The following is a 57,671-nucleotide window of genomic DNA, read 5'->3' as shown; positions in this document are numbered from 1 at the left end:
CTTCTTCGTCTCCGGTGGGTTCCAGGCCGTGTTCGGTGTGGCCTCGCTTGCCGCCGGCATTGCATTCACCTTCTTCGAACTGCTGGTGATCTTCCTGCAGGCCTACGTTTTCGCGCTGCTCACGTCGGTGTACATCGATCTGGCGCTGCACGCGGATTCGCACTGAGCACCACAAAGCTTCACGACCAGCTACACCAAGAACTGAGCCTCGCCGAACACGGTGGAGGTCAACAGAAAGGGAACGAAACACCATGAGCCTCGCGTACCTGGCACAGGAAGCGGTCGAGACCACCACCACGGCGAAGGGCTTCGGAGCCATCGGCTACGGCCTCGCCGCGATCGGCCCCGGCATCGGCGTGGGCATCGTTGTCGGTAAGGCGATCGAGGGCATGGTCCGCCAGCCCGAGATGGCCGGACAGGTTCGTACCACGATGTTCCTCGGTATCGCCTTCACCGAAGCCCTCGCGCTGATCGGCCTCGTCGCCGGCTTCATTTTCTAAGACCGTCACATGGCAGCCAACATCGCATTGCTCGCGGCAGAGGAAGAGAGCCACAACCCTCTCCTCCCCGCGACGTATGACATCGTTTGGTCGATCGTCTGCCTGGTCATCGTTGGTTTCGTCTTCTGGAAGTACGTCCTTCCGATGTTCCAGAAGGTCCTTGCCGAGCGAACCGAGCAGATCGACGGCGGCATCAAGCGGGCCGAAGAGGCCCAGGCCGAAGCGAAGGCGGCGCTCGAGCAGTACCGCGCTCAGCTCGCCGAAGCTCGCACCGAGGCTGCGCAGATCCGTGAGGACGCGCGCACCCAGGGGCAGCAGATCATCGCCGAAATGAAGGCACAGGCTCAGGAAGAAAGCGACCGCATCGTGGCCGCCGGCAACAACCAGCTGGTTGCGCAGCGTCAGCAGATCGTCACCGAACTGCGCGCCGATCTCGGCCGCACCGCGGTCGACCTCGCGGAGAAGCTCATCGGTGAGTCCCTCGCCGACGACGTGAAGCGGGCCGGCACCGTCGATCGATTCCTGAACGAGCTCGACTCCATCGGCGCAAATTCCGCAGCAGGGAAGTGAGCACCATGTACGCAGCGAGCCGTGAGGCCTTGACGCAGACCCGTGCTGCGTTGTCTTCGGCCTTGGGATCCGTCTCTGCCGGAGCAGCCACAGCGGCCGCGGCCCAGATCGGGGCCGAGCTGTTCTCGGTCGTCGAGATCCTGGACGAGCAGCGCACTCTCCGGAGTGCCCTGTCGGACACCTCGACGACCGGGAGCGTTCGCGAAGGTCTGGCCGAGCGGGTGTTCGGCAGCAAGGTCTCGGCCGAGACCCTCGCCGTCGTGAAGTCGGCGGCGGGCCAGGACTGGTCCGTCACCTCCGACCTGCTCAACTCGCTGGTGCTCCTCGGTCGGGAATCGCTGCTGAAGGCAGCGGCCGATCAGGGACAGCTCGACGCCGTCGAGGACGAGCTCTTCCGCCTCGGCCGCATCGTTGCCGGTGACCCGAAGCTCGAGCAGTCACTGTCCGACCGTTCCGTACCGGCGAAGGGCAAGCGTGACCTGCTCTCCAAGCTGCTGTACGGCAAGGTCACCGCTGTCTCCGAGGCATTGGCGACCCAGGCAGTGGGCCGGTTGAAGAACTCCGCACCCGCGGACGCCTTCGACGAACTGTCGAATCTGGCAGCAGCACAGCGGAAGGCGGTTGTCGCCAAGGTGCGCAGCGCTGCACCGCTGTCCAGTGAGCAGTCGGATCGGCTGACCGCCACCCTCACCCGTACCTACGGGAAGCCGGTGACGGTTCACGTGGAGGTCGATCCTGAACTCCTCAGCGGCTTGGTCGTCCGGGTGGGCGACGAGGTGATCGACGGCAGCGGAGCGGGACGTCTCGCAGCGTTGCGGAAGTCCCTCAAGTAGTCCGCAACCGAACCCCATACCCCAGATCTTTTCGAAGACCAGACACCGAGAGCAGGAAAAACATGGCGGAGCTGACGATCTCCTCCGACGAGATCCGTAGCGCGATCGAGAACTACACCGCGAGCTACTCCCCGGAGGCCTCCCGCGAAGAGGTCGGCGTCGTGACCGACACCAGCGACGGCATCGCGCACGTCAGTGGCCTGCCTTCGGCGATGGCCAACGAACTGCTGGAGTTCCCCGGCGGAATTCTGGGCGTCGCGCTCAACCTGGATGCCACCGAGATCGGTGCCGTCATCCTGGGCGATTACGAGAACATCCAGGAAGGCCAGGAAGTCAAGCGGACCGGCGACGTGCTGTCGGTGCCCGTCGGCGACGCCTTCCTCGGCCGCGTCATCAACCCGCTCGGCCAGCCGATCGACGGCCTGGGCGAGATCGCGAGCGACGAGACCCGCGCCCTCGAGCTGCAGGCTGCCTCGGTCCTCGAGCGTCAGCCCGTCGAGGAGCCGCTGCAGACCGGCATCAAGGCCATCGACGCGATGACCCCGATCGGCCGCGGACAGCGTCAGCTCGTCATCGGCGACCGTAAGACGGGCAAGACCGCCGTCTGCATCGACGCGATCCTGAACCAGAAGGCCAACTGGGAGACCGGCGACGAGAAGCAGCAGGTTCGCTGCATCTACGTCGCGATCGGCCAGAAGGGTTCCACCATCGCGGGCGTCAAGGCTGCCCTCGAGGAGCAGGGCGCGATGGAGTACACCACCATCGTCGCCGCCCCGGCCTCCGACTCCGCCGGTTTCAAGTGGCTCGCCCCCTACACCGGCTCCGCCATCGGTCAGCACTGGATGTACCAGGGCAAGCACGTCCTGGTCGTGTTCGACGACCTGACCAAGCAGGCCGAGGCGTACCGCGCCATCTCGCTGCTGCTGCGCCGCCCGCCGGGACGTGAGGCATACCCCGGTGACGTCTTCTACCTGCACTCCCGCCTGCTGGAGCGTTCGGCCAAGCTGTCCGACGCGCTGGGTGGAGGCTCGCTGACCGCGCTGCCGATTATCGAGACCAAGGCCAACGACGTCTCGGCGTACATCCCGACCAACGTCATCTCCATCACCGACGGTCAGGTGTTCCTCGAGTCGGACCTGTTCAACAAGGGTGTCCGTCCCGCCATCAACGTCGGCATCTCGGTGTCCCGTGTCGGTGGCGCCGCGCAGACCAAGGGCATGAAGAAGGTGTCCGGCTCGCTGCGTCTGGAGCTGGCCCAGTTCCGCGAGCTCGAGGCGTTCTCCGCCTTCGCCTCCGATCTGGACGCCGCCTCGAAGGCACAGCTCGAGCGTGGTGCCCGCCTGGTGGAGCTGCTCAAGCAGGATCAGTACAGCCCGATCCCCGTCGAGGACCAGATCGTGTCGATCTACCTTGCCGGTGAAGGTGTCTTCGACAGCGTGCCCGTCGGCGACGTCCGCCGCTTCGAGGCCGAGCTGCTCGACGAGCTGCACCGCACCGCCTCCGGCGTGTACGAGAGCATCAAGGGCGGCAAGGCCCTCGACGCCGACAACGCCAAGGCGCTGGTCGAGGCCACCGACAAGTTCAAGGAGACCTTCCTCGCGTCCGACGGAAGCCGGGTCGTGAACGAGGCCGAGGCTGAAGCCCTGGACGCCGGCGAGGTCGGCCACGAGCAGATCAACGTCAAGCGCACCACCGTCAGCAAGTGAGCGGCCTGCCCATGATGCTGCGAAACATGAAGGGAGAGTGATCGATCGATGGCAAGCATTCTCGAACTGAGGTCTCGCATCAAGTCGGTCAACTCGACCAAGAAGATCACCAAGGCGCAGGAACTGATCGCGACCTCGCGGATCACGAAGGCACAGTCGCGCGTCGCTGCGGCGAAGCCGTACGCCGAGGAGATCACGAAGGTTCTCTCGGAGCTGGCGAGCGCGTCCGCTTCCCTGGACCACCCGTTACTCAACGAGCGCACCGATCCCAAGCGTGCCGCGGTCCTGGTCGTCACCAGCGACCGCGGTATGTGCGGCGGATACAACTCCAACGTCCTCAAGGAGGCCGAGGAGCTGTTCCAGCTGCTGCGCAGCGAGGGCAAGGACCCGGTCATCTACGTGCTCGGATCCAAGGGTCTGGGCTACTACACGTTCCGGGACCGCGATCTGGGGGGTGCGTGGACCGGGTTCTCCCAGGATCCGGGCTACTCCGATGCTGCCAAGGCGAGCCGGCACCTGGTCGACCTGTTCATGGCCGGATCAGGCTCCGAGGTCCCCGCGCCGAACGGCGAGGGCACCATCGAAGGCGTCGACGAGCTGCACATCGTCTACACCCGTTTCGTGTCGATGCTGACCCAGTCGCCCGAGGTGCGCCGGATGGCTCCCCTCGAGGTGATGGTCTCCGAGGAGCACGTCGAGCTCGGCGAAGACATGCTGTCGAACGGTCACGGGTCCAGCAACTCGGAACCGGTCGCCGGATACAACTTCGAGCCGGAACCCGACAAGCTGCTCGGGGCCCTGCTGCCGAAGTACATCAGCACCCGCATCTACTCCTCGCTGCTGGATGCTGCGGCGTCGGAGTCGGCTGCCCGTCGTACCGCCATGAAGGCCGCGACGGACAACGCAAACGAACTGGTGAACACGTTGAGCCGTCAGGCAAACCAGGCTCGCCAGGCCCAGATCACCCAGGAAATCAGCGAGATCGTCGGCGGCGCGAATGCGCTCGCCTCGAGCGCAGGAAGTGACTAAGCAATGACCGCAGCAGTAACCGAAAACAACGGGGCAGGCTCGGATTCGTCCGTCGCCGGCCGCGTCGTGCGGGTCATCGGTCCCGTCGTGGACGTTGAATTCCCGCGTGGCGCCATTCCTGAACTGTTCAACGCCCTGCACGCCGAGATCACGCTCCCCTCGGTCGCCAAGACGCTGACCCTCGAGGTCGCACAGCACCTCGGCGACAACCTGGTGCGCACCGTCTCGATGCAGCCCACCGACGGTCTGATCCGCGGCACCTCGGTGTCGGACACGGGCAAGCCGATCTCGGTTCCGGTCGGCGACGTCGTCAAGGGCCACGTCTTCAACGCGCTGGGCGACTGCCTCGACGCTCCCGGTACGGGTCGCGACGGCGAGCAGTGGGGCATCCACCGCAAGCCACCGGCCTTCGACCAGCTCGAGGGCAAGACGGAGATCCTCGAGACCGGCATCAAGGTCATCGACCTCCTCACCCCGTACGTCAAGGGTGGAAAGATCGGTCTGTTCGGTGGTGCCGGTGTCGGCAAGACCGTTCTGATCCAGGAAATGATCACCCGTATCGCCCGCGAGTTCTCCGGAACCTCGGTGTTCGCAGGCGTCGGTGAGCGCACCCGTGAGGGCACCGACCTTCACCTCGAGATGGAAGAGATGGGCGTCCTCCAGGACACCGCCCTTGTCTTCGGCCAGATGGACGAGCCGCCGGGAACGCGTATGCGCGTCGCCCTGTCCGCGCTGACCATGGCGGAATACTTCCGCGATGTCCAGGGCCAGGACGTGCTGCTGTTCATCGACAACATCTTCCGTTTCACCCAGGCCGGTTCCGAGGTGTCGACCCTGCTCGGTCGTATGCCTTCGGCCGTGGGTTACCAGCCGACCCTGGCTGACGAGATGGGTGAGCTGCAGGAGCGCATCACCTCGACGCGAGGCCGCTCCATCACCTCGCTGCAGGCGATCTACGTGCCCGCCGACGACTACACCGACCCGGCGCCGGCCACGACGTTCGCGCACCTCGACGCCACCACCGAGCTGTCGCGTCCGATCTCGCAGATGGGTATCTACCCCGCTGTGGACCCGCTGACCTCCACCTCCCGCATCCTGGAGCCCGGCATCGTCGGTGCCGAGCACTTCCGGGTCGCCAACGAGGTCAAGCGCATCCTGCAGAAGTACAAGGAACTGCAAGACATCATCGCCATCCTCGGTATGGACGAGCTGCAGGAAGAGGACAAGGTGCTCGTCGGCCGTGCCCGCCGCCTGCAGAAGTTCCTCGGCCAGAACTTCATCGTCGCCGAGAAGTTCACCGGTGAGCCCGGCTCCGTGGTGCCGCTCCGTGACACCATCGAGGCGTTCGACCGCATCTGCAAGGGCGAGTTCGATCACCTGCCCGAGCAGGCGTTCAACAGCTGTGGTGGACTCGACGACGTCGAGGCTGCAGCCAAGAAGATCGCCGGGAAGTAGTCGACGATGGCTGAGATGACCGTGGAACTCGTCGCCGTGGAGCGACGGTTGTGGTCTGGTTCGGCGACTCTCGTCAGCGCACAGACGACCGAGGGCGAGATCGGTGTCATGCCTGGGCATGAGCCGGTTCTCGGACAGTTGGTCGAGGGCGGAGTGGTTGCGATCACGACGGCCGACGGTGAGCGTATCGTCGCTGCTGTGCACGGCGGATTCCTGTCCGTGACCGCGAAGACAGTCACGATCCTCGCCGAGTCAGCAGACTTGGCCGAGGACATCGATGTGGAAGCGGCCAAGGCCGTGCTCGCAGAGAGTGGAGACGACCTCGAGGCGATTGCTGTCGCCAAGGGGCGGGTCCGCGCTGTAGAGCGCGCCTAGGCTGCACGAGAAAGACCGCGACGGAGCCGACGAACAGTGACAATCGGAATGACTGTGTTGATCATTCTGGTTGTGCTGCTCGCGGCCTTCGTCGCGGTTTTTCTGTATCGGCTTGCAGTACTGCGCCGCGGGGGCACCGCGGCGATCCTCCGGGTGACGCCTGCCCCGGGAGACACCGGGTGGCGCCATGGCGTCATCCGCTACGGCGAGGGTTCCCTCGTCTTCTTCAAACTGTCGAGTCTGCGACCCGGCCCCGATTCGCGCATCGAGCGACAGGGCATCGAGGTCGCAGGTCGTCGCAGCCCTGAGGGCTCCGAATTCGACATCATGTCCGAGGAGATCATCATCCTGTCGGTCAGGGACCGCGGGAGTTCGTACGAGATCGCACTGGACGGGGGAGCGCTGACCGCGTTCCTGTCCTGGGTCGAATCACGACCGTCGGGCCGATCGGTCCGCGGTCGCCGACTCTGATCAGGACTTTCCGGCTCCCGGCTTCCAGAGCACGTCGCCCTCGGGGTTCGCGAGCCTGCTGACGATGAACAGCAGATCCGACAGGCGGTTGAGGTATTTTGCCGGCAGCGCGTTGGTGGTCTCCGGATTTGCATCGACTGCCGCCCACGCCGACCGCTCGGCGCGACGAGTCACCGTTCGTGCCACGTGCAGCAGGGCGCCCAGCGCCGTTCCGCCCGGGAGAATGAACGAGTTCAGCGGTTCCAGGCGTTCGTTCAGTTCGTCGCACCAGCCTTCGAGCCGATCGATGTACTCGCCGGTGATACGCAGCGGCGGGTACTTCGGTTCCGCCTCCACCGGGGTGGAGAGGTCGGCGCCGGCATCGAACAGATCGTTTTGGATCTGCCGCAGCATCGACCGGATCTCCGCCGGCGGGTCGCCCAGCGCCACCGCAACGCCGATCGAGGCGTTCGCCTCGTCGCAGTCGGCGTACGCGATCAGCCGCGGATCGTTCTTCGACACACGGGAGAAATCGCTGAGTCCGGTGGTCCCGTCGTCGCCGGTCCGGGTATAGATCTTGGTGAGGTGTACGGCCATAGCGTTACGGTACCGGCCTCCGGGGTCGGCATCCCTGGCTCTAGGCTGTGATCTGTGAGCGAACGCTTCCTTGTCACCGGCGGTAACCGCCTCGTAGGTGAAGTGTCTGTCGGGGGCGCGAAGAACAGCGTTCTCAAGCTGATGGCGGCAGCGCTGTTGGCTGAGGGCACCACAACTGTCACCAATTGCCCGGACATCCTGGATGTTCCCTTGATGGCCGACGTCCTGCGCGGCCTCGGCTGCGACGTGGACCTCGACGATTCCGTCGTCCGGATCACGACACCCGCCGAACCCAAACATCACGCCGATTTCGCGGCGGTGCGCCAGTTCCGCGCGTCGGTATGCGTGCTGGGACCGTTGGTCGCGCGCTGCAGGCGCGCCGTGGTCGCGCTCCCCGGTGGCGACGCCATCGGTTCGAGGCCGCTCGACATGCACCAGTCGGGGCTGCGGTTGCTGGGTGCGCACAGCACGATCGAACACGGCTGCGTCGTCGCGCAAGCCGACGACCTGCACGGGGCGAACATCCGGCTCGCGTTCCCGTCGGTGGGCGCGACGGAGAACATCCTGATGGCCGCCGTGCTCGCCAAGGGCGAGACGGTGATCGACAACGCGGCTCGGGAACCCGAGATCGTCGACCTGTGCAACATGCTGAATCAGATGGGCGCCAAGGTCCGGGGCGCCGGCACGTCCACGCTGACCATCCAGGGCGTCCCCAAGCTCGAGCCCACGACACACCGTGTCATCGGCGACCGGATCGTCGCGGCGACGTGGGGGATTGCCGCGTCGATGACCCGCGGTGACGTGCGCGTGCGCGGGGTCAACCCGAAGCATCTCGGCCTGGTGCTCGACAAACTGCGGGTGGCGGGCGCCGAGGTCACGGCCGAGGCCGACGGATTCCGGGTGGTCCAGGAAGCGCGGCCGACGGCCGTCAACTTTGCGACGCTGCCCTATCCGGGATTCCCCACCGACCTGCAGCCGATGGCCATCGGTCTCGCGGCGGTCGCGGAGGGAACGTCGATGATCACGGAGAACGTCTTCGAGGCGCGATTCCGTTTCGTCGAAGAGATGATCCGGTTGGGCGCCGATGCGCGAACGGACGGCCATCACGCGGTCATCCGGGGAATCGCGCAGCTGTCGAGCGCGCCGGTGTGGTCGTCGGACATCCGGGCCGGCGCCGGCCTGGTGCTGGCGGGGCTCGTCGCCGACGGGGTGACCGAAGTGCACGACGTCTTCCACATCGACCGCGGTTACCCCCGCTTCGTCGAGATCCTGCAGGAACTCGGTGGCCGCATCGAACGAGTGGATGCGGAACCCAGTCCTTCACGGTGAGTCCGGCGTCACAGCGACGGGTATGGCGGCGAGACCCCGGATCCGTAGGGGCTCACCCGCTCTGACCAGCGAAATCCGCGACGACGAGCACGGCGACCTGGCGATTTGGCAAGCTGTTTCCCTTCGCGTAACTTATTCCAGGTCAGAGCGACACGGACACCGACCCCGGCCGGAAGGCGGGGGACACGAGGTTGGACGAAGGCGCCTGGTAAATCGGAAGTTCATCACCGTGTATGGTGGTGCTTCGATCCCGGTTTGATCTTGATCAGCATCATGGCTTGCGCCGGTGAAGCTGGTAGGATAAGATGGAACGGTTGCCCCGGAGCGGCCGGCGAGTGAGCCGGAAGTGATGGTGTGCGCGTGTTCTTTGAGAACTCAACAGTGTGTCGATGAATGTCAGTGCCAAATGTTTTTGGTACTCCGCATCACGGATTGCTTTCGGGGCCTTCGGGTTTCGGGGTTTGTGTGGTGTGGGTATTTTTGCTGGCTTCCCTCCTTCTTCCGTCGGTGGGGGGTCAGTGTTTGATAGCTAGTTTGAGTTTTTGATCGCTAGTGATTTGACTCGATGTCTATGACTGATTGAGGTTCGCCTCTTTCTAGAGTCTTCAACGGAGAGTTTGATCCTGGCTCAGGACGAACGCTGGCGGCGTGCTTAACACATGCAAGTCGAGCGGTAAGGCCCTTCGGGGTACACGAGCGGCGAACGGGTGAGTAACACGTGGGTGATCTGCCCTGCACTTCGGGATAAGCCTGGGAAACTGGGTCTAATACCGGATATGACCTTCGGCTGCATGGCCGTTGGTGGAAAGGTTTACTGGTGCAGGATGGGCCCGCGGCCTATCAGCTTGTTGGTGGGGTAATGGCCTACCAAGGCGACGACGGGTAGCCGACCTGAGAGGGTGACCGGCCACACTGGGACTGAGACACGGCCCAGACTCCTACGGGAGGCAGCAGTGGGGAATATTGCACAATGGGCGAAAGCCTGATGCAGCGACGCCGCGTGAGGGATGACGGCCTTCGGGTTGTAAACCTCTTTCAGCAGGGACGAAGCGAAAGTGACGGTACCTGCAGAAGAAGCACCGGCCAACTACGTGCCAGCAGCCGCGGTAATACGTAGGGTGCAAGCGTTGTCCGGAATTACTGGGCGTAAAGAGCTCGTAGGCGGTTTGTCGCGTCGTCTGTGAAAACTCGAGGCTCAACCTCGAGCTTGCAGGCGATACGGGCAGACTTGAGTACTGCAGGGGAGACTGGAATTCCTGGTGTAGCGGTGAAATGCGCAGATATCAGGAGGAACACCGGTGGCGAAGGCGGGTCTCTGGGCAGTAACTGACGCTGAGGAGCGAAAGCGTGGGTAGCGAACAGGATTAGATACCCTGGTAGTCCACGCCGTAAACGGTGGGCGCTAGGTGTGGGTTTCCTTCCACGGGATCCGTGCCGTAGCTAACGCATTAAGCGCCCCGCCTGGGGAGTACGGCCGCAAGGCTAAAACTCAAAGGAATTGACGGGGGCCCGCACAAGCGGCGGAGCATGTGGATTAATTCGATGCAACGCGAAGAACCTTACCTGGGTTTGACATATACCGGAAAGCTGCAGAGATGTGGCCCCCCCTTGTGGTCGGTATACAGGTGGTGCATGGCTGTCGTCAGCTCGTGTCGTGAGATGTTGGGTTAAGTCCCGCAACGAGCGCAACCCTTGTCTTATGTTGCCAGCACGTAATGGTGGGGACTCGTAAGAGACTGCCGGGGTCAACTCGGAGGAAGGTGGGGACGACGTCAAGTCATCATGCCCCTTATGTCCAGGGCTTCACACATGCTACAATGGCCGGTACAGAGGGCTGCGATACCGTGAGGTGGAGCGAATCCCTTAAAGCCGGTCTCAGTTCGGATCGGGGTCTGCAACTCGACCCCGTGAAGTCGGAGTCGCTAGTAATCGCAGATCAGCAACGCTGCGGTGAATACGTTCCCGGGCCTTGTACACACCGCCCGTCACGTCATGAAAGTCGGTAACACCCGAAGCCGGTGGCCTAACCCCTCGTGGGAGGGAGCCGTCGAAGGTGGGATCGGCGATTGGGACGAAGTCGTAACAAGGTAGCCGTACCGGAAGGTGCGGCTGGATCACCTCCTTTCTAAGGAGCATTCTCCAGACGTGCACCACTGAACAGTCAGTGGATGATGTTCTGGCAGAGACTGTTTCGTTCCCACATGTGGAACGGCAGACGCTCATGGGTGGAACACTGACAAACATTCTTTTCACTGCTGCCGGCCCGAGTGCCGGTGGGAGAAGAGTTATATCGATGCACTGTTGGGTCCTGAGAGAACACGTGAGTGTTTGTCTCTTGGGTAAGAACGATCCGGTTCGAATGTCAGGCAGACCGCGCCATTTCGGTGGTGGGCATGGTGCTGGCGGGAGTTCGAGCGGGGTGTGTTGTTTGAGAACTGCACAGTGGACGCGAGCATCTTTGTTGTAAGTAATGAAGAGCGTACGGTGGATGCCTTGGCACCAGGAGCCGATGAAGGACGTAGGAGGCTGCGATAAGCCTCGGGGAGCTGTCAACCGAGCTGAGATCCGAGGATGTCCGAATGGGGAAACCCAGCACGAGTGATGTCGTGTTACCCGCACCTGAATATATAGGGTGTGTGGAGGGAACGTGGGGAAGTGAAACATCTCAGTACCCACAGGAAGAGAAAACAATAGTGATTCCGTGAGTAGTGGCGAGCGAAAGCGGAAGAGGCTAAACCATGGATGTGTGATAGCCGGCAGGTGTTGCATTCGTGGGGTTGTGGGGTTCATCTTGTCGATGCTGCCGTGTTGGCCGACAGTAAGAAATCGTTGTGTTAGTGGAAGTGGTCTGGAACGGCCTGTCGTAGAGGGTGAGAATCCCGTACACGAAAACATGACGACTGTCGTGATGGAAACCCAAGTAGCACCGGGCCCGTGAAATCTGGTGTGAATCTGTCGGGACCACCCGATAAGCCTGAATACTCCCTGGTGACCGATAGCGGACTAGTACCGTGAGGGAAAGGTGAAAAGTACCCCGGGAGGGGAGTGAAATAGTACCTGAAACCGTGCGCTTACAATCCGTCAAAGCCTTCGAGCCACTTGTGGCTGGGGGTGATGGCGTGCCTTTTGAAGAATGAGCCTGCGAGTTAGTGGCATGTCGCGAGGTTAACCCGTGTGGGGTAGCCGTAGCGAAAGCGAGTCCGAATAGGGCGTTCGTAGTGGCATGTTCTAGACCCGAAGCGGAGTGATCTACCCATGGCCAGGTTGAAGCGACGGTAAGACGTCGTGGAGGACCGAACCCACTTAGGTTGAAAACTGAGGGGATGAGCTGTGGGTAGGGGTGAAAGGCCAATCAAACTCCGTGATAGCTGGTTCTCCCCGAAATGCATTTAGGTGCAGCGTCGCGTGTTTCTCACCGGAGGTAGAGCTACTGGATGGTCTAGGGGGCCCACAAGCTTACCGAAATCAGCCAAACTCCGAATGCCGGTGAGTGAGAGCGCGGCAGTGAGACTGCGGGCGATAAGGTTCGTAGTCGAGAGGGAAACAGCCCAGATCGCCAGCTAAGGTCCCTAAGCGTGTACTAAGTGGAAAAGGATGTGGGGTCGCGAAGACAACCAGGAGGTTGGCTTAGAAGCAGCCACCCTTGAAAGAGTGCGTAATAGCTCACTGGTCAAGTGATCCTGCGCCGACAATGTAGCGGGGCTCAAGTACACCACCGAAGCTGCGGCACTCACACAATGCACCCCCTCGATTCTGCGGAGTCGTGGGCAGTGGTGTGGGTGGGTAGGGGAGCGTCGTGTGGCCATGGAAGCGGCGGGGTGACCCAGCCGTGGAGGCCACACGAGTGAGAATGCAGGCATGAGTAGCGAAAGACGAGTGAGAAACTCGTCCGCCGAATGACCAAGGGTTCCTGGGCCAGGTTAATCCGCCCAGGGTGAGTCGGGACCTAAGACGAGGCCGACAGGCGTAGCCGATGGACAACGGGTTGATATTCCCGTACCCGTGTGAACGCGCCCCTGGTGAATCAGTGATACTAACCATCCTGAAGCGTCCTTACGTCCCTTCGGGGGCCCTGGATGTGGATGCATGGGACCTGATCTGGTAGTAGCCAAGCGATGGGGTGACGCAGGAAGGTAGCTGAGCCAGTCAGTGGTAATACTGGTGTAAGCCTGTAGGGCGAACGGTAGGCAAATCCGCCGTTCATACAGCCTGAGAGGTGACGCATAGCCGAATGAGGCGAATTCAGTGATCCTATGCTGCCGAGAAAAGCCTCTAGCGAGCTTTCACACGGCCCGTACCCCAAACCGACACAGGTGGTCAGGTAGAGAATACTAAGGCGATCGAGATAACTATGGTTAAGGAACTCGGCAAAATGCCCCCGTAACTTCGGGAGAAGGGGGGCCTCGTCCGGTGATCACTCTTGCAGTGTGAGCTGGGTGGGGCCGCAGAGACCAGTGAGAAGCGACTGTTTACTAAAAACACAGGTCCGTGCGAAGTCGTAAGACGATGTATACGGACTGACGCCTGCCCGGTGCTGGAAGGTTAAGAGGACCGGTTAGCCACTTGTGGCGAAGCTGAGAATTTAAGCCCCAGTAAACGGCGGTGGTAACTATAACCATCCTAAGGTAGCGAAATTCCTTGTCGGGTAAGTTCCGACCTGCACGAATGGCGTAACGACTTCTCAGCTGTCTCAACCATAGACTCGGCGAAATTGCATTACGAGTAAAGATGCTCGTTACGCGCGGCAGGACGAAAAGACCCCGGGACCTTCACTACAGCTTGGTATTGGTGTTCGGTTCGGTTTGTGTAGGATAGGTGGGAGACTGTGAAGCGCTCACGCCAGTGAGTGTGGAGTCGTTGTTGAAATACCACTCTGATCGTATTGGACCTCTAACCTCGGACCATGATCTGGTTCAGGGACAGTGCCTGGTGGGTAGTTTAACTGGGGCGGTTGCCTCCCAAAATGTAACGGAGGCGCCCAAAGGTTCCCTCAGCCTGGTTGGCAATCAGGTGTCGAGTGCAAGTGCACAAGGGAGCTTGACTGTGAGACTGACAGGTCGAGCAGGGACGAAAGTCGGGACTAGTGATCCGGCACCGGCAAGTGGAAGCGGTGTCGCTCAACGGATAAAAGGTACCCCGGGGATAACAGGCTGATCTTCCCCAAGAGTCCATATCGACGGGATGGTTTGGCACCTCGATGTCGGCTCGTCGCATCCTGGGGCTGGAGTAGGTCCCAAGGGTTGGGCTGTTCGCCCATTAAAGCGGCACGCGAGCTGGGTTTAGAACGTCGTGAGACAGTTCGGTCTCTATCCGCCGCGCGCGTTAGAAACTTGAGGAAGGCTGTCCCTAGTACGAGAGGACCGGGACGGACGAACCTCTGGTGTGCCAGTTGTTCCACCAGGAGCACCGCTGGTTAGCTACGTTCGGAAGGGATAACCGCTGAAAGCATCTAAGCGGGAAGCCTGTTCCAAGATGAGGTTTCTCACCCCCTCGAGGGGGTAAGGCCCCCGGCAGACCACCGGGTTGATAGGCCAGAACTGGAAGCCAGGTAACTGGTGCAGGTGACTGGTACTAATAGGCCGAGGACTTACCACAAAGAAGCTACGCGTCCACTGTGCAGTATCTGAAACAACACACACGATTCACACGTTTTTCGTGGATCGTGTGTGGGCGAAGCCCCCCAAAAAAGGGGGGTTCAGCGTTCACTCTGTTCACACGCGAAGCGTGTGTGACAGTTTCATAGAGTTACGGCGGCCATAGCGGAGGGGAAACGCCCGGTCCCATTCCGAACCCGGAAGCTAAGCCCTCCAGCGCCGATGGTACTGCACCCGACAGGGTGTGGGAGAGTAGGACACCGCCGAACATCCGTTACCGAAAGCCCCCCAACCATGTTGGGGGGCTTTCGGCATTTCCGGGCAATTTTTGCCGACGGCAACCGTTGCCGCACACGCTCTTTCACCCCGGCGCGCCGCCGGCCAGGACCTGTAGTGCCCGTGCCGCCAGGTGAAGATTCAGGCGGGTGTCGACACTGCGGAGATCACGGCCGGTCAGTTCGTGAATACGGGACATCCGGTACCGGAGGGTGCTGCGGTGGATCCTGAGAGCCTGCGCGGTTTCGTCGTACTTGCCGCCGCATTCGAGGTATTGGGCGAGTGTGGCCGTCATCGTGCTGCGGTGCTCCCGGTCGTAGTCGAGCAGGGGACCCAGCCATTCCCGCACGAATGCCTCGACATCTCCGGTGCTGCTGTGCGAGTCGAGAATCCGGTAGACGCCGAGTTCGTCGAACAGTGCCACACCGTGAGGCGAGAGCGACTGCTTCCGGATGTCGAGGGCGCGGATCGCGTGGGTGTACGACTCGGGGAGTGTGCTGGGCGAGGTGGATTCGGATCCGACCCCGATCACGCCGACTGCAGGGCCGAGTGACTTCTTCAACGACGCGAAGACGGTGTTCACGTCTGCCTTCGCGTCCATGACTGCCGTGAGGACACCGGTTCGGTGCTCGTTGCCGTGGACGAGGAGGGCCGACGAGTCGGTGGCCGTCAGGTGGCGCCGGAACGCTTCCGTGACGGACTCGACGGGTGTGTCCGAACCCCAGTGGACGACCAGGACGCGTTGCGGTGTGTGCAGGTCGTAGCCGAGCGCGTCGGCACGCGAGTAGGCGCTGTCGTCGTCGGTGCCGGCGAGTAGATCTGCTCCGAGATCGCGGCTCAGCCGTGCCTCCGTCTCGGCGAGCGATCTGCGGTGTGCCATGTCGACGGCGAGCATCGTCGCGGCGTGCTCGAGGGCGAAGGTGTCGAGATCGGTGGCGCGGTGCTCCGGGTCGGACAGATAGAGGACACCGAGAAGTGTCCGGCCGGGCCGGACCAGCTGCACGATCCGGTTGTCGTCCCGCAGCGGGCGCCCCTCCATCGTGGCGCGGCGCAGGACGTCGACCCGGTTCCCCCCACCGACCTTGCGGTACCGGGGTGCCGGGCCGGACCCGTCGGACGCGGCCAGGACACGAAGATTGCCGAACGCGTCCTCGATACCGACGGCGAGTCCGGTCACCTCGTGGAGGGTCTCGGCGATGGCGGTCTCCTCGGCGCCGGTCGCGGCGAGTCGCCCGAAGATGCGGTGAATCTTCGCTTCCTCTTCGAGTCGCGCGGCCCTCGCGCCGATTGCGGTGATCTCGTCCGCGGCATCGCGCAGTTGGCGTTCCTGGGTGGCGGACCGGGAACGGAGCGACGCGGCGCGCAGGGCAGCCCCCGCATGCTGGATCAACAATTCGAGGAGCGTCGCCTGCACCGGCGTCGGCGGGTAGTCGGCCCGCAGTGTCAGCGACACCGGCCTGGACCACGAATCGTCGAGCAATACCCGGTGTCGCCAGACGTCGTCGTCGGGGACGTCGCCCGTCATGACGGTGACGGGTTCGACCGAGAAGGGGCCGAGTTCGGGGAGGGCTTCGGCGAGCAGGGACAGGATCTCGTCCCGATTCCCGCAGTCGTGCATGTGTGCGGTCACGGCCAGCACCGCCGACAGGTTGGTGGCCCGCGGGGTGTGATCCACCCTCGGGTCTGGGGCTGCATCCAGATCCATGGCATGGAACTACCCCGTTTTGCGCCGTCGAAACCGGGACGCTGTCCGGCCGGGCCGGATTTCAGGGGATTCTTTCGTTCCGCGGTGACCATGTGGCGAGACGGATAAGCCGCCAATCTTGGTAACTGAGGGGTGGCAATTATGACCCAATCCAATAACTGGCACGATCCCGATCTGAACATGATCCGCGATGTCGTCGCGCACACGTCGGACGGGTGCGAGGGCTGTCTCGCACTCGGTACCCGCTGGGAGCACCTGATGTTGTGCCTGACGTGTGGCTACGTCGGATGCAGTGACGGATCACCGATGCGGCACGCGCGTCATCATGCGGAACGCAGCGGTCATCCGATAGTCCAGTCGCTCCATGCGGGTGACAACTGGCGTTGGTGCTTCGTGCACGACGTCCAGATCTGCACGCCGTATCCGGCGACCGGGGCCCGGGTAGTCGCACCGAGTCTGGTGCCCGGGCCTGCGGACGACCTCAGGCACGGTCTCCGTATCGCGAAATCGCAGTGACGATCGCAGACCAGACGGCGTCGGCCCGAACTTCGGGGGGAGCGTCGTCGAACCAGCGTGGCCGCACCGGGCTTCCGCCGGGGCGAGGCGGCGCCGGAAGCGGTCCGGGCACTGCGGCGTAGGCGGTCGTCGCGGGCACCGGGACGCACGAATCGTCAAAGGACGACCGGGACGTTTCCGCGTGCGCGTCGTGCCTGCGGTGCACGATCTCCTGTCCGTCGCGTCCGCGCAGGAGGAAGAACAGCAGTGGGTCGTCGTCGAGGACCCATGCGGCCTGGTACAGCACCGCGGCGGCGTGGCGGCACGGCACGTCCCACTCCTCGCAGGTGCACGTCGCGTCGGCGTCGAACATCGACGGAATCAGTGAGACGTCGACGGCCGCGAGATCCTCGTCGAGTTCGCGGGGGAGCGTTCCACTCGACAACTGGGCGACGTGACCGCTGCGCGACGCGAGGGTCGTGAGCACCTCGCCCCACTGGCGCTCGTCCAGCGGGTCCACCCGGATCCGCACGTGCAGGCTCTCGTCGTCGGTGTGGACGTCCGCAGAGACGAGGCCGGGCGCGAACGTGAGCGGACCGACCAGTCCGCCACGGGCGTAGGCGCGTCCGCGTTTCAGCGTGTCCGAGTCGAGCGCGGCCTGCTCGACGTCGTCGACCCAGCGCTGCGCCCACCAGGTCCTGCCGCGTGTGCGGCGGCCCTTCTGCGCGGGGAAGCGGGGATGCGTGACGGCGTCGGTCACAGGTCACCTCCGAAGTCGTAGTCGGGGCTCAGGGCCACCAGCCGGGCGAGTTCGCCGTCGGTCAGCTCGGTGAAGGCGTCGACGCCGTGCGACAGGACCGAGTCGGCGAGTTGCCGCTTGGACGCGAGCATGGCGGCGATGTGTTCCTCGATGGTTCCCGCGGTGACGAGCCGGTGCACGACGACCGGATGCGTCTGACCGATGCGATACGCGCGATCGGTGGCCTGGTCTTCGACCGCCGGGTTCCACCAGCGATCGAAATGGACGACGTGATCGGCCCGGGTGAGGTTCAACCCGGTGCCGGCGGCCTTGAGGGACAGGATCAGGACGGGAACGTCACCGCTCTGGAAGCGTTCGACCAGTTCCTCCCGGGCCGCGACGGACGTGCCGCCGTGCAGGAATTCGCACGTCACCCCGCGCGTCGTCAGGTGCCGTCGCAGCAGTCGTCCCATCGTGGCGAAATGGGTGAACACGAGCGACCGCCCGCCCTCGGCCAGGTTGGTGTCGATCAGCTCGTCGAGCAGACCGATCTTCTGGGAACGGCCGGTGAGCGCGGCGTGTTCCTGGCCGAGGTACTGGGCGGGGTGATTGCAGATCTGCTTCAGGCCGGTCAGCAGCGACACGATGCTGCCGCGCCGCCCGATGCCCTCGCTCGTCGCGATCCGCTCCATGGCTTCGCGGACGAGCGCCTCGTACAGGCCTGCCTGCTCCGGGGTGAGCGTGACGTCGAGGTCGATCTCCGTCTTCGGTGGAAGCTCGGGGGCGATCCCCGGATCCGACTTCCTGCGCCGGAGAACGAACGGTGAGATCAGCGCCGCCAACTCCGGCGCCCGGTCGGGCCCGCCCTCGTCGGCCGAGCTGTCGTAGCGGCGCCGGAACTGCGCGAACGGGCCGAGGAGACCCGGGGTGACGCCGTCGAGGATCGACCAGAGGTCGCTGAGCCGGTTCTCCACCGGTGTGCCGGTGAGGGCGACGCGGGCCTGTCCCGGAATCGACCGCAGTGCCCGCGTCACTCCAGCGGCCCGGTTCTTCAGGTGCTGCGCCTCGTCCGCGACGACCAGACCCCACGTCGTCGCGGCGAGGACTTCGCAATCGAGCCGCATCGTCGCGTACGTGGTGAGGACGACGGTGTCGCTGCCGTCCGCGACCGTCTCGCCGGGAGGCAGCCGGCGCCCCGGACCGTGGTGAACGAGGACTCCGGTGCCCGGTGCGAAACGTTCGATCTCCCGCCGCCAGTTCCCCAGCAGGGACGCGGGGCAGACCACGAGTGCAGGTCCTGCCGTGTCCGGGTCCTGCTGCCGGTGCAGGTGAAGCGCGATGAGCGTCAACGTCTTTCCCAGGCCCATGTCGTCGGCGAGGCAGGCGCCCAGGCCCCGTGACGTGAGCCCGGCGAGCCAGCGGAAGCCGGTCAGCTGGTAGTCGCGCAACTGCGCACGCAGTGCGGCGGGAACGGGCAGGGCCGCCGGATCCCCGTCCGACAGCTCCCGCGCCACGGCCGCGACCGCCCCGTAGGAGTCGACGCGGACGTCCTCCTCGCCGCGCCGGGCCCGGCCGGTCAGCGAGGCACGCAGGGCCTCGACGGCCGTCATCCTTCCGGTCCGCCGCAGAAGGGTCTTTCGTATCGTCTCCGCGTCCGCGACGACGTACCGATTGCGGAGTTTCACGACCGCCCGCTTCGCGGAGACGAGCTCTTCCATCTCCTCCCGCGTGAGGACATCTGCGCCCACCGCGACGCGCCAGTCGAAGTCGAAGGCGCGGTCGCCGCCGAAAGCGGCTGCGCCCTCGCGGGATCCGGGGTCGCCGAGGACGATGCGGGTCGACGTGTGGGCGACGAGTTCGCGCGGCCAATGGATCTCGACGCCCCGCTCCCGCAGTCGACGCCCGGAATCCCCGGCGAGGGAGGCCACGTCGTCGTCCTCGAGGCGGACACGGTGCGGGACCTCCGCTCGCAGCAGATCTTCGAGAGGCGCCCAGTCCTCGGCCGCGCGGCGGAGGGCCTCCAGAACCTCGATCCGCGGGTCGGCGGCGAACGCGGACTCGGCGAGCGCCGGATGCCGCCACAGGTCCACGGCGTCGCACACCACTCCGGGCCGCGCGACACCGTGAACCTGGAGCGTGGCATCGAACTCGCTGTCCGCGAGATCGACCGCGCCGGGGTCGACGGGGTCGATCCGCAACGATAACGCGATCGCTTCGGGCGCGAGCGCATCCGTCCACGCCTGCAGTTCCGGCGAGGGGTCGGCATCCCAGGCCAGGTAGGGTCCGGCGCCGGCCTGCGAACCGAGGCGCGGGATGGTGTCGACGACCGAGGTGAGGAAGTCGCGTAGGAGCTCCGTGGCAGCGGGGAGGTGAACCCCCTCGCTGGGTGGCTCCCCGAGCGGTATCGCGCGGGCTTCGGGCGGGAGCGCGGCGGCCAGCAGACGCAGGTGCGCTGCGTCCTGGTCGTCGAGGATGCCGAGCCGCCAGGCGTCGCGGCCGTGCCGTGTGATCGAGGGAAGAACCTTGCCCGCTCCGAGGTACTCGAGGGCGGTGTGGGCGCAGGCGGACCAGAACGCGACCGATCGATGGGCCGTACGGCCGGGTGGGAGCGAAAGCAGCATCGGCAGCGCGTCGGCGAGGGAAACATACTGCGTCGGAACGGTGCTCACCTCGCTGCCGGTGAAGATCCCGGTGTGGGAATCGGTGCTCGGTGGCCCCGCCCCGTCCGGCGAGTCGCACCAGAACACAAGGCGGGAGTCACGGGGAGGATCGGCGGGAACGAACGTGGCCGCGCAGGTGGCGAGGGCGGTCTCTGCTGTCACAACTGCACCTTTCGCGCGGTTTATGGTACGCCGTACGTCAACGAGGAGACGGGCGGAATTGTTCCCGGGCGCCGTGGGAAGATCTCGGCATGGGTAGAAGCGCGACACCGGAGGGCGACCCCGCCCGCACCATGGAGTTGCTGTGGGGTGGCGGCAGCACGCCGATCTCGCGTCCCCGCAACGGCAAGCCCGGACTGACACTCGACCGGATCGTGGAGGCCGCCGTCGCCGTCGCGGATGCGGAGGGGCTCGACGCCGTCTCGATGCGCCGGCTGGCGGCCGAACTCGGCGTCGGGGCGATGTCGCTGTACACGCACGTTCCCGGGAAGACGGAGCTGGTGGAGGTGATGCTCGATCGCGCGCTGTCCACACTCGACTCGGGCGACGACACCGGCGCCGGGTGGCGGGAGCGTCTCACGGCCGCCGCGCACGACTATTTCCAACTGCTGTGCGCGCACCCGTGGATGCTCGGAGTCGTCGCGCTGAGCCGGCCGGTCCTCGGGCCCGGCGGGATGACCAAGTACGAACGGGAACTGCGCGCGGTAGAGGGGCTGGGACTGCCGGACCTCGACATGGACTCCGTCGTCACGCTCCTCGACAGTTTCGTGGCCGGCGCGGCGCGGGCGGCGGTGGACGCGGCCGCGCTCGCCGCCCGGGGTGAGGCGGACAGCGAGTGGTGGGAGAGCGTCGCGCCGCACTTCGAGAAGGTCTTCGACGCCGAACGGTTCCCGCTCGCCGCCCGGGTCGGGGCCACGGCGGGGCAGTACCACGACGCCGCGTTCTCTCCCGCCCACGCCTTCGAATTCGGCCTCGCCCGGCTACTCGACGGAGTCGGCGCCCTCATCGTCGGCGGCGGAACCGGCGGGAAGTAGTTCGGCGGGAACGGCCAGCGTGGTCGGCTCGAGACGTCCGCGCAGGGTGACGGTGTCGGTGCATCGCCACCGTGTGCCTTCGTCTTCCGAGGCCGCGTCGATCGCCCGCTCGGACGCGACGACGTGCCCGGGAACGTTCTTGGCGAGCTCGGACAACCGCGCCGCCTCGTTGACCGGATCACCGATCACCGTGTACTCGAAACGTTCGTGGGCGCCGATGTTTCCGGCCACGGCGCGACCGGCCGCCACCCCGATCCCCGCATCGCATTCCGGCACCTCCTCGGCGAGCCGTGCGCGGAGGACCCGGGCAGCGGACAGGGCAGCGCCGGTGTGGTCGTCCAACGCCATCGGCGCCCCGAAGATGGCCAGCGCGGCGTCGCCCTCGAACTTGTTGACGAACCCGCCCCGCCGATCGACCTCGTCGACGACGACGTCGAAGAACCGGTTGAGCAGATCCACGACCTCCCCCGGAGACCGGGTGGCCGCGATCGTGGTGGACCCGATGATGTCGACGAACAGCACCGCCACGTCGCGTTCCTCCCCGCCGAGTTCGGGGTTGTGCCGAAGTGCCTGGGACGCCACGTCCTGCCCGACGTGCCGCCCGAACAGGTCGCGGATCCGCTCACGTTCGCGCAGTCCCTCGGCCATCCGGTTGAAACCGGTCTGCAGCGCGCCGAGTTCGGTGCCGTCGTACACGACGACCTCGGCATCGAGATCACCGTCGGCCACCTTCGCCATGCCCAGCGCCACCGAGCGGATGGGCGCCTCGGTGGCGCGCACACTGATCACCACGAGCAGGAGGCCGAACAGCAGGATCACGCCGCCGAGCGCGAGGATCGACACCGCGAGGCCGGCCGGGCTCGCCGGGCGGAAGAAACTGAAGGTCGCGATGAGCATCAGGCCCAGCACGGGAACACCCGTCCCGAGGATCCACGCCAGCGCCGTGCGGCCGGTGATGCCCAGCGTGCGTCGGGGTTGCGGTCCGTCGGATCCGAGTGCGCGGGCTGCGACGGGACGGAGTGCGAACTCCGTCAGCAGGTAACAGAACGCGCAGACCGTGATGCCGGCCATCGCGATCGTGAACGCGACCTTCGGGATGGTCTGGGGATCGACGAGGCCGTACAGCGTCGTGAAGAAGACCAACCCGATGCCCCACAGCGCGGCCTGGACCCGAGTCAGGCGCCACGGGGCGCGGAACGCCGCCGACCGGTCGCGGTCGGTGGGCACGTCGTCCTCCGTCGCCCATCGCAGATCCGACACCAGTCGCTTGGTGCCCCACGTCACTCCGATCAGCACCGCGCACAGCACGAACACCGGCACCGCGACGAAGTTGGCGATCGCGAACTCGCTCGCCCATACACTCGGTCCGGGCACGACGACGCTGATGAGGAGGCAGGTGATCACCGCGCCGACGAGATTGGTGAACACCAGTGGCGCGGTCAGGAGCAACTGGACACGGATGCGGCGCCGGCGGGGACTCTCGTCCGGCGATCCCAGCAACCACGACCCCAGCGGGGCGACGGATCGGCGAGGGCTGCGCATAGTCATTCGAGACTAGTCGGCACGATCCCTTAGGGTGGGCGGGTGCGCCTAGTGATTGCCAGATGCCGAGTCGACTACGTAGGCCGTTTGACGGCTCATCTGCCCACCGCTCGCCGCCTGTTGCTGATCAAGGCCGACGGTTCTGTGAGCATCCACGCCGACGACCGCGCCTACAAGCCGCTGAACTGGATGAGCCCGCCCTGCTGGCTCGTCGAGGACTCCGTCGAGGACGCCGAAGCGCTGTGGGTGGTGACCAACAAGGCCGGTGAGGAACTGCGGATCACCATCGAGGAGATCGAGCACGACTCCCGCCACGAACTCGGAGTCGATCCCGGGCTCGTCAAGGACGGCGTCGAGGCGCACCTGCAGGAGCTGCTCGCCGAACACGTGGAAACGCTCGGCAACGGCTACACACTCGTTCGCCGTGAATACATGACGGCCATCGGTCCTGTCGACCTGCTGTGCCGGAACGCCGACGGCGCGTCCGTCGCCGTGGAGATCAAGCGCCGCGGCGACATCGACGGTGTCGAGCAACTCACGCGCTACCTCGAACTGCTCAACCGGGACCCGCTGCTCGCGCCGGTGAGCGGGGTCTTCGCCGCCCAGCAGATCAAGCCGCAGGCCAAAACCCTTGCCACCGACCGCGGAATCCGGTGCCTGGTCCTCGACTACGAAGCGCTGCGCGGCACCGAGAGCACCGAGTTCCGGCTCTTCTGAGGCCTAGGCTGAACCCGTGCCCCGTCGTAAACCGCAGCGGAAGAACACGCGCCGCAGTGGGCCCCCGGACGACTCCGAGGGCTCGCTGTTCGGTAGTGCGCTGATGCGTCAGGAATCCGGACCCGCGGGCGACGCGGACGAGAGCTACATCGTCCGCACAGTTCCCGGGGCCCGGGCGACGAAGTCGTACCGGTGCCCGGGCTGCGACCACGACATCCGGCCCGGAGTCGCCCACCTCGTCACCTGGCCCGCCGAATACGGCGGCGCCGAGGACCGGCGGCACTGGCACACCGGGTGCTGGTCGGGACGCAGCACCCGGGGCCTCACCCGCAGGTGGTCCTAGCTTCCGGTCTTCACGGTCCGCTGACCCGCGGGCCGAGTGGACGGGTTCTTCTCGACGGTCGTCAGCACCGCAGTGTCCTCGTCGGAGTTGTCCGATTCGCTCTCGGAGTTCTTCTCGGACTCATTCGGGTTCTTCCGGTCGTCGGCAGCGCCCGGCGCCGACTTCGGGTTCGCGTTCTTGCTGTCGTCGGTGCGCTGCTCCGACTTCGACGACGCCGCTTCGGGCTGCGCGTCCAGGAGTTCGCTCTCCCGATTGACCGATGCCAACATGGCGGGAACGGAATCGAGCTGCCCCCGAATGCCCAAGAGCTGCGCCAGGATCCGGCCGCGGAGCACGCGAAGTTCTTCGGCGAGTTCCTTGGCGTGGGCGATCTTGCGCTCCGACTGATCGGTGGCTGCCTGCAGCCTGCGCTCCGCCTCGTGCGTGGCGTCCGCGAGACGGCGATGCGCCTCGGCCTTGCTGGTTGCCTCGAGCTCGTTCACCGCAGTGATCGTCTTCTGGCGGCGCTCGGACATCGAGAGGTCGAAGTCTTCCTGCACCTGCGAGCGGCGCAGTTCGGCTTCGGCGGCGAGGCGGTCGCGCTCGGACTGCGCGGCCTCGACGATCTTCGCCGCCTCCGTGCGCGCCTTCGCCATGGTCTGCTCGTGCTGGATCTCGAGCGCGCTGCGGCGGTCTTCGAGTTCCGCGACCAGCGACTCGTACTGGCCGCGGAGCTGCGCGCCTTCCTGCTCGGCGACGGAGATCGTCTCGGCGGCGTCGGCCTCGGCCTTCGCGCGCACCTCGGACGCCTCGTCCGACGCGAGCCGCAGCATGCGCGAGATGCGGTCGCTCATTCCCTCCGCGGTGGTCGGCGGAACCGACAGGCGGTCGACGTCCTTGCGGAGATCGTCGATCTCGTCCCGCGCGTCGTCGAGTTGCTTGGCGAGATCCCGCGCCTGCGCCGCCGCGGCGTCGCGGTCGGCGGCAGTGACGCGGAGCTCGGCGTCGAATCGCTCGAAGTAGTTGCGTACCTCGTCCCGGTCGAATCCCTTACGCACGGTGGAGAAGGGAAGGGGGATCGAACCACGGTCCTGCTCGTTTACCATGGCCGCCAATCTACCTGGGCAAAGTAGAACTTGTCTCTGCGCCTGGTGCCCGGCGGCCGGCCACAGCTCTAGTGGGTCGCCGAGGGCTCGACCAGCTCGACGAGAACTCCGCCCGCGTCCTTCGGGTGGACGAAGTTGATGCGCGAGTCGGCGGTTCCGCGGCGGGGTGCGTCGTACAGCAGCCGGACGCCACGCTCGCGCAACTGGGCGGAAATGGCGTCGATGTCGGTGACGCGGTAGGCCAGCTGCTGGAGACCGGGACCGCTGCGATCGATGAACTTGGCGATGGTCGAGCTCTCGTTCAACGGCGCGAGAAGCTGCAGCGCGGTGCTGCCCTCGGGAGCGCCGACGACGCTCAGCATCGCTTCGCGCACGCCCTGCTCCTCGTTCACCTCTTCGTGTGTCGACACCATGCCGAGGTGCTCGGAGTACCACGCGATGGCGGCGTCGAGGTCGGGGACGGCGATCCCGACGTGATCGATGGCGGTCACCAGATCCGAGGACAGCGGCGACGTGGACTGGGTGGGGGAGGACTGTGTCATGGTCCCGACGTTAGCGCTACCGTTTCGGTAGTTCTCGTCGGGATGTGACTTCGGTCGACCGGCACCCGCCCATTCGTCTCACGCGGAGGAAATCGTGACCAGTTCTGTGATCGTCGCCGGAGCCCGGACCCCGATGGGCCGGTTGCTGGGTTCGTTGAAGGACGTGTCGGGTTCCGATCTGGGCGGGGTGGCGATTCGCGGCGCGCTGGAGAAGGCGGGCGTCGCCCCCGAACAGGTCGAATACGTGATCATGGGCCAGGTGCTCACGGCCGGGGCCGGTCAGATCCCGGCGCGGCAGGCCGCCGTGGCCGCCGGTATCGGGATGGACGTGCCCGCGCTGACGATCAACAAGGTGTGTCTGTCGGGGATCGACGCGATCGCGTTGGCGGATCAGCTGATCCGGGCCGGCGAGTTCGACGTCGTCGTCGCCGGGGGCCAGGAGTCGATGTCCCGTGCACCGCACCTGCTGGAGAAGTCGCGGGAGGGGTTCAAGTACGGCGACGTCACGATGCGCGACCACATGGCCTTCGACGGGTTGTACGACATCTTCACCGATCAGGCGATGGGCAGCCTGACGGAGGCGAAGAACGCGGAGGACGGGCAGCGGATCAGCAGGGAGGAACAGGACGCGTTCGCGGCGGCGTCGCATCAGAAGGCGGCGCGCGCCTGGAAGGACGGGGTCTTCGACGACGAGGTGGTGCCGGTTCCGGTGCCGCAGCGCAAGGGTGATCCCGTGCTGGTCGGCTCCGACGAGGGTGTGCGGGGCGACACGACAGTCGAGTCCCTGGCGAGGTTGCGACCGGCGTTCAGCAAGGACGGCACCGTCACCGCCGGGTCGGCGTCACAGATCTCGGACGGCGCGGCCGCCGTCGTGGTGATGAGCAAGGCGAAGGCCCAGGAGCTGGGGCTGTCCTGGATTGCGGAGATCGGGGCGCACGGCGTGGTTGCCGGCCCGGATTCGACGTTGCAGTCGCAGCCGGCGCGGGCCATTGCGAAGGCGTGCGCCAAGGAAGGAATCGACCCGAAGGACCTGGACCTGATCGAGATCAACGAGGCGTTCGCGGCGGTCGGGATCGCGTCGACGCGGGAGCTGGGCCTGGATCCGGAGATCGTGAACGTCAACGGCGGCGCGATCGCGATGGGGCATCCGCTGGGAATGTCGGGTGCCCGGATCGCACTGCATCTGGCTCTCGAGTTGCGTCGTCGTGGCGGCGGTGTCGGCGCGGCGGCATTGTGCGGTGGTGGAGGTCAGGGCGACGCCCTGATCGTTCGCGTCCCCAGGTCTTGACAGACAACGGTCCGTGGTGGTGTATCTCACACCACTACGGACCGTCGTAGATGGTCGGGCACAATGGTCGGCATGGCGAACGTCTTCGATCTCAGCACCACGGCCAAGCGCTTCCGATTTGTCGCAATTCTGGAGGCATTCACCTGGCTCGGCCTCCTCATCGGCATGGCCTTCAAGTACCTGCCCGCCGACGGCAACGAGATCGGCGTGAAGATCTTCGGCCCCATCCACGGCGGCGTCTTCGTCCTCTACCTGCTCGTCTCCCTGTGGACCGCACGCAAGCTGAGCTGGAACCTGGTCACCATCTTCTGGGCGCTCGTCGCCAGCGTCCCGCCGTTCGGCACCGTCGTGTACGAGGTCTGGGCGGCCCGCACCGGCCGTATGGCCGAACTGTCCCGGACCAGCACGGTGAAGAGCGAACCGTCGCTCGTCTGACCGAGTCCGCGGTAGGCACGGGCCGCATTCCGGCGCACGCTCGAATCGTGACAAACTGGTGGGCGTGACTCGACCAGGTTCTCGTCCGTCAGCGCGTTCCTCAGCAGTGGCCGCAGCCATGAGCGGAGCAGTCGATCTCTCCGCCCTCAAGGAGCGTGCGGCCGCTCCACCTCCGCCGGCGCCCGCACCCTCCGGGGACGGCGCCGCACCGGCCGCCCCCGGCGGCACCGGCCTCACACCGGTCATCGACGTCACCGAGGCGACGTTCGAGGCGGAGGTCCTCGCCCGGTCCCAGCAGGTCCCGGTCGTCGTGGACCTGTGGGCCACGTGGTGCGAGCCGTGCAAACAACTCTCGCCCCTGCTCGAGAAACTGGCACACGAGGCCGGTGGCACCTGGGTGCTCGCCAAGGTCGACGTCGACGCCAACCCGCGCATCGCACAGGCATTCGGCGTCCAGTCCGTCCCGACGGTGGTCGCCATCGCCGGCGGCCAACCGCTCGCCGACTTCCAGGGCGCCCAGCCCGAACCGCAGCTGCGCCAGTGGCTCGCCGCCGTCCAGCAGGCAACCGCCGGAAAACTGTCCGGACCGCCCGCCGGTGACGGCAGCGCCGACGAGCCCGAGCCGGAGGACCCGCGTTTCGTCGCGGCCGAGGCGGCCCTCGACGAGGGTGACCTGGCGGCGGCCGAGGCCGAGTTCCAGAAGATTCTCGACGCGGAACCGGCCAATGCGGAGGCTCAGGGCGCGATCCGCCAGGTGCGTTTCCTCGCCCGCGTGCAGTCGGTCGATCCCGGTGCCGTCGCTGCGGCGGACGCCGCCCCGGCCGACATCGACGCCCAGCTGCAGGCGGCGGATGTCGAGCTCTACTCGCAGGCTCCCGACGCGGCGTTCGCCCGCCTCATCGGGGTCGTCGCCCGCAGCGCCGGCGACGACCGGACGCGGGTTCGGACGCGTCTGCTGGAACTGTTCGAACTGTTCGACCCGGCCGAGCCGGTCGTCATGACCGCGCGCCGGAAACTCGCCGCGGCACTGTACTGACGAGGAACCGGGGTGAGCGCTGTCGGCGCTCACCCCGGTCACCCTTCGACGGCGATCAGCTGCGAACGCGTTCCACCCGCCCGACCAGAAGGACGTAGGACGCGATCCCGACCGCGGTCACCACGGTCATGTAGACGAATCCCGGTGCGAAACTGTCGTCGGTGACGAGCAACCCGATGACGATGGGTGTGGCGATCGACGACAGGTTGCCGATGAAGTTGAACATTCCGCCGGTCAGCCCGAGCAGCCGTTCCGGTGCGAGGGCCGACACCAGCGACCACGTGATCGACGCGAGTCCGTTGCCGAAGAAGGCGATGGACAGGAACACGATCACCATCGCGGTCGAGTCGGTGAAGTTGGCCCCGATCATCGCGACGGTCAGCAACAGTCCGACGATGATCGGACCCTTCCGGGCGACTCCGAGCGAGACCCCCTTCTTGAGCAGGAAGTCGGAGAACACCCCGGAGAACAGCACACCGACGAGCGCCGCGACGAACGGCAGCGAGGCGAGGAATCCGGACTTGATGTAATCCATGCCCCGGTACTCGACGAGGTAGGTGGGGAACCAGGTGAGGAAGAACCACAGCGTCGACGTGAGGCAGAACTGCCCCAGGTAGATCCCCCACAGTTTGCGCCTGCCGAGGACCGTCGCGACGTCGTTGCGGGTCACGGCCGGACGTTCCGGTTGCTGCTCGTCGGCGAGGTCGACGAGTCCGCCGCCGTCGCGGATCAGGTCGATCTCGGCGTCGTTCGCGCGGGAGTCCCGTGGTTCGCGGTAGAACGCGTACCAGATGGCGCCCCACACGGCTCCGACCGTTCCGGTGACGATGAACACCCAGTGCCAGGACAGCACGGACTGCAGCCAGGACAGGAACGGGGTGAGCAGGGCCAGTCCGATGAACTGTCCGGAAGTGTAGAAGCCGATCACCGTCGCCCGTTCGCGCTCGGGGTACCAGGCCGTCGCGACGCGGTTGTTGATCGGATACGCGGGCGCCTCGAACACGCCGACCAGCAGTCGCAACGCGATGAGCGCCACGAACCCGCCGATGACGCCCATGAACGCGGTCGCCACCGACCACAGGATGAGGCACGCGGGGTAGAGCAGTCTCGGGGGTATCCGGTCGACCAGCCACCCGCCGGGGATCTGCAGCGCCGCATACGTCCAGCCGAAGGCCGACAGCAGCAGACCCTGCTGAGCCTTCGAGAGGTCCATCTCGTCGGCGATGGCGGGCATCGCGATCGACAGGTTCGCTCGGTCCATGTAGTTGATGACGACGGTCACGAACAGCATGACTGCGATGAGGACGCGCGCCTTCGACGCCTGCGCCGCGACCGCGGTGGAGCGGCCGATCTTCTGGGTCTGCACCATGTTCCTCACCACTCCGCGAAGGAGCCGTCGCTGTGCCGCCACACCGGGTTGCGCCAGCGGTGGCCTTCGGCTGCCCGTTCGACCACGTACTCCTCGTTCACCTCGATGCCCAGCCCGGGGCCGGTGGGGATGCGGACCTGACCGTCGGCGTAGGTGAACACGGACGGGTCGACGAGGTAGTCGAGCAGGTCATTCGACGTGTTGTAGTGGATGCCGAGGCTCTGTTCCTGGATCGTCGCGTTGTAGCAGCCCGCGTCGATCTGCAGGCACGTGGCCAGGGCGATCGGCCCGAGCGGGCAGTGCAGGGCGAGTGCCACGTCGTACGCCTCGGCCATGTGCGCGATCTTCCGGGCCTCGGTGATACCGCCGCAGTGCGACGGATCCGGCTGGATGATGTCGACGGCCCCGGACGCCAGAACGGTCTTGAAATCCCAGCGGGAGAACAATCTCTCACCCAGCGCGATCGGGATCGGCGACTGCCTCAGCACGTCGACGAAACCGTCGACGTGCTCCGAGAGCACGGGTTCCTCGACGAACATCAGCCGGAACGGTTCGAGTTCCTTCAGCAGCACCTTGGCCATCGGCTTGTGCACTCGGCCGTGGAAGTCGACCCCGATGCCGATGTCCGGGCCCACGGCGTCGCGCACCGCGGCGACGTTGGCGAGACACCGGTCCACTTTGTCCCACGAGTCCAGGTACTGCAGTTCCTCCGTGCCGTTCATCTTCACCGCGGTGAACCCGCGGTCGACGACCTCGCGCGCCGCCTTCGCGGTGTCCGCGGGGCGGTCACCGCCGATCCAGGAGTAGACCTTGATCCGGTCCCGGACCCGGCCGCCGAGAAGTTCGTACGCCGGCACACCGAGGGCCTTGCCCTTGATGTCCCACAGGGCCTGGTCGATGCCCGCCAGCGCGCTCATGTGAATTCCGCCGCCGCGGTAGAAGCCGGCCCGGTACATGACCGTCCACAGATCCTCGATCTGGGTCGGATCCTGCCCCACCAGGTAGTCGGACAGTTCCTCCACCGCGGCGGCGACGGACGCCGCCCGGCCCTCGAGCACCGGCTCACCCCAGCCGACCACGCCGTCGTCCGTTTCGATCCGCAGGAACAGCCACCGCGGGGGCACGGCGTAGGTGGTGAGTGACTTGATCTTCATGGGGTCCTCCTGGGCGGGCCGTGGTGGTGGCCCGGTCGTCGTGGGGTCGGTTCAGGCGGCGTCGGCCGACCAGATGTTCATCAAGGTGTGGGCGCGGTCGCGGACGGTGCCGGCACCGTCCCCGGGGCGGTACAGGCAGGTGCCCAGGCCCGCGCCGCCCGCGCCGGCGCCGGCCCATTCGGCGAGGTTGGTTCGGTCCACGCCGCCGACGGGAAGCAGTTCGACGTCCGTGGGCAGCACCGCCCGCCACGCCTTCATCCCCGCCGTCCCGACGGAATCGGAAGGGAACAGCTTCACGCTGCGGGCGCCCGCGCCGACGGCGAGGAAGGCCTCGGTGGGCGTCGCCGCCCCCGGATACGGGCGCAGCTTCCGGGCGACGGCAGCGCCGATGACGTCGACATCGGTGTTCGGCGAGACGATGATCCGCGAACCTGCGGCCTCGGCCCGGATCACGTCGTCCACGCTCAGCACGGTCCCGGCGCCGACGACGCAGACGTCGCCGACGGCCGTCGCCAACCGTTCGATCGAGTCGAACGGCCGCGGGGAGTTCAGGGGGACCTCGATGGCCGCGAAGCCGGCGTCGACGAGGACGGAACCGACTGCGACGACCTCCTCGGGCGTGATGCCCCGCAGGATGGCGATCAATCCGGTGGTCGTCGTCGTGGCAGAAGTACTCACAGGGTCTCCTTCTCGGGATTCGTGGATGGTTCCGTGTCGAGCAGCCCCGCATCGATCGCCACGCGCCACAAACCCTGCGCGGCGGCCTCCTCGGCGACGACGTCGGCGGCCACACCGTGGACGCGCAGTCCCGCCGCGTAGCGTCGGCAGAGATCGGCGTTCCCGCACAGCAGGATTCGATGCCCGGTGGCGTAGTGGGGCAGGAGGTGCCGGACCTCGTCGGCGATGATCACGCCGGAGACGTAGTCGGGAAGCGATGCCGGATCGAGGAGACCGTCGAGCACGAGCGCGCGTGCCCCGAACAACTCCGCCGGCAGTCCGCGCGACGGGGCCGCCGTCCCCGTGTCGAGGCCGCGATCGAATGCGGCGTCGTCGCGCATTCCGGTGGTTGCGGTGCGGCCGAGGATGCCGTGCTGCATCACCAGGCCGTACAACTCGCCGGACATCGACGTGGCGAACGAGACGATCTTGCGGTCCTCGACCCGCGCCCACTTGGTGTGCGTTCCGGGGAGCACGATGGTCAGCGGACCGTCGGCCGGCGGGAGCAGACCCAGGGCCCCGATGATCTGCGTCTCCTCGCCCCTCATCACGTCGCCGGGCACCGAACCGTCGGCGGCGGAGGCGACGCGCAGGCCGGGCACGAGGTGCAGGACTCCGCGTGCGTGGGGCACCGTCGTCAGGTCGCCGGCGCCGATCGCGAGATCGGTCGGGGTCGTCAGGTAGCCGGCCTCACGCCAGCCCTGGGCGCTGCCCACCATGCCGCACGCGATCGCGGGGAGATCGGGGGCGGCCTCGATCCAGTCGCCGCAGGCCTCGTCGAACGCGGCCTCGTAGGCGCGGGTGCGCGACTGCGGGTCGTCGCCGGTGGTGCCGAGCAGCCCGAAGTCGGGCCTGCGAACGTCCAGAATGCGGCCGCCGTCGCCGAGGAGCCAGGCACGCTGCGAAGACGTGCCCCAGTCGAGGGCGATCAGGCGCGCTGATGATGTGTCGGGGGTGTTCTGGATCACGCACACCACTATCGGACGCGCATCCCATAATGACGAACCCGGTCCCTATATATGGGACAGTGGGGGTGTGACCGATCCGACGAACGCCATTCCCCCCGGCACGCAGACGCTGGCCCGCGGGCTCGCAGTCATCCGTGCCGTGTCCGACGGCGCGCAGGACCTCCGCGCGGTCGTCGACCACACCGGGCTCGGGCGCAGCACCGCGCACCGGCTCGTGCAGCTGCTGGTCTCCGAGGGTTATCTGCGCAGCGGAAGCCGTGGCTACACCCTTGGCCCGACGTTGATCGAACTCGGTTTCAAGGCCCTCCACGGCAACCCGCTGCCCGTGGTCGCGCGCCCGATCCTCGAGGAATTGTCGGCGCACGTGCACGACACCGTGCACCTTGCGGTCGAGGACGGCGGCTCGGTGCTGTACCTGGACAAGCTGCCCGGATCGCGCGGTGCCGAGATGCGCTCGCGCATCGGTCACCGCATGCCGCTGACCCGCGCGGGGGTCGGGAAGGCGCTGCTGCTCGACTCGGCCGAGCGCTGGGATGCGCTGTACAAGAGCGACGCCGCGCAGGGTTCGCGACCACCGGCCCGCGGACACGGCGGGCAGGCCGACTTCCGCGCGCGCATGGAGGACTACGCCCGGATCGGGGCGGCCATGGACCTCGAGGACAACGAACCCGGAATCCGCTGCGTGGCGGCTCCCGTGCGGGACGCGTCGTGCGCGATCGTCGGTGCGATCAGCGTGTCGGCGACGAGCCCGTACATGCCCGACGAGCGGATGCGCGGCCTCGTGCCGGTCGTGTGCCGGGCCGCCGGACGGATCTCCGCGGCGCTCGGCTACCGGGAGATCTGAGCCGGCAGGGGGTCACGCAGGGGACGGTCAGCGGTAGCGGCCCTCGCAGGCCTGCTCGCCTCCGAGCACGCCGGTGCGGAACGCGTCGACCCGGGAGAACCCGCTCGGCACGGTCTCCCCGTTCACGTCACTGGCGGCGAGTCCGTCGGTGAGCAGCCCCGAGACCGCCTCGTCGAGGTCGCCGGGCGACAACCACACGCTGCCCTCCGCCAGGGTGGCCGGACTGGCCGGGCTCAGCGCGCTGGTGATGACACCGGACAGACAGGCGGCCCGCAGTGCGGTCTGCGGTGAGTGCAGTTCGTCGCCCCGGTCCCGCTGCAGCGCCAGGGTGTACCGCGACGCGAGGAGGACGTACGCGTTGTAGTCGCCGGTGAGCTTGGTCTGGAAGAGCTCGCGGCGGCCCAGGCGCCCCGGTGTGCCGCGTTCGGCGAGGGCGTCGACACTGACCCCGATCGTGTTGGTCGCCGGGCAGTACGACACCGGTTCCGTCGCGGCCGCGTCCGCGCAGTCGAGGTCGGCGCCGTCGAGTTGCAGCGCGGGCGGATCGCTGAGATCGAAGATCTGCTGGAACGACGTGAAGAACGCCTCGACGGACTCCTCGGTGACGGGAAGTTCACCGTCGTCGGTGTCGTCGGCGAACCGCTGCGGCAGGTCCGCGCGACGCGAGTCGATCTCCTTCTCGTCGATGCGCGTGCACGCTGCGGGGCCGTCCGTGAACCCGATCTGGGTGGCGGTGACCCGTTCGAACGCCGAGCCGTGGACGTTGTCCGGATCGTTCGGGTCGGTGTCACCGATCGCCACCGCCGACGCCAGCACCTTGTTCAGCCCGTCCGACGTGTTCAGCGTGAAATGGGGCGCCTTGTCCTCCGCGATGTGCCGCATGAACGCCCCCGCGAAACAGTCGGCCTGCTGTTCCCGCACGATGCCGCCGCCCACGTTTTCGTCGGCGATTCCCGCCTTCGTCTGGACGGCGTGCCCGTATTCGTGTGCCAGCACGAAGACGGCGGCGACGATGCCGAACTTCTCCACGACCTCCGGCAGTAGCAGCGCCCGGTCCCAGCCGATGGTGTGGTCGGTGCTGCAGTAGCCGGCGTTGAGGAGTTCCTCGGTGCTGTCCCCGCAGAACCGGGGGCCGTCGGAATCCCGCGGATCCCAGGAGATCAACTCCTCGACCGGCTCGAACTTGCGCTGGAACAGCGCCGGGAACTCGGTGCGCCAGTAGCCCTCGATGTCGCTCACCGCGTTGGCGGCCATCGTGTCGATCTCACCGCCGTCGGTGCCGGTGACGGGGAGGTCGGCGTCGGGCGCGCCCTTGCGGGCACCGCTCGGACCCGACGTGGCGTCGAGGCCCGCCACCTTGAACGGATCGTCGTAGATGGACGCGGCCTCACCGTCCACCGAACGCGTGCACCCCGACAGCACGACCACAGTCGCGGCCAGAACGCCCATGCTCGCAGCCCACAACCGACGTCGGATCAGCAAGGCCGTGCCTTCATCAACGCTCCAGACTCATCCAGATCGCGCCGTTCGCGGGCAGTGCCACCTCTGCCGAGGCGGGACGGCCGTGCCACGGCTGCGAAGTTGCCGTCACCGCACCGAGATTTCCCCAACCCGATCCCGCGTAGACCTCGGCGTCGGTGTTGAGAATTTCACGCCATTCGCCCCGTTCTGGCAAGCCCACACGATAATTCGCGTGCGGGGAACCCGAGAAATTGAACAGGCACGCCAGGATCGACCCGTCGGTTCCGTAGCGCAGGAAGCTCAGGACGTTGTTCGCGGTGTCATTGGCGTCGATCCAGGAGAACCCGCCCGGTGACGTGTCGAGAGTCCACAACGCCGGGTGCTCGCGGTACGTCGCGTTGAGATCGTGGACGAGCCGGAGCAGACCGCGGTGGAAGCCGCCGGTGTACGGGTCGTCGAGCTGATACCAGTCGAGCCCGCGTTCCTCGGACCACTCCGCGGTCTGCCCGAACTCCTGACCCATGAACAGCAGTTGCTTGCCGGGGTGCGACCACATGTACGCCAGCAGGGCCCGCACTCCGGCGGCCTTCGCCCAGTCGTCGCCGGGCATCCGCGTCCACAGCGTGCCCTTGCCGTGCACCACCTCGTCGTGGCTGATGGGGAGCAGGTAGTTCTCGCTCCACGCGTACATCAGGGAAAACGTGATCTCGTGATGGTGATAGCTGCGGTGGACGGGGTCGTGCGCCAGGAATCCGAGGGTGTCGTGCATCCACCCCATGTTCCATTTCATGTTGAAACCGAGACCGCCGACGTTGGTCGCGCGGGTGACACCCGGCCACGCCGTCGACTCCTCGGCGATGGTGACGACCCCCCGGTGCTGCTTGTGGACCGTGGCATTGGTCTCCTGCAGAAACGCCACCGCCTCCAGGTTCTCCCTGCCGCCGTGGATGTTCGGTGTCCAGCCACCCTCCGGCCGCGAATAGTCGAGGTACAGCATCGAGGCGACCGCGTCGACGCGCAGACCGTCCACGTGGAACTCGTCGAGCCAGTACAGCGCGTTGGCGACGAGGAAGTTGCGCACCTCGCGACGCCCGAAATCGAACACGTACGTGCCCCAGTCGAGTTGCTCGCCGCGCTGGGGATCGCTGTGCTCGTAGAGCGGTGTGCCGTCGAACCGGGCCAGCGCCCACTCGTCCTTGGGGAAGTGGGCGGGAACCCAGTCGACGATGACCCCGATGCCTGCGGCGTGCAAATGGTCGACGAACCACCGGAAGTCGTCGGGGGAGCCGAACCGTGACGTGGGCGCGTAGTACGACGTCACCTGGTATCCCCAGGACCCGCCGAACGGGTGCTCGGCGACCGGCAGCAGTTCGACGTGCGTGAACCCCGTCTCCGTGACGTGGGCGGCGAGTTGCTCGGCCATCTCGCGGTAGTTCAGCCCGGGACGCCACGAACCGAGGTGAACCTCGTACACGCTCATCGGGGACTGCGCGGGCTCGGTGGCCGCCCGCTGCGCCAGCCAGTCGGCGTCGTTCCATTCGAACGTGCTGACCGACACCCGGGACGCGGTCGCGGGAGGGACCTCCGTCGCGAAGGCCATGGGGTCGGCCTTGTCGCGCACACTGCCGTCACGGCCGTGGACCCGGAACTTGTACAGGTCGCCGACCTCGATACCGGGGACGAACAACTCCCACACCCCGGTCGACCCGAGCACCCGCATCGGGAAGTTCCGCCCGCTCCATCCGTCGAAATCGCCGATCACGCTCACCCCGCGGGCATTGGGCGCCCACACGGCGAACGAGGTGCCGGTGACGGTGCCATCGGGGGTGTCGTAGCGGCGGCGGTGCGCGCCGAGGATCTCCCACAGCCGCTCGTGCCTGCCCTCACCGAACAGGTGCAGGTCGAGTTCGCCGAGCGTGGGCAGGAACCGGTAGCCGTCGGCGGAGACGTCGTTGTGACCACCCGGCCACGTCGTGGACAGCCGGTAGTCCATCAGGTCCCGGTACGGCACCAGCGCCCCCCACACGCCGTGCGCGAGGTGCTCCAGCGAGAAACTCGTCCCACCGATGACGGCGTCGACGGCCTCGGCGTAGGGGCGCAGTGCGCGGATCACCGTGCCCTCGGGATGCGGGTGCGCGCCCAGGATCGAGTGCGGGTCGTGGTGCTCGCCCCGGGCCAGCAGGTCGAGGTCGGCGGCGTCGGGTGCGATGGCGACAGGCGGTTCGACGGTCACTAGGTACCTCCGCGGTAGGCCAGTTTCGTTCTGGCCGGATAGGGAATCGACGGTAATGCCAGGATATGGGCCACGGCCCGCCACGGTTCGAGGCGCACGAAGTTGGTCTGTCCCCAGTGGTACTGCTCCCCGGTGACCTCGTCGAGCACGGTCAGGTGGTCGTGCCAGTCGCGGCCCAGCGCGGGCATGTCCAGCCACACGTTGCCCTGCTCGGCGCCGTAGGGGTTGAGGTTGATCACCGTCAGCACGGCGTCGCCGGTGGTGGCGTCGAACTTGGAGTACGCGATCAGGGCATCGTTGTCGACGTGGTGGAAATGGATGTTGCGCAACTGCTGCAGCGCCGGATGCTGCCTGCGGATCCGGTTGAGCGCGGTGATCCACGGTTCCAGGGACTCGCCGCGCGCGGCCGCGCCCTCGAAGTCGCGCGGACGCAGCTGGTACTTCTCCGAGTCGAGGTACTCCTCACTGCCCGGGCGCACCGGAACATGTTCGTACAGTTCGTATCCCGAGTACACCCCCCACGTCGGCGACAGGGTCGCCGCCAGTGCGGCGCGCAACGCGAACATTCCCGGACCGCCGGTCTGCAGGCTCTCGTGCAGGATGTCCGGGGTGTTGACGAAGAGGTTCGGGCGCGCCTCGTCGGCCTTGGCGGCGATCTCCTTGCCGAACTCCGTCAGCTCCCACTTGGCCGTCCGCCACGTGAAATACGTGTAGGACTGCGTGAACCCGCGGCGGGCGAGGCCGTACAACCGCGCCGGACGGGTGAAAGCCTCGGACAGGAACAGGACGTCCGGGTCCGACTTCTTGACCTCGGCGATCAGCCACTCCCAGAAGTCCGCCGGTTTGGTGTGCGGGTTGTCGACCCGGAAGATCCTGACGCCCGCGGCAACCCAGTGCCGCACCACGCGCAGCACCTCCGCGTAGATGCCGTCGCGGTCGTCGTCGAAGTTGACCGGGTAGATGTCCTGATACTTCTTCGGCGGGTTCTCGGCGTAGGCGATGGTGCCGTCGGGGAGGACGGTGAACCATTCGGGGTGCTTGTTCGCCCACGGATGGTCCGGCGCGGCCTGCAGGGCCAGGTCGATCGCCACCTCCAGGTTCAGCTTCCGGGCGGCGGCGATGAACGCCTTGAAATCGCGCATCGTCCCGAGTTCGGGATGGATCGCGTCGTGGCCGCCCTCGTCCGAGCCGATCGCCCACGGCGAACCGACGTCCTCGGGGCCCGGGGTCAGCGTGTTGTTGGGACCCTTCCGGTTGATCTTTCCCACCGGATGGATGGGCGGCAGGTACACCACGTCGAAACCCATCGACGCGATGCGGGGAAGCGCCGCCGCGGACGTCGCGAACGTTCCGTGCCGGGGCTTGCCGTTCTCGTCCCGGCCGCCGGTGGATCGCGGGAAGAACTCGTACCACGACCCGAACAGGGCACGCGTGCGGTCGACGAGCACGGTGTGCGCCTCGCTCTTCGTGACCAGTTCGCGCAGCGGGTGCGCGCGCAACAGTTCGGTCACGTCCGAGCCGAACGCCGGAGCCACGCGCTCGGAGAGGTGACGGTCGGACCGCAGCGACGCGGCGACCCCGGTCAGCCGCGAGCGGTCCGCGCGAGGGACGCCCTTCGCGGCGCGGTCGAACAACCGCGCACCGATCTCGAGGTCGTTGGCCAGTTCGGCGGGACCCTGCCCGACCGCCAACTTCGCCTCGACCGCATGCTTCCACGTGGTGACCGGATCGCTCCAGGCCTCGATGCGGAACGTCCATAGGCCCTCGCCGGTCGGGGTGAAGGAGCCGTCCACGGTGTCGGGCACCGGACCGCTGGTCATGGGAATCCGGAACGTCGCCGAGCCACCCGAAGCGGCACTGCGCGGCCCCCGCACCGCGAGCGTGGCGGCCACGGCGTCGTGACCTTCGCGCCACACGGTTGCCCGGACGGGAAACACCTCACCCACAACGGCCTTGGCGGGAAAGCGGCCGCACCCGACGTTCGGTTCCACGTCGTCGATTCCGAGTCGACCTGTCACACTGGGCTCCGTTCCATAGCCGGAAGTTGCCGGCGGCTCGTGGGCTGGGCCGCCCGTTCAACCGTAATGGAGTCGACCGGTTCCTGTCCGTATTGGAGATCTGGCGTCCACCCGGCCCGACACGGCGCAACGACGCCCGCAGTGCGTTATCGTTCGCGAGGTGAAAGCCTTGCGTCGGTTCACTGTCCGAGCCCACCTTCCGGAGCGGCTCGCTGCCCTCGGTCCGCTGTCCACCAATCTTCGCTGGTCGTGGCATCCGGCCACGCAGGAACTGTTCGGATTGCTGGACGAGGACCTGTGGCGGCAGGTGCAGTTCGACCCGGTCCGGATGCTCGGTGAGGTCGACCCCGCCCGCCTGGACGAACTGGCCGAGGACGTCGCGTTCCTGGCCCGGCTCGACGCCGCTGCCGCCGACCTCGACGACTACCTGTCCCGGCCCCGCTGGTATCAGAACCAGCAGGCCAAGGGCGTGTCGCTGGACGGCGGGATCGCATATTTCTCAATGGAGTTCGGGGTCAGCGAAGTGCTGCCCAACTATTCCGGCGGCCTCGGAATTCTCGCAGGCGACCACCTGAAGGCGGCATCCGATCTGGGACTGCCGCTGATCGGTGTCGGGCTGCTGTACCGCTCGGGGTACTTCCGGCAGTCGCTGACCGCGGACGGCTGGCAGGCCGAGCACTACCCGCCGCACGATCCGCAGGGGCTGCCGCTGCGCCTGCTCACCGAGTCCGGGCCTCAGTCGTCGGACGGGGCGCCCGTCCTCGTGCACGTCGCGGTACCCGGCGGCCGGGTGCTGCGCGCCCGCGTGTGGATCGCCCAGGTGGGGCGTGTCCCGCTGCTGCTGCTCGACTCCGACATCGCGGAGAACGACGCCGAGATGCGGGGCGTCACCGACCGCCTGTACGGCGGCGACCAGGACCACCGCATCAAACAGGAGATCCTCGCCGGCATCGGGGGCGTCCGCGCGGTGCGCGCCTACACCCACGCCTACGGCCTGCCCGACCCCGCCGTCTTCCACATGAACGAGGGGCATGCCGGTTTCCTCGGCATCGAGCGGATCCGCGAACTGGTCACCACCGGCGGACTCGACTTCGACGAGGCGCTGGCCGCGGTCCGCGCCGGCACCGTCTTCACGACCCACACCCCCGTTCCCGCGGGAATCGATCGGTTCCCCGCCGACCTCGTGCGGCACTACTTCGGTGGCGACAACGGCGCAAACGAATCCTCGCTGCTGCCGGGTTTGACGATCGACCGGATCCTCGGACTCGGCCGCGAATCGGATCCGTCCGTGTTCAACATGGCCCACATGGGCCTGCGTCTCGGTCAGCGAGCGAACGGGGTGTCCAAGCTGCACGGCATCGTCAGCCGGGAGATGTTCCAGCCGCTGTGGCAGGGCTTCGACGCCGGTGAGGTGCCGATCGGCTCGGTGACCAACGGTGTTCACGCACCCACCTGGGCGGCACCCGAGTGGATCGACCTCGCCACCCGCATCCTCGGCCCCGAACTGGTGGAGGAGGCCCGCGGCTGGGAGCGTCTGCAGGATCTGTCCGCCGACGAGCTGTGGGCGACCCGCAACGCGCTGCGCGGGAAACTCGTCGAGGAGGTGCGCCGACGGGTCCGGGCGTCCTGGATCGAACGCGGCGCGACGTCCGCCGAGCTCGGCTGGACGAACGAGGTGTTCGACCCGAACGTGCTCACCGTCGGCTTCGCCCGCCGCGTGCCCACCTACAAGCGGCTGACGCTGATGCTGCGCGACCCCGAGCGGCTGCGGGCCCTCCTCCTCGACGAGGAGCGTCCGGTGCAGCTCGTGGTCGCCGGGAAGAGTCACCCCGCGGACGACGGCGGGAAAGCGCTCATCCAGCAGGTCGTGCGGTTCGCCGACGCCGCCGACGTCCGGCACCGCATCACGTTCCTCCCCGACTACGACATGTCGATGGCGCGGTACCTGTACTGGGGTTGCGACGTGTGGCTCAACAACCCGCTGCGCCCGCTCGAGGCGTGCGGCACCTCGGGGATGAAGTCGGCCCTCAACGGCGGATTGAACCTGTCGATCCGCGACGGCTGGTGGGACGAGATGTTCGACGGCGAGAACGGCTGGGCCATCCCGACCGCGGACGGCGTCGTCGACGAGACCCGCCGGGACGATCTCGAGGCCAGCGCACTGTACGAACTGCTCGAGCGCGCCGTCCTGCCGAGGTTCTACGACCGCGCGGACGGACTGCCGGTGCGCTGGGTGGAGATGGTGCGTCACACGCTGCAGAACCTCGGCCCCAAGGTGCTGGCGTCACGGATGGTGCGCGACTACGCCGTCCAGTACTACGCGCCCGCCGCCGCGTCGGCCCGGACGGTGGCGGCGGAGAACTTCGGCGGCGCCCGCGAACTCGCCGCGTTCCGTCGCCGCGTCGAGGCCGCGTGGCCCGCGGTGACGGTCCTTCAGGTCGACGGCGCGGGGCTGCCCGACACCCCCGAGATCGGAGCGAACCTGGTCCTCCGCGCCCGCATCCGGCTCGGTGAACTGTCCGTCGACGACGTCACCGTGCAGGCCGTGATCGGCAAGGCCGGACCGGACGAGGAACTCACCGACATCGTGACCGTCCCCATGACCCATTCGGCGTCGGACGAGTCCGGGGAGTTGTTCGTCGCCGACCTGGCGCTGCCGCTGTCCGGATCGGTCGGGTACACGGTGCGGGTGCTTCCGCACCACGATCTGCTCGTCGATCCGTCGGAGCTGGGCCTGGTGACGGTGCCGAACCCCTGACCGGCTCGGCACGGTTCACGGGCCGACGTCCCGGCGCCGGAAGCCGGCGACGGCGGCGAGGAACAGGGCCGCCGCGAGAAGCAGCAGAACGACGAGGGGAGTGGCCGAGAAGCTTTCGGCAGGCAGCGCCGGCGTGTAGTGGAAGGGGGAGAGAATCCCGAACCAGTCCGGGAGGACCTCCCCGAACATGCCGGCGACGAGAACGTAGCCCACGAACGCCCACAGTGCCGGCAGCGCGCGAGGGACCAACCCGTATAGGGCCGCGCACGATCCGACGATCACGAGCACTGCCGGCACCGTGTTCAGGGCCGCGCCGGTCAACCGGCCCAGCGCGCCCGCATCGGACAGTGTGAACGCCGCGGTGATCCCCATGCCGACCCCGGCCGTCACCGCGATCGCGACTGCCGCGGCCGCGATCACGACCAGCTGGCCACCGAGCCACCGCGCCCGCGGGACGGGGGTGGCCAAGGCTTCCTCGGCGCGACCCGAAGATTCCTCCGAGCGGATCGACGCGACGGCGCCGACGGCGTACATCGCGGCCATCACCACCAGGAACACCAGGTACAGGGCGAACGCGCCGTCGGCGGCCGCGGCCGCGCCACCCGGCAGCAGTTGTGCGAGATCAGGATCCTGTTCGATGAAGTCGCTGATCTGCCTGCCGAGGGAACCGATGGGCAGCGACAGCGCGAACACGCCGACACCCCACGCGAGAATCGATCCGCGCTGCTGACGCGCTGCCAGTGCGGTGACACCGGTCAGGCGGGGCGACGCCTCGGCGCGCCCGCCCCGCGGCGGAAGGAGTCCCGCCCCGACGTCCCGGCGACCGATGGCAGCATACGCGCACATCACGGTCAGCGCTGCCGCGACGACGCCGATCAGCAACGGCCACCAGCGTTCGTCGACGTACGCGCGGGTGGCCTGCGACCAGCCGATCGGCGACACCCATGTCAGCAGGCTCCCGCTGTGTCCCTGTTGCACGTCACCGATCGCCCGCAGCAGGTACGCGACGGTGACCGCGCAGATCCCGGCACCACTTGCCGCGCGGGCGTGTTCGGTGAACTGCGACGCCAGCGCCGACAGCGCGGTGAACACCAGACCCACGACCAGCACCCCCGCCGACATGTTCAGCGAACCCACCGGAGGCAGACCCACGGCGAGCAACCCGACGACCAGCAGCAGTGCGACGAACACATTGGCGAGCGCCGCCGAGGCCAGTCCGGCCGTGATACCCGCGTACCGCCCGACGACGCCGGCGCGCACCAGCTCCGCGCGCCCGGTCTCCTCCTCCGTCCGCAGATGCCGCGTCACCAACAGCACCGACATGATCGCCACGGCCACCATCGTCATGCCGGCGATCTCGTTGGCCACCATCGCACCCAGCGTGTAGTCGTCCAGCCCATAACCCGGCCCGGCAAGGGCGGTGGCGGCCGGGGACGAGATCAGTTCGGCACGGGCCTGCCGGGATTCGGCGGTCGGGTAGATGGTGGAATAACTCGACGCGATCAGGATGGTGAGACCCGCCACCGCGACCGTCCACACCGGAATCCGGACGCGGTCGGTGCGCACCGCCAGTTCGGCGAGCACGGCCGTTCCGCTCAGCTGACTCACTGCGGCCGTCCGATCCCGAGCGCCTCGACCTCGTCGCGGTACTCGCGGAGGAACAGGTCCTCCAGCGTCGGCGGATTGGCGGTGATCGAGACGATGCCCAGCCCCGTCAACGTCGTCATGACGGGGTCGATCTGATCGGAATCGACGTCGAATGTCACCGTGTTCGGGTCCTCACCTTTCTGCAGGTTGTGCACACCGGGGACGTTCCCGATGGGATTGGGTTTGATCCGGGTCGTCGCCGTCACCGTCGTCCGGGTGAAATGCCGCAGCTCGGAGAGCGTTCCCGCCTGCACCGTCCGGCCCGCCCGGATGATGGTCACCGCGTGACACAGCGCATCCACCTCGGCGAGGATGTGGCTGGACAGCAGCACCGTGCGCCCGCCGCGCGCGAATTCGGTGATGCACTCCTGAAACACCGCCTCCATCAACGGGTCCAGGCCCGACGTCGGCTCGTCGAGGATGAGGAGTTCGGTGTCGGCGGCGAGCGCGGCCACGAGGGCGACCTTCTGCCGGTTGCCTTTCGAGTAGGTGCGGCCCTTCCGGGTGGGGTCGAGTTCGAACCGCTCGATCAGCGACGCGCGACGGACCGGATCGAGTCCGCCGCGCAGTCGCCCGAGCAGGTCGATCGCCTCGCCGCCGGACAGGTTGGGCCACAGGTTCACTTCGCCCGGCACATAGGCGAGCCGCCGATGCACGGGAACGGAATTCCGCCACGGATCGGCACCGAGAACGGACGCCGAACCCCCGTCGGCGCGCAGCAGACCGAGGAGCACCCGGATGGTCGTGGACTTGCCCGCGCCGTTGGGCCCGAGGAAACCGTGCACCTCACCCGGCTTCACCTCCAGATCGAGGCCGTCGAGGGCGAGCACTTCACCGAACTTCTTGGTGAGTCCGCGGACTGAGATGGCAAGGTCCATCGGTCGAGCATAGGTGCGCACCGATCCGCTGTCCGACTCAGTACATGAGAGAGTTTCGGGCCGGCGCGAGCGCGTTCAGGGACGCGAGTCGCGGATCCGGCCCAGCGCCTTGCGCACGACTTCCGGATCCGAAGTCTCCCAGAACGGCGGCAACGACGCCCGCAGATACCCGGCGTAGCGGGCTGTGGCGAGCCGCGGATCGAGGACCGCCACCACACCCTTGTCGTCGACGCTGCGCAGCAGACGTCCCACACCCTGCGCGAGCAGCAGTGCCGCATGATTGGCTGCGACGGAAAGGAACCCGTTGCCGCCGCGCGACTCGACCGCCTTCTGCCGGGCGACCAGCAACGGGTCGTCCGGGCGCGGGAACGGGATGCGGTCGAGGATCACGAGGCTCAGGGACGGGCCCGGCACGTCGACGCCCTGCCACAGCGACAACGTGCCGAACAGCGATGTGGGCTCGTCGCCGGCGAACGCCCGGACGAGTGCGCCCGTCGAGTCGTCGCCCTGGCACAGGATCGGGGTGTCGAGCCGGTCGCGCATGGCCTCGGACGCGGCCTTCGCGGCCCGCATCGACGAGAACAATCCGAGCGTCCGCCCACCCGCCGCCTCGACGAGTTCGGCGATCTCGTCGAGATACGCAGGGGAGAGGCCGTCCCGCCCGGGCGGCGGCAGTTGCTTCGCGATGTAGATGATGCCGGCGCGGGCGTGGTCGAACGGCGACCCGACGTCGAGGGCGTTCCATTTGAGCGTGCTCGCGTCGGACGGTGCCTCGGACCCGGTGGCCGTCGCCGGATCGATCACGACGGACGATTCGGCCGGAAGCCCCCAGTTGACGGCGAGACCGTCGAAAGATCCGCCCACGGTCAGCGTCGCGGATGTCAGGACCACCGTCGATTCGGCGAACAGCCGGGACCGCAGCAGCCCGCCGACCGACAGCGGCGCCATCCGCACCACCCGGCGGATCGACCCGCGGTTGTCGTCGGCGGCCAGCCACACCACGTCGTGACGTTTGGCCGGATCCGGCTCATCGAATGCGCTGAGAACGCGGACGGCGCTGTCGTGGACCTCCTCGACCGACGCGAGCGCGGTGTTGCGTGCCGCGGCAGCCTCCGGGTCGCTCAACGCCATGCCCGGACGGGACGGGCCGATGGCCGTGCGCAGCGACCAGGCGGCGTCGCGGACCGCGGCGAGCGCGGGCGCCGCGCCGGGCGGCAGCGCCTCCCACCGTTCCGGCCGCAGTTCCTCGAGCAGTGCCGCCCAGCCCTCGCCCGCCGCCTCGAGACGATCGGCGTCCTGCTCCTCGACGAGCTTCGCGCAGCGCCGCGCCGCGGCACTGATCGTCGACGCCGCCAACTCCGCGGTGGCGACGTTGGTGACGCGGTCGACCAGTTCGTGCGCCTCGTCGATGACCACGACGTCGTGTTCGGGGAGGATCGCGATTCCGGTGATGGCGTCGATGGCGAGCAGGGCGTGGTTGGTGACCACGACGTCGACCTGCGACGCCTCCGCGCGGGCCCGTTCGGCGAAGCAGTCCTCGCCGACCGGGCAGCGGGACTTGCCGAGGCACTCGCGGGCCGTCACGCTGACCTGGCGCCACGCCTTGTCGCTGACCCCGGGGGCCAGGTCGTCACGGTCGCCGGTCTCGGTGTCCGAGGACCACTCGGTGAGCCGCTGGACCTCACGGCCGAGCCGGGACACCGCGAACGGGTCGAACAGCTCGTCGGCCGGCGGCTCCTCCGCGGTCCCGGTGTGAATCTTGTTCATGCACAGATAGTTGTTGCGGCCCTTGAGGATCGCGAAGTGCGGCCTGCGGCCGAGGGAACCCTCGAGCGCGTCCGCGAGCCGCGGCATGTCGCGGTCGATCAGCTGACGCTGCAGCGCGATGGTGGCCGTCGAGACGATGACCGTCTTGCCGCTCTGCACGGCGTGCCGGACGCTCGGCACGAGGTAGGCCAGCGACTTGCCGGTACCCGTTCCGGCCTGGACGGCCAGGTGCTCCCCGGTGTCGATCGAATGCGCGACGGCGGAAGCCATGGTCAGCTGGTTGGACCGCTCGGCACCGCCCAGCGACCGCACCGCCGTGCGCAACAGCTCGGGGACGTTGGGGAGGTTTTCAGGCACCCGAGCAGGTTACTCGGGACCTACGTCAGAAATCGCCACGCGGTCCGAGGAGGCGTCCGGGTCGCGGCCAACGAGGCGCACTCCGGCGGCCCGCATCGCGGCGACCGCGGCCTCGACGGTCGCGGGCGCCACGCCCGCGGTGAGGGGAAGGAGCACGCGCGTCCGGAAACCGGCGGTTACGGCGTCGAGTGCCGTCGCGACCACGCAGTGGTCGGTGGCGATTCCCACGACGTCGACCTCGGTGACCCTGGCCGCACGCAGCCATTTCTCCAGGGTCTGGCCATCGGAGTTCGTGCCCTCGAAGCCCGAGTACGCCGCCGAGAACTCGCCCTTGGAGAACACCGACTCGATGCCGCTCCGATCGAGATTCGGGTGGAAATCCGCGCCGGGTGTTCCCGATTTGCAGTGCACCGGCCACGTGTCGACGTAATCCGGTTCTTCGGAGAAGTGGTGACCCGGGTCGATGTGGTGGTCGATTGTGGCGGCGACGGCGTCGTACTCGGCCCCGGCCAGGAAGCGGCTGATCGCCGCCGCGACCGCGGAACCGCCCTCGACGGCGAGGGAGCCGCCCTCGCAGAAGTCGTTCTGGACGTCGACGACGAGTAGTGCCCGTCGGGCGTCGGTGTTCTCGTTGTCGGTCACGGTGCCCTCCTGGATTCGGGTTCGGCGAAGCGCACGGGGATCGCGGGCTCGCCGTGGGAGAGCTTCAAACCCTCCCACGGGAGACTGACGAGGCCCGCCGCCAGGAGGGATCTGCTGTCCTCCAGAGTAGTCGCCCGGCAGGCGGTCTCACCGCCGCGCATCAGCGGGACCAGCAGTTCCTTCCCCTCGAGGCCCGCCCCGCCGGGTGCGTCGGAGTGGGCGGGGTACACGACCTCCTCCACCAGGGTTCCGGTGTCGCGGGCGAACCGCACCGCCCTCTTGGTGCCTCCCCGCGACGCCTTGTTGCTGCTCCGCTTCTCGACGGGGATCCCGTCCACCTCGACGAGTTTGTAGACCATTCCCGCGGTCGGCGCACCCGACCCGACGACGACGGACGTGCCGACCCCGTAGACGTCGACCGGTTCGGCCCGCAACGCGGCGATGGCGTACTCGTCGAGGTCGCCGGACACCACGATCTTCGTCCCGGTCGCCCCGAGGCCGTCGAGTTGACCGCGCACCTGCCGGGCGAGAACACCCAGATCACCGGAGTCGATCCGGACACCCCCGAGTCCGGGACCCGCGACCTCGACGGCCGTCTCGACGCCCGCGGTGATGTCGTACGTGTCGACGAGGAGCGTGGTTCCGACGCCGAGTGCCGCGACCTGCGCGCGGAACGCCGCCGCCTCGTCCGGACCGTCCGGGGTGGTGTGCAACAGGGTGAACGCGTGCGCACTGGTGCCGGCACCGGGCACGCCGTGCCTGCGGACCGCCTCCAGATTCGACGTGGCCGTGAAACCCGCCAGGTACGCGGCGCGCGAGGCCGCCACCGCGGATTCCTCGTGGGTGCGCCGCGAGCCCATCTCGATCATGGGGCGTCCGTCGGCGGCGCTGACCATCCGTGCGGCGGCGGACGCGATCGCGCTGTCGTGGTTGAGGACCGACAGGATCAGCGTCTCGAGCAGCACACACTCGGCGAACGTTCCGCGGACCGACAGGATCGGGGAGCCGGGGAAGTAGAAGTCGCCCTCGCGGTAGCCGTCGATGTCGCCGCCGAACCGGTAGTTCCGCAGCCATGCGACGGTCGTGGCGTCGAGGAAACGGGAGACGATCTCGAGTTCCGGTTCGCCGAAGCGGAAGTTCGACAGCGCCGCGACCAGGCGGGCCGTGCCGGCGACGACACCGTAGCGGCGACCGTCCGGAAGGCGGCGGGCGAACACCTCGAAACTGCAGCGACGGTGGGCGGAACCGTCGGCGAGGGCCGCCGACAGCATCGTCAACTCGTACTGGTCGGTGAACAAGGCGGTGCTGTCTCTGGACACCCGGCCACTGTAAGCCGCGGTGTCGCCCGGTGGAGGAGCGTCGTACCCTTGTGTCATGGCTCATTGCTCGACGACAGCTCCATTCGTGGATGCCATGCCGGCATCGCCGCAGGTCACCCCTGCAGAGTCGGAGGTCGTCGAGGTCGATGAGGCCAATGATCGTCCCTGGGTCACCGTCGTGTGGGACGATCCGGTGAATTTGATGCACTACGTCACCTACATTTTCCAGAAGCTCTTCGGGTACAGCAAAGCCAGGGCGACGGAATTGATGATGCAGGTGCATTCCGAGGGAAAGGCCGTGGTGTCGAGCGGCTCCCGGGACAAGGTCGAAAACGATGTACGCAAGCTGCACGCGGCGGGCCTGTGGGCCACGATGCAGCGTGACAGCAGCTAACTTTCCGTTCGGACAGTAAGGAACTCGGTACACGACGTGCGGATGTGGAGCAGGAAGAACTCGCTCGGCGGCATGAAGCTGCGCTCGGAAATGGACGCGCACGAGGCCACGGTGCTGCGGTCGCTGGTCGCCTCCGTCCTCGGCCTCCTCGAGGAGCGGGCGGCGTCCGCCCCGGACGACGAACTCGCCGCGCTCACCGGGATGCGGACGGGCAACACGACGGCACCCGACGAGGAGGTCCTCGCCCGGTTGCTGCCCGACTTCCATCGCCCCGACATGGACGCGCCGGACGACGACGAGATCCGCGCCGAATCGAAGGCCGACGTCAACGGTGCGCTGCGCGGACTCCACGAACCGGAGATCATCGACGCCAAACTGGCCGCCGGCTCCGTCATCCTCCACACCGTCCCGGAGAACGGCGGCAAGGTTCTGCTCACGCCGGAGCAGGCCGACGCCTGGCTCAGCGGTCTCAACGACGTCCGGCTGGCACTGGGGACCAACCTCGGCATCGACGCCGACACGCCCGACGAACTCGACCCGGGCGATCCCCGCGCACCGCACCTCGACATATACCACTGGCTGACCTGGATGCAGGACTCGCTCGTTCAGGCACTGGCACCGTGACGGGCACGACGCCGGGCCGTACCGATTCGCTCGTCGATGTGGTCGGCCTGAGCGTCGGGCACCACCACCGACTCGATGCGGACGCCACACTCGGCAGCGGCGCCGCCACCGGATGCACGGTCGTCCTCGCGCCGCACGGCGCGACCGGTGCCGTCGACGTCCGTGGCGGGGGGCCGGGCACCCGGGAAACCGATCTCCTCGACCCCAGCCACAGCGTCCGGAAGGTGCACGCGATCGTCCTCACCGGCGGCAGCGCGTACGGGCTCGCCGCCGCGGACGGCGTCATGCGGTGGCTGGAGGAGCACGGTCACGGAATCGCCATGGGGGAGCCCGATCAGGTGGTCCCGATCGTCCCCGCTGCCGTCATCTTCGACCTGCCGGTCGGCGACTGGCGCACCCGCCCCACCGCCGAATTCGGTTATCGGGCAGCGGATTCTGCGTCGCACACGGTGCTCTCCGGCTCGGTCGGCGCCGGGGCCGGGGCGCGCGCGGGAGCGCTCAAGGGCGGGGTCGGAACGGCGAGCGTCGTCGTCACGGACGGTCCGGCGAAGGGCATCACCGTCTCCGCCCTGATGGTGGCCAATCCCGTCGGAACCGTGTTCGACCCGGCGACGGGCCTGCCGTGGGGGGTCGCCACCGTGGGCGCGGCCGCTTTCGGGCTCAGGCCGCCGATCGCCGCCGAGGTGGCGGCGGCACGCGAACTGACCGCCAAGAGCACCGTCCTCAACACGACCATCGGGGTCGTCGCGACCGACGCCGACCTCGGCAAGGCGGCGATGCGCCGCGTCGCCGTGGCCGGACACGACGGGCTCGCCCGCGCGATCCGGCCCGCGCATTCGCCGCTCGACGGCGACACGATCTTCGCGCTCGCCACCGGCATCCACCCGGTTCACCACCCGGCCGGGGTGCCCGACAGTTTTCCGCCCGACCTGCCCGTCGTCGACGCCGTCTGCACAGCGGCCGCCGAAGTGGTGGAGAAGGCCATCGTCGACGCCGTCCTCAGCGCCACCCCCGTCGCGGGAATTCCCACCTACCGCGAACTGTTCCCCTCTGCACTGCGTTCCTGATACGCAGTGTTCCTGATGCGCAGTGTTCCTGATGGCACCGTGTTCCTGATGCGGTCTCGGCCCGGTCGGTGGCCGAGTCGACGGTCCGCACCTAGGATGGCGCTCACGGAGGTGGATGACGTGCTGGTGATTCGATCGGACTTCGTCGAGGCGATGGTCGCGCACGCGCGCGCCGACCACCCGGACGAAGCGTGTGGGGTCATCGCCGGACCCGAGGGTTCCGACCGTCCCGAACGGCACATCCCGATGATCAACGCCGAACGGTCGCCGACGTTCTACCGATTCGACTCCGGTGAGCAACTGAAGGTGTGGCGGGCGATGGACGACGCCGACGAGGTGCCCGTCGTGATCTACCACTCGCACACCGCCACCGAGGCATACCCCAGCCGGACCGACATCTCCTTCGCGTCCGAACCGGATGCCCACTACGTGCTGATCTCCACCCGCGACCCCGACGCCCATGAACTGCGCAGCTACCGCATCGTCGACGGTGTCGTCACCGAGGAACCCGTCGACGTGGTGCAGAGCTACAAGTTCGCCCACACATCCGTGGCGGACGTCCCCGACAAGTGACGACGCCGTCCCTCGCGACGGGCCCGCGGCCAGAAAGACACCCACCTCCCGAGGAGCCGACCATGGCTGTCACAGTTTCGATCCCCACCATCCTGCGTACCCACACCGGCGGCGAAAAGCGGGTGGAGGCAACAGGTCCCACGCTCTCTGCCGTCATCGACGACCTCGACGGCAACTACGGCGGCATCAAGGACCGCCTGATCGACGGCGGCCGCCTGCACCGGTTCGTCAACGTGTACGTCAACGACGAGGACGTCCGATTCTCGGGCGGACTCGACACCGAGGTGGCCGACGGGGATTCCGTGACCATCCTGCCCGCCGTCGCGGGAGGCTGATCGCTGCCGTGGCGCGGTTCGATTCGCTGATCGACACCCTCGGCGACACACCCCTCGTCGGGCTGCCGCGCCTGTCGCCGATCTGGAACGGCGCTGCACCCGTCCGTCTGTGGGCGAAGCTCGAGGACCGCAACCCCACCGGTTCGGTGAAGGACCGGCCCGCCCTCCGCATGATCGAACAGGCCGAGAACGACGGCACCCTGACGCCCGGCGCCACGATCCTCGAACCGACCAGCGGGAACACCGGCATCTCCCTGGCGATGGCCGCGAAACTCAAGGGCTACCACCTCATCTGCGTGATGCCCGAGAACACGTCCGTCGAACGCAGGCAGTTGCTGACGATGTTCGGCGCCCGGATCATCGACTCACCGGCGCGCGGCGGTTCGAATCAGGCTGTGGCCGTTGCCAAGGAGCTGTCCGCGGAGCACCCCGACTGGGTGATGCTGTACCAGTACGGCAATCCCGCGAATGCGCTGGCGCACTACGAGACGACGGGGCCGGAGATCCTGCGGGACCTGCCCGGGATCACCCACTTCGTGGCCGGACTCGGCACCACCGGAACCCTGATGGGCGTGGGACGGTATCTCCGCGAACACGTCGACGGCATCGAGATCGTCGCGGCGGAACCCCGCTACGGGGAACTCGTGTACGGACTCCGCAACATCGACGAGGGCTTCGTTCCCGAACTGTACGACGAATCCGTGCTCACCTCGCGGTTCTCCGTCGGTCCCGCCGACGCCGTCCGCCGTACCCGGCAGCTGATCGACGACGAAGGGATCTTCGCGGGCATCTCGACCGGCGCGATCCTCCACGCCGCGCTGGGGGTGGCCCGCAAGGCGGTCAGGGCCGAACGCGCGGCGGACATCGCGTTCATCGTCGCCGACGGCGGATGGAAGTATCTGTCGACCGGCGCCTACGGCGGTACGGTCGAGGAAGCGGAAGAAGCACTGGAAGGGCAGTTGTGGGCATGACGACAGGGGTGTGTGGATCATGACTTCGCCGTTCGACTCCTCGCGGTTCGGTTCGCCGGTGCCGAAGGGCGGCGCGTCGCCGGCACCCGCGTCCAAGTCGAAGCCGCTGTGGCTGCAGTCCGCGATCCTCGTCGGCGCGTTCACGATGCTGCTGTACGTCATCGAGATCGTCGACGTGGCGTCCGACGAGCGACTCGAAGACAACGGCGTCCAGCCGCGCACGATCGACGGGCTGTGGGGAATCCTGTTCGCCCCGGTCCTCCACGACGACTGGGCGCACCTGTTCGCGAACACCGTCCCACTGCTGGTCCTCGGGTTTCTCGTGCTGCTGTCGGGCATCGCCCGCGGACTCGCCGCCACCGGGATCGTCTGGGTGGTCGGCGGTCTGGGCACCTGGTTGAGCGGCGGGTCCTATTCCAACCACATCGGCGCCTCCGTCCTGATCTTCGGCTGGCTGGCCTACTTACTGGTCCGGGGAGTCTTCGCCCGCAACCTCGGGCAGATCCTCGTCGGCGTGGTGGTGTTCGTGGTGTACGGCAGTCTCTTGTGGGGCGTGCTGCCGAGCGCGCCCGGCGTGTCCTGGCAGGGACATCTGTTCGGCGCCGTCGGCGGCATCCTCGCCGCGTGGCTGCTCTCCGCCGACGCCAGGAAGCAGCGGGCGCGGAAAGCGGTAGGGCCGCAATCGTTCGGATGAGTGGGCCGCCGCGGCGGAGAGGCGATCTACCGGCGTGTGCGCCACATCCGGCGGCCGGGCGAATGACCTGCTGGTAGGCTCCTCGCGAGATCCGGGCACACCGAAAACTGCGTAGTTCAGGCCATCGACAGTGTCGTCGCGGAGGGCCGGTCGAGGGGTCGAACTCGCGGATTCGCGCACACGCCGTGTCGCCGACGTCCGGGCGTCCCCGGCGGCGGACCTCCGTCACCGCACCCCACCGCACCCCAGGAGTTGATCATGGCTGTCACAGATTCGACCGCCGACCTCGACAGCGAGTGTCCGTCAGTACGCCGTGTAGTCACGGAAGGCTGATCGCTGACGTGGCAAGGTTCGAGTCGTACATCGACACTCTCGGGAACACACCACTGGTCGGCCTGCCCCGGCTGTCGCCACGCTGGCACGGCAGCAACCCGGTGCGGTTGTGGGCGAAGCTCGAGGATCACAATCCCACCGGCTCGATCAAGGACCGCCCGGCGCTGCGCATGATCGAACAGGCCGAACGAGACGGCCGCCTGACCCCGGGGTCGACGATTCTCGAATCGACCAGCGGAAACACCGGTATCTCCCTGGCCATGGCCGCCAAATTGAAGGGCTACCAGCTGATCTGTGTGATGCCCGAGAACACGTCGATGGAACGCCGCCAGCTCCTGACGATGTTCGGCGCCCGGATCATCGACTCCCCGGCGGCCGGTGGTTCCAACGAGGCCGTCGCCGTCGCGATGCGACTTTCGGACGAGAATCCGGATTGGGTGCTGCTCTACCAATACGGCAACCCCGCCAACGCGATGGCGCACTACGAGACCACGGGTCCGGAGATTCTGAGAGACCTGCCCGAGATCACCCATTTCGTGGCGGGGCTCGGCACCACCGGAACCCTGATGGGAACGGGCCGGTTCCTCCGCGAACACGTCGACGGCGTCGAGATCGTGGCCGCGGAGCCGCGCTTCGGGGAAATGGTGTGCGGCCTCCGCAACATCGAAGAAGGATTCGTCCCGGAGTTGTACGACGAGTCGGTACTCACCCGCCGATTCCGGGTGCGTCACGCCGAGGCGATCCAGCGCACCCGCGAGTTGATCGACGTCGAGGGAATCTTCGCCGGCACGTCCACCGGTGCCAATCTCCATGCTGCACTCGACGTGGCGGCGTCCGCCGTCGTGTCGGGGCAGCGCGCCGACATCGCCTTCGTGGTCGCCGATGGCGGATGGAAATACCTCTCCACCGGAACCTACGACCCACAGGTCCAGGTCCTCGAAGAGGCCTGGGAACGGTAACGGGGCCGGATTCACGGTTGAACGGCATGGTCAGGTCACAGTTCCCCATCGGTTGTGAGGTCGACGCGCCAATTCCGTCGGAAGCTTTTTCCGAAACGGGTCGTCGTGGCAGCATGGCGGGTATGCGCATTACCGTCCTGGGATGTTCAGGGAGCGTCTCCGGACCAGACTCACCTGCATCGGGTTATCTGTTGACCGCGCCGGACACACCGCCGCTCGTACTCGACTTCGGACCCGGTGTCCTCGGTGCGCTCCAGCGGTTCGCCGATCCCGGCGAGGTGTCCGTCCTCCTCAGCCACCTGCACGCGGACCACTGCCTGGACCTGCCCGGACTCCTCGTCTGGCGCCGCTACCACCCGCACCCGCCGAAGGGGCGAGCCCTCGTCTACGGCCCGTCCGACACCGCCCGCCGGATCGGTGTCGCATCCGCGGAGTGCGGCGGCGACATCGACGACATCTCCGACACGATCGATCTGCGCCACTGGGCCGACGGCGAACCGGTCACGATCGGCGATCTCACCATCACCGCGCGGCGGGTCAACCACCCGCCCGAGGCCTACGGGTTCCGCCTGACCAACGGCGCCGGCCGGACCCTCGTCTACACCGGCGACACCGGCATGTGCGAAGAAGTGATCGAACTGGCCCGCGATGCCGATGTGCTGCTCGCCGAGGCGTCATGGACACACAGCCCGGACCGGCCCGAAGGCATCCACCTCTCGGGCACCGAGGCCGGCCGGGTCGCGCACCGAGCCGGGGTCGCCGAACTGCTGCTCACCCACATCCCGCCGTGGACGTCCCGCGAGGACGTCATCGCCGAGGCCAAGGCCGAGTTCTCCGGTCCCGTGCACGCGGTGTCCGCGGGCGGCGTCTACACCGTCTGACGCCGTGTCCGCGCCCCATCCGCGGGCGACTAGGCTCTCGGCTGTGACCACACGAGAAGACGGCAGGGCGGACGACGAACTCCGCGAGGTCAAGATCACCCGGGGCTTTACCACCCATCCCGCAGGATCGGTGCTGGTGGAATTCGGAAACACCAGGGTGATGTGCACCGCCAGCGTCGAGGACGGCGTTCCCCGCTGGCGTCAGGGCACCGGGCTCGGCTGGCTGACCGCCGAATACGCCATGCTGCCCGCCGCCACCCACACCCGCAGCGGCCGCGAATCCGTCAAGGGCAAGGTCGGGGGACGGACTCAGGAGATCAGCCGGCTCGTCGGACGCTCCCTCCGTGCCTGCATCGATCTCGCCGCCATCGGGGAGAACACCATCGCCCTCGACTGCGACGTCCTGCAGGCCGACGGCGGAACCCGCACCGCCGCCATCACCGGCGCCTACGTGGCCCTCGTGGACGCGGTGACCTACCTCCGTGCCGCCGGTCGCCTCGCGGACCCCCAGCCCATCTCCTGCGGTATAGCCGCGGTCAGCGTGGGGGTCGTCGACGGCCGTGTGCGCCTCGACCTGCCGTACGAGGAGGACTCGCGCGCCGAGGTCGACATGAACGTGGTGGCCACCGACACCGGGACCCTCGTCGAAATCCAGGGCACCGGCGAAGGCGCGACCTTCCCTCGGAGCACGCTCGACAAACTGCTGGATTCCGCACTCGCCGGCTGCGAGCAGTTGTTCGAGATCCAGAAGGCGGCACTCGAACTGCCCTACCCCGGTGAGCTTCCAGAGCCCAAGGTCCCGGAGACGTCGAAGAAGAAGTTCGGGAGCTAGGCCGGTGCCGGAAACCACACGGGTGCTGGTGGCCAGCCGCAACGCGAAGAAACTCCGGGAACTGCATCGGGTGCTCGCCGCGGCCGGTGTCGACGGAATCGAACTGGTCGGGCTCGACGCCGTGCCCGACTACCCCGAGGCCCCCGAAACCGGTGCGACGTTCGAGGAGAACGCCCTCGCGAAAGCGCGTGACGGTGCCGCGGCCACCGGATTGCCTTGCGTCGCAGACGATTCCGGAATCGAGGTGGACGCGCTGAACGGTATGCCCGGAATCCTGTCCGCCAGGTGGTCGGGCACGCACGGAAACGATCCCGCGAACACCGCGCTGGTCCTGGCTCAGCTCGCCGACGTGCCCGAGGACCGCAGGGGAGCGGCGTTCGTCTCGGCGTGCGCGCTCGTGGTGCCCGGCGGCGAGGAAACTGTGGTCCGGGGGGAATGGCGCGGCAGCGTCGTCCGTGAACCCGTCGGCGACGGTGGATTCGGCTACGACCCCGTCTTCGTGCCCGAGGGGGACACCCGGTCGGCCGCCCAGCTGTCGCCCGAAGAAAAGGACGCGTCCTCGCATCGAGGGCGTGCCCTGATCCAGTTGGTCCCCGCCCTGGCCGCGCTCAGCGAACGCTGATCCGGGTCAGAGGCCGAAGTCGCGGCGGACCTGCTTGGTCCGCTGGTGCTCCACGTAGAACGACAGGAACGGGATGGTGCCCGCGAGGAGCGTTCCGACCGTCCGGCCTGCGGGCCAGCGCACCTTGACCGCCAGATCCAGAGTGACCAGCAGGTAGACGAAGTACACCCAGCCGTGGACCACGGCGATCCACGTGGGCAGGTTGTCGACCTTGAAGATGTACTTGGCCACCATCTCTGCGGTGAGGACCAGCAGCCACACGCCGGTGGCGTAGGCGAGGACGCGGTAGCGCAGGAGCGCGGGAGCGATCTTCTTCTGCTTCGCGGTGTCTGTGACCGAACCGGCAGTCGTCTCGTCTTGGCCCGTGCTCACGTGGTGCTCCTATCGGTCTCGCGAGCGGACAGCTCGGCGAGGTACTGGTTGTACTGCGAAATCTGCAAGCTCTCGAGGTCGTCCGGATCGTCGTCCTCGGCCGCCGTGGGGCGAGGGGGCAGGACGTCCGCGGGGATTTCCCGCAGTTCGGCGGGCGTGTCCGGGACGTCGGCGGTGTCTGCCGGCTCGGCGTCTTCGAGCTGCACGAACCGCCGGTAGGCGTAGACCAGGAACGCCGCGAACAGTGGCCACTGGAACGCGTACCCCAGATTCTGGCCCGTTCCGCCCACCGCCTCGAACCGTGTCCACTGCCACCAGCCGAGTGCGAGGCACCCCACAGCCCCGACAGCCACGAACAGAATCAGCGCGGGGCGGCGTTGCTTACGGTTTCCGGACACGTAACGACGGTACCTGAATCGCCGAATGCGCTGCTAGGAGAGGTTGCCGCTATGGCGGCGGTCACAGCGTCATCCTGCGCGTTGCGCTCCGGGCACACCGCCGCAGAGTCGGCAACAGGCCGATAAGTGCGCGAGGGGGGACTCGAACC

Annotated in this window: 51 protein-coding genes, 1 tRNA gene and 3 rRNA genes (2 of these 55 cut by a window edge); 33 read left to right on the top strand and 22 right to left on the bottom strand. The window is 67.3% G+C overall.

The genetic code is table 11. The annotated features are described in order from the left end of the window. The 9 genes from atpB to ROP_RS05835 form a co-directional block, all read left to right on the top strand. Positions 1-166: the final stretch of a F0F1 ATP synthase subunit A gene (gene atpB, locus ROP_RS05875; protein WP_371851572.1), read on the top strand. Its footprint begins 620 nt before the window's first position; the window shows 166 of its 786 coding nt (coding positions 621-786); the start codon falls outside the window, past its left edge; the stop codon is at positions 164-166. Positions 167-251: 85 nt separating this feature from the next. Further along, complete coding sequence (locus ROP_RS05870) at positions 252-500, top strand: ATP synthase F0 subunit C (RefSeq protein ID WP_012688412.1); 249 nt, start codon at positions 252-254, stop codon at positions 498-500. Between the two features lie 9 nt (positions 501-509). After that, positions 510-1,070, top strand: a complete 561-nt coding sequence (locus ROP_RS05865; protein ID WP_012688411.1) for a F0F1 ATP synthase subunit B — start codon at positions 510-512, stop codon at positions 1,068-1,070. A gap of 5 nt (positions 1,071-1,075) precedes the next feature. After that, complete coding sequence (locus tag ROP_RS05860) at positions 1,076-1,903, top strand: F0F1 ATP synthase subunit delta (protein ID WP_043826274.1); 828 nt, start codon at positions 1,076-1,078, stop codon at positions 1,901-1,903. A 62-nt stretch (positions 1,904-1,965) separates the two neighbouring features. Beyond that, a complete protein-coding gene (gene atpA / locus ROP_RS05855) occupies positions 1,966-3,609 on the top strand; it encodes a F0F1 ATP synthase subunit alpha (protein ID WP_012688409.1) in 1,644 nt (547 codons plus the stop codon). Positions 3,610-3,657: 48 nt separating this feature from the next. After that, on the top strand, positions 3,658-4,638 hold the full coding sequence (locus tag ROP_RS05850) for a F0F1 ATP synthase subunit gamma (protein WP_012688408.1): 981 nt from the start codon (positions 3,658-3,660) through the stop codon (positions 4,636-4,638). 3 nt (positions 4,639-4,641) lie between these two features. Beyond that, positions 4,642-6,093 (top strand): F0F1 ATP synthase subunit beta, encoded by a 1,452-nt coding sequence (gene atpD, locus ROP_RS05845; protein ID WP_012688407.1) that lies wholly within the window; start codon positions 4,642-4,644, stop codon positions 6,091-6,093. Between the two features lie 6 nt (positions 6,094-6,099). Beyond that, the gene (locus ROP_RS05840) at positions 6,100-6,468 is read left to right on the top strand and encodes a F0F1 ATP synthase subunit epsilon (RefSeq protein ID WP_007300053.1); all 369 of its coding nucleotides are present in this window, start codon (positions 6,100-6,102) and stop codon (positions 6,466-6,468) included. Between the two features lie 48 nt (positions 6,469-6,516). Beyond that, entirely contained in the window at positions 6,517-6,939 is a 423-nt protein-coding gene (locus ROP_RS05835) for a DUF2550 domain-containing protein (RefSeq protein WP_043824269.1), read from the top strand. Here ROP_RS05835 and ROP_RS05830 read toward each other — a convergent pair whose 3' ends face one another. Continuing rightward, the gene (locus ROP_RS05830; RefSeq protein WP_012688405.1) at positions 6,940-7,515 is read right to left on the bottom strand and encodes a cob(I)yrinic acid a,c-diamide adenosyltransferase; all 576 of its coding nucleotides are present in this window, start codon (positions 7,513-7,515) and stop codon (positions 6,940-6,942) included. 54 nt (positions 7,516-7,569) lie between these two features. Here ROP_RS05830 and murA point away from each other — a divergent pair, with 54 nt between their 5' ends. The 4 genes from murA to rrf all read left to right on the top strand — a co-directional run bounded on the left by murA (position 7,570) and on the right by rrf (position 14,707). After that, positions 7,570-8,844 carry a UDP-N-acetylglucosamine 1-carboxyvinyltransferase gene (gene murA, locus ROP_RS05825; protein ID WP_012688404.1) on the top strand — a complete coding sequence of 425 codons (1,275 nt, stop codon included), beginning with the start codon at positions 7,570-7,572 and terminating at the stop codon, positions 8,842-8,844. A gap of 605 nt (positions 8,845-9,449) precedes the next feature. Continuing rightward, positions 9,450-10,969 (top strand): 16S ribosomal RNA (locus tag ROP_RS05820). Between the two features lie 336 nt (positions 10,970-11,305). After that, positions 11,306-14,439: ribosomal RNA gene (locus tag ROP_RS05815) — 23S ribosomal RNA — on the top strand. 151 nt (positions 14,440-14,590) lie between these two features. Then, positions 14,591-14,707: ribosomal RNA gene (gene rrf / locus ROP_RS05810) — 5S ribosomal RNA — on the top strand. Together the 16S, 23S and 5S rRNA genes form the textbook arrangement of a ribosomal RNA operon. A gap of 92 nt (positions 14,708-14,799) precedes the next feature. Here rrf and ROP_RS05805 read toward each other — a convergent pair. Beyond that, a complete protein-coding gene (locus ROP_RS05805; protein WP_012688403.1) occupies positions 14,800-16,419 on the bottom strand; it encodes a PucR family transcriptional regulator in 1,620 nt (539 codons plus the stop codon). Positions 16,420-16,560: 141 nt separating this feature from the next. On the opposite strand from ROP_RS05805, the gene ROP_RS41005 reads away from it, so the two are divergent. After that, positions 16,561-16,935, top strand: a complete 375-nt coding sequence (locus ROP_RS41005) for a UBP-type zinc finger domain-containing protein (protein ID WP_072946961.1) — start codon at positions 16,561-16,563, stop codon at positions 16,933-16,935. On the opposite strand, the gene ROP_RS05800 is transcribed toward ROP_RS41005, so the two are convergent. Together ROP_RS05800 and ROP_RS05795 are read right to left on the bottom strand one after the other, a co-directional pair. Then, a complete protein-coding gene (locus tag ROP_RS05800; protein ID WP_012688401.1) occupies positions 16,901-17,674 on the bottom strand; it encodes an SWIM zinc finger family protein in 774 nt (257 codons plus the stop codon). The two genes, ROP_RS41005 and ROP_RS05800, sit on opposite strands and share 35 nt — an antisense overlap. Beyond that, positions 17,671-20,475: a DEAD/DEAH box helicase gene (locus tag ROP_RS05795; protein WP_012688400.1), complete on the bottom strand. Its 2,805-nt coding sequence runs from the start codon at positions 20,473-20,475 to the stop codon at positions 17,671-17,673. The genes ROP_RS05800 and ROP_RS05795 overlap by 4 nt, the downstream gene beginning before the upstream one ends. An 89-nt stretch (positions 20,476-20,564) precedes the next feature. Between ROP_RS05795 and ROP_RS05790 the strand changes: the two genes are divergently transcribed. After that, the gene (locus ROP_RS05790; RefSeq protein WP_012688399.1) at positions 20,565-21,347 is read left to right on the top strand and encodes a TetR/AcrR family transcriptional regulator; all 783 of its coding nucleotides are present in this window, start codon (positions 20,565-20,567) and stop codon (positions 21,345-21,347) included. Here the strand turns inward: ROP_RS05790 and ROP_RS05785 are convergent. After that, entirely contained in the window at positions 21,294-22,895 is a 1,602-nt protein-coding gene (locus tag ROP_RS05785) for an adenylate/guanylate cyclase domain-containing protein (RefSeq protein ID WP_012688398.1), read from the bottom strand. The genes ROP_RS05790 and ROP_RS05785 overlap by 54 nt on opposite strands. Before the next feature lie 36 nt (positions 22,896-22,931). On the opposite strand from ROP_RS05785, the gene nucS reads away from it, so the two are divergent. Both nucS and ROP_RS05775 read left to right on the top strand, forming a co-directional pair. Further along, on the top strand, positions 22,932-23,606 hold the full coding sequence (gene nucS / locus ROP_RS05780) for an endonuclease NucS (RefSeq protein WP_043824264.1): 675 nt from the start codon (positions 22,932-22,934) through the stop codon (positions 23,604-23,606). A 16-nt stretch (positions 23,607-23,622) separates the two neighbouring features. Then, positions 23,623-23,949 (top strand): hypothetical protein, encoded by a 327-nt coding sequence (locus tag ROP_RS05775; RefSeq protein ID WP_012688396.1) that lies wholly within the window; start codon positions 23,623-23,625, stop codon positions 23,947-23,949. Here the strand turns inward: ROP_RS05775 and ROP_RS05770 are convergent. Both ROP_RS05770 and mce read right to left on the bottom strand, forming a co-directional pair. Next, entirely contained in the window at positions 23,946-25,034 is a 1,089-nt protein-coding gene (locus ROP_RS05770) for a hypothetical protein (RefSeq protein WP_012688395.1), read from the bottom strand. The genes ROP_RS05775 and ROP_RS05770 overlap by 4 nt on opposite strands. A gap of 68 nt (positions 25,035-25,102) precedes the next feature. After that, a complete protein-coding gene (gene mce / locus ROP_RS05765; RefSeq protein ID WP_012688394.1) occupies positions 25,103-25,576 on the bottom strand; it encodes a methylmalonyl-CoA epimerase in 474 nt (157 codons plus the stop codon). A gap of 94 nt (positions 25,577-25,670) precedes the next feature. On the opposite strand from mce, the gene ROP_RS05760 reads away from it, so the two are divergent. The 3 genes from ROP_RS05760 to ROP_RS05750 all read left to right on the top strand — a co-directional run bounded on the left by ROP_RS05760 (position 25,671) and on the right by ROP_RS05750 (position 28,335). After that, on the top strand, positions 25,671-26,864 hold the full coding sequence (locus ROP_RS05760; RefSeq protein ID WP_012688393.1) for an acetyl-CoA C-acetyltransferase: 1,194 nt from the start codon (positions 25,671-25,673) through the stop codon (positions 26,862-26,864). A 63-nt stretch (positions 26,865-26,927) separates the two neighbouring features. After that, on the top strand, positions 26,928-27,299 hold the full coding sequence (locus ROP_RS05755; protein WP_012688392.1) for a DUF3817 domain-containing protein: 372 nt from the start codon (positions 26,928-26,930) through the stop codon (positions 27,297-27,299). Between the two features lie 118 nt (positions 27,300-27,417). Beyond that, complete coding sequence (locus ROP_RS05750; RefSeq protein WP_012688391.1) at positions 27,418-28,335, top strand: tetratricopeptide repeat protein; 918 nt, start codon at positions 27,418-27,420, stop codon at positions 28,333-28,335. A gap of 55 nt (positions 28,336-28,390) precedes the next feature. Here the strand turns inward: ROP_RS05750 and ROP_RS05745 are convergent, their stop codons facing one another. From ROP_RS05745 to ROP_RS05730, 4 genes are read right to left on the bottom strand one after another with little or no spacing between them, the layout of a single operon-like run. Next, a complete protein-coding gene (locus ROP_RS05745) occupies positions 28,391-29,704 on the bottom strand; it encodes an MFS transporter (RefSeq protein WP_012688390.1) in 1,314 nt (437 codons plus the stop codon). Between the two features lie 5 nt (positions 29,705-29,709). Then, complete coding sequence (gene dgoD / locus ROP_RS05740; RefSeq protein ID WP_012688389.1) at positions 29,710-30,858, bottom strand: galactonate dehydratase; 1,149 nt, start codon at positions 30,856-30,858, stop codon at positions 29,710-29,712. Positions 30,859-30,909: 51 nt separating this feature from the next. Further along, positions 30,910-31,536: a 2-dehydro-3-deoxy-6-phosphogalactonate aldolase gene (locus ROP_RS05735; RefSeq protein ID WP_012688388.1), complete on the bottom strand. Its 627-nt coding sequence runs from the start codon at positions 31,534-31,536 to the stop codon at positions 30,910-30,912. Further along, entirely contained in the window at positions 31,533-32,543 is a 1,011-nt protein-coding gene (locus tag ROP_RS05730; RefSeq protein WP_012688387.1) for a 2-dehydro-3-deoxygalactonokinase, read from the bottom strand. Before ROP_RS05730 ends, ROP_RS05735 begins: the two co-directional genes overlap by 4 nt. A gap of 67 nt (positions 32,544-32,610) precedes the next feature. Between ROP_RS05730 and ROP_RS05725 the strand changes: the two genes are divergently transcribed. Further along, a complete protein-coding gene (locus ROP_RS05725) occupies positions 32,611-33,387 on the top strand; it encodes an IclR family transcriptional regulator (protein WP_012688386.1) in 777 nt (258 codons plus the stop codon). 27 nt (positions 33,388-33,414) lie between these two features. Here ROP_RS05725 and ROP_RS05720 read toward each other — a convergent pair whose 3' ends face one another. Genes ROP_RS05720 through ROP_RS05710 form a run of 3 tightly spaced genes read right to left on the bottom strand, consistent with a single transcriptional unit; the run spans position 33,415 to position 39,099 of the window. Further along, complete coding sequence (locus ROP_RS05720; protein ID WP_012688385.1) at positions 33,415-34,836, bottom strand: neutral zinc metallopeptidase; 1,422 nt, start codon at positions 34,834-34,836, stop codon at positions 33,415-33,417. A gap of 46 nt (positions 34,837-34,882) precedes the next feature. Beyond that, complete coding sequence (glgB, locus tag ROP_RS05715; protein ID WP_012688384.1) at positions 34,883-37,081, bottom strand: 1,4-alpha-glucan branching protein GlgB; 2,199 nt, start codon at positions 37,079-37,081, stop codon at positions 34,883-34,885. After that, a complete protein-coding gene (locus ROP_RS05710) occupies positions 37,081-39,099 on the bottom strand; it encodes an alpha-1,4-glucan--maltose-1-phosphate maltosyltransferase (RefSeq protein ID WP_012688383.1) in 2,019 nt (672 codons plus the stop codon). The genes glgB and ROP_RS05710 overlap by 1 nt, the downstream gene beginning before the upstream one ends. Before the next feature lie 160 nt (positions 39,100-39,259). On the opposite strand from ROP_RS05710, the gene glgP reads away from it, so the two are divergent. Then, positions 39,260-41,857 (top strand): alpha-glucan family phosphorylase, encoded by a 2,598-nt coding sequence (gene glgP, locus ROP_RS05705; RefSeq protein WP_012688382.1) that lies wholly within the window; start codon positions 39,260-39,262, stop codon positions 41,855-41,857. Between the two features lie 15 nt (positions 41,858-41,872). On the opposite strand, the gene ROP_RS05700 is transcribed toward glgP, so the two are convergent. The 5 genes from ROP_RS05700 to ROP_RS05680 all read right to left on the bottom strand — a co-directional run bounded on the left by ROP_RS05700 (position 41,873) and on the right by ROP_RS05680 (position 48,524). Then, positions 41,873-43,465: an ABC transporter permease gene (locus ROP_RS05700; protein ID WP_012688381.1), complete on the bottom strand. Its 1,593-nt coding sequence runs from the start codon at positions 43,463-43,465 to the stop codon at positions 41,873-41,875. Beyond that, on the bottom strand, positions 43,462-44,382 hold the full coding sequence (locus ROP_RS05695) for an ABC transporter ATP-binding protein (RefSeq protein ID WP_012688380.1): 921 nt from the start codon (positions 44,380-44,382) through the stop codon (positions 43,462-43,464). The genes ROP_RS05700 and ROP_RS05695 overlap by 4 nt, the downstream gene beginning before the upstream one ends. Positions 44,383-44,457: 75 nt before the next feature. After that, positions 44,458-46,506, bottom strand: coding sequence for an ATP-dependent DNA helicase (locus tag ROP_RS05690; RefSeq protein ID WP_012688379.1), 2,049 nt, complete (start codon positions 46,504-46,506; stop codon positions 44,458-44,460). Positions 46,507-46,515: 9 nt separating this feature from the next. Then, a complete protein-coding gene (locus ROP_RS05685; RefSeq protein WP_012688378.1) occupies positions 46,516-47,148 on the bottom strand; it encodes an isochorismatase family protein in 633 nt (210 codons plus the stop codon). After that, positions 47,145-48,524 (bottom strand): nicotinate phosphoribosyltransferase, encoded by a 1,380-nt coding sequence (locus tag ROP_RS05680; RefSeq protein ID WP_012688377.1) that lies wholly within the window; start codon positions 48,522-48,524, stop codon positions 47,145-47,147. The genes ROP_RS05685 and ROP_RS05680 overlap by 4 nt, the downstream gene beginning before the upstream one ends. Between ROP_RS05680 and clpS the strand changes: the two genes are divergently transcribed. The 11 genes from clpS (at position 48,523) to rdgB (ending at position 56,752) form a co-directional block, all read left to right on the top strand. Then, positions 48,523-48,861, top strand: coding sequence for an ATP-dependent Clp protease adapter ClpS (gene clpS / locus ROP_RS05675; RefSeq protein ID WP_012688376.1), 339 nt, complete (start codon positions 48,523-48,525; stop codon positions 48,859-48,861). The two genes, ROP_RS05680 and clpS, sit on opposite strands and share 2 nt — an antisense overlap. Before the next feature lie 36 nt (positions 48,862-48,897). Next, positions 48,898-49,485, top strand: a complete 588-nt coding sequence (locus ROP_RS05670; RefSeq protein ID WP_012688375.1) for a DUF2017 domain-containing protein — start codon at positions 48,898-48,900, stop codon at positions 49,483-49,485. Then, positions 49,482-50,552, top strand: a complete 1,071-nt coding sequence (locus ROP_RS05665; RefSeq protein WP_012688374.1) for a P1 family peptidase — start codon at positions 49,482-49,484, stop codon at positions 50,550-50,552. Before ROP_RS05670 ends, ROP_RS05665 begins: the two co-directional genes overlap by 4 nt. 153 nt (positions 50,553-50,705) lie before the next feature. After that, positions 50,706-51,125 (top strand): Mov34/MPN/PAD-1 family protein, encoded by a 420-nt coding sequence (locus ROP_RS05660; RefSeq protein WP_225928631.1) that lies wholly within the window; start codon positions 50,706-50,708, stop codon positions 51,123-51,125. Between the two features lie 62 nt (positions 51,126-51,187). Further along, positions 51,188-51,460 (top strand): MoaD/ThiS family protein, encoded by a 273-nt coding sequence (locus ROP_RS05655; protein WP_012688372.1) that lies wholly within the window; start codon positions 51,188-51,190, stop codon positions 51,458-51,460. Positions 51,461-51,468: 8 nt separating this feature from the next. After that, positions 51,469-52,431: a PLP-dependent cysteine synthase family protein gene (locus ROP_RS05650; protein ID WP_012688371.1), complete on the top strand. Its 963-nt coding sequence runs from the start codon at positions 51,469-51,471 to the stop codon at positions 52,429-52,431. Positions 52,432-52,450: 19 nt separating this feature from the next. Further along, positions 52,451-53,125, top strand: coding sequence for a rhomboid family intramembrane serine protease (locus ROP_RS05645; RefSeq protein ID WP_012688370.1), 675 nt, complete (start codon positions 52,451-52,453; stop codon positions 53,123-53,125). Between the two features lie 341 nt (positions 53,126-53,466). Further along, on the top strand, positions 53,467-54,417 hold the full coding sequence (locus tag ROP_RS05640) for a PLP-dependent cysteine synthase family protein (protein ID WP_012688369.1): 951 nt from the start codon (positions 53,467-53,469) through the stop codon (positions 54,415-54,417). A gap of 122 nt (positions 54,418-54,539) precedes the next feature. Further along, a complete protein-coding gene (locus ROP_RS05635) occupies positions 54,540-55,298 on the top strand; it encodes a cyclic nucleotide-degrading phosphodiesterase (protein ID WP_167315953.1) in 759 nt (252 codons plus the stop codon). A 43-nt stretch (positions 55,299-55,341) separates the two neighbouring features. Beyond that, complete coding sequence (gene rph, locus ROP_RS05630) at positions 55,342-56,130, top strand: ribonuclease PH (protein WP_012688367.1); 789 nt, start codon at positions 55,342-55,344, stop codon at positions 56,128-56,130. Positions 56,131-56,134: 4 nt separating this feature from the next. Beyond that, positions 56,135-56,752, top strand: coding sequence for an RdgB/HAM1 family non-canonical purine NTP pyrophosphatase (gene rdgB, locus ROP_RS05625; RefSeq protein ID WP_012688366.1), 618 nt, complete (start codon positions 56,135-56,137; stop codon positions 56,750-56,752). 6 nt (positions 56,753-56,758) lie between these two features. Here the strand turns inward: rdgB and ROP_RS05620 are convergent, their stop codons facing one another. From ROP_RS05620 to ROP_RS05610, 3 genes are all read right to left on the bottom strand, one after another. Beyond that, on the bottom strand, positions 56,759-57,124 hold the full coding sequence (locus ROP_RS05620; protein WP_012688365.1) for a DUF3817 domain-containing protein: 366 nt from the start codon (positions 57,122-57,124) through the stop codon (positions 56,759-56,761). Continuing rightward, entirely contained in the window at positions 57,121-57,522 is a 402-nt protein-coding gene (locus ROP_RS05615; RefSeq protein WP_012688364.1) for a hypothetical protein, read from the bottom strand. Before ROP_RS05615 ends, ROP_RS05620 begins: the two co-directional genes overlap by 4 nt. A 127-nt stretch (positions 57,523-57,649) precedes the next feature. After that, positions 57,650-57,671, bottom strand: a tRNA-Leu gene (locus ROP_RS05610); it runs 63 nt beyond the window's last position.

The sequence above is a fragment of the Rhodococcus opacus B4 genome (assembly GCF_000010805.1).
Taxonomy (GTDB): Bacteria; Actinomycetota; Actinomycetes; order Mycobacteriales; family Mycobacteriaceae; genus Rhodococcus_F; species Rhodococcus_F opacus_C.
The sequence above is the reverse complement of the archived record's forward strand: the minus strand, read 5'-3'. Positions and strand labels throughout refer to the sequence as shown.

Excerpts from the sequence above, each read along its gene's own strand:
- ROP_RS05870 (WP_012688412.1), top strand. The coding sequence starts at position 252 with ATGAGCCTCGCGTACCTGGCACAGGAAGCGGTCGAGACCACCACCACG.
- ROP_RS05865 (WP_012688411.1), top strand. The coding sequence starts at position 510 with ATGGCAGCCAACATCGCATTGCTCGCGGCAGAGGAAGAGAGCCACAAC.
- ROP_RS05860 (WP_043826274.1), top strand. The coding sequence starts at position 1,076 with ATGTACGCAGCGAGCCGTGAGGCCTTGACGCAGACCCGTGCTGCGTTG.
- atpA (WP_012688409.1), top strand. The coding sequence starts at position 1,966 with ATGGCGGAGCTGACGATCTCCTCCGACGAGATCCGTAGCGCGATCGAG.
- ROP_RS05850 (WP_012688408.1), top strand. The coding sequence starts at position 3,658 with ATGGCAAGCATTCTCGAACTGAGGTCTCGCATCAAGTCGGTCAACTCG.
- atpD (WP_012688407.1), top strand. The coding sequence starts at position 4,642 with ATGACCGCAGCAGTAACCGAAAACAACGGGGCAGGCTCGGATTCGTCC.
- ROP_RS05840 (WP_007300053.1), top strand. The coding sequence starts at position 6,100 with ATGGCTGAGATGACCGTGGAACTCGTCGCCGTGGAGCGACGGTTGTGG.
- ROP_RS05835 (WP_043824269.1), top strand. The coding sequence starts at position 6,517 with ATGACTGTGTTGATCATTCTGGTTGTGCTGCTCGCGGCCTTCGTCGCG.
- ROP_RS05830 (WP_012688405.1), bottom strand. The coding sequence starts at position 7,515 with ATGGCCGTACACCTCACCAAGATCTATACCCGGACCGGCGACGACGGG.
- ROP_RS05805 (WP_012688403.1), bottom strand. The coding sequence starts at position 16,419 with ATGGATCTGGATGCAGCCCCAGACCCGAGGGTGGATCACACCCCGCGG.
- ROP_RS41005 (WP_072946961.1), top strand. The coding sequence starts at position 16,561 with ATGACCCAATCCAATAACTGGCACGATCCCGATCTGAACATGATCCGC.
- ROP_RS05790 (WP_012688399.1), top strand. The coding sequence starts at position 20,565 with ATGGGTAGAAGCGCGACACCGGAGGGCGACCCCGCCCGCACCATGGAG.
- ROP_RS05785 (WP_012688398.1), bottom strand. The coding sequence starts at position 22,895 with ATGACTATGCGCAGCCCTCGCCGATCCGTCGCCCCGCTGGGGTCGTGG.
- ROP_RS05770 (WP_012688395.1), bottom strand. The coding sequence starts at position 25,034 with ATGGTAAACGAGCAGGACCGTGGTTCGATCCCCCTTCCCTTCTCCACC.
- mce (WP_012688394.1), bottom strand. The coding sequence starts at position 25,576 with ATGACACAGTCCTCCCCCACCCAGTCCACGTCGCCGCTGTCCTCGGAT.
- ROP_RS05755 (WP_012688392.1), top strand. The coding sequence starts at position 26,928 with ATGGTCGGCATGGCGAACGTCTTCGATCTCAGCACCACGGCCAAGCGC.
- ROP_RS05750 (WP_012688391.1), top strand. The coding sequence starts at position 27,418 with ATGAGCGGAGCAGTCGATCTCTCCGCCCTCAAGGAGCGTGCGGCCGCT.
- ROP_RS05745 (WP_012688390.1), bottom strand. The coding sequence starts at position 29,704 with ATGGTGCAGACCCAGAAGATCGGCCGCTCCACCGCGGTCGCGGCGCAG.
- dgoD (WP_012688389.1), bottom strand. The coding sequence starts at position 30,858 with ATGAAGATCAAGTCACTCACCACCTACGCCGTGCCCCCGCGGTGGCTG.
- ROP_RS05720 (WP_012688385.1), bottom strand. The coding sequence starts at position 34,836 with ATGGGCGTTCTGGCCGCGACTGTGGTCGTGCTGTCGGGGTGCACGCGT.
- ROP_RS05695 (WP_012688380.1), bottom strand. The coding sequence starts at position 44,382 with ATGGACCTTGCCATCTCAGTCCGCGGACTCACCAAGAAGTTCGGTGAA.
- clpS (WP_012688376.1), top strand. The coding sequence starts at position 48,523 with ATGGCTCATTGCTCGACGACAGCTCCATTCGTGGATGCCATGCCGGCA.
- ROP_RS05680 (WP_012688377.1), bottom strand. The coding sequence starts at position 48,524 with ATGACACAAGGGTACGACGCTCCTCCACCGGGCGACACCGCGGCTTAC.
- ROP_RS05660 (WP_225928631.1), top strand. The coding sequence starts at position 50,706 with ATGGTCGCGCACGCGCGCGCCGACCACCCGGACGAAGCGTGTGGGGTC.
- ROP_RS05655 (WP_012688372.1), top strand. The coding sequence starts at position 51,188 with ATGGCTGTCACAGTTTCGATCCCCACCATCCTGCGTACCCACACCGGC.
- ROP_RS05645 (WP_012688370.1), top strand. The coding sequence starts at position 52,451 with ATGACTTCGCCGTTCGACTCCTCGCGGTTCGGTTCGCCGGTGCCGAAG.
- ROP_RS05635 (WP_167315953.1), top strand. The coding sequence starts at position 54,540 with ATGCGCATTACCGTCCTGGGATGTTCAGGGAGCGTCTCCGGACCAGAC.